This is a genomic window from Dyadobacter diqingensis (assembly GCF_024220585.1).
Classification (GTDB): domain Bacteria; phylum Bacteroidota; class Bacteroidia; order Cytophagales; family Spirosomataceae; genus Dyadobacter; species Dyadobacter diqingensis.
The window spans coordinates 980413-1038083 of record NZ_JAMXKF010000001.1; the positions used below are offsets into that span (position 1 = coordinate 980413).

Sequence of the window (57671 nt, forward strand, 5' to 3'; positions counted from 1 at the left end):
AAAGATCAGTCCGGACATTGAATACAATTACGCCTATTACCCGGTTGTCTTTCCGTCTGAACAGGTACTGAGAAACGTACAGCAGGCGTTAGCGGCAGAAGATATAATACCTCGAAGATACTTTTATCCATCGCTCAACACACTGGCATTTATGCCGAAGATCATACCGTGCCCGGTCTCGGAGGATATGTCCGAAAGAGTGCTAAGTTTGCCGCTTTATGTCGGCCTGCCTCTTCCGGACGTAGAGCGAATCAGTAAAATCATCAACGGTCATTTATCACCATAGTCTCATGGCTATTCTTTATCTGCTTTCATTTTTCTTGTTTTTATATGGTGTTGGTTATACTTCCAAAAAAATAGTACAACCTTCACTGACCGAATGGCTCATCACATCATTTATACTTTTTGTTGGAAGCATAATCCCGACCGGGTTTGTGCTTTCAGCATTAGATCTTACCGCCAGCACGCCTGCCTGGATTTTAGGTAATTTTATTACGCTCGCTTTACATTTTACGATTTGGACAAGGCTCTTGCCAAAACAGACAGGATTTTCTGTTCGTGCCGTTATTGGCAACCGGATAAATACTTTTAAACTGTGGACGAGGGAATTATCTCCCTATCTTAAACTTATTTTCCTGGCGATGTTTGGCACATTGGCCATCATCGGTATTACCAACCTGATATTGGTCCTGTTTACCGTTCCTAATGAATGGGATAGTATGACCGGCCACCTGAACCGTGCGGTCCGGTATATACAGCGCGGTACCATGGAACACTTTGGCGGTACCAACTGGAACATGGATACCTATCCGAAAAGTGTTACGACGATCCAGATCTATTCTTACCTGATTACGGGAAAAGTTGAAAATGCCTTCAAGCTGATTCACCACCTATCCTATTGGATGACACTTGTTGCCGTCTTTGGAATTGCTCAGCGTATCGGCAGAAACCTGTCAGCCAGCTTTTTCTGTGCTTTGGCCTACGGCATGTTCCTCGACTTCCTGATGCAGGCTGTCACGACTGAAACGGATATCGTATTAACTGCTTACCTGAGCTGCCTGTTATATTTCCTGTTCACTTTTTACAACAGCCGCGATAACCGGTATCTGTATCTTGCAGGGATGACATTCGGCATTGTGTTTGGTCATAAAATCACGTTTGCACTTTTGCTGCCATCCGTTTTTGTGATCATGGTCTATGCAGTTTTTATATCCCCAAACTTCAAGGCTTTTTTCGACCGCTTTTTCAGACTGGCTATCGCGATATTTCTGGCCGTGCTTATTTACACATTGCCTACGGGTTATATCAGGAACATTCAGGTTTTCGGGCACCCTATCGGACCGCCTACTGCATTGAAACACCAGTCGATTGAACGATTTGGTACACCGGCCAATTTGTTAAAACAGGGCACCAGAAATGTGCTTCGTTATGGTTATGATTTTTTCAATCTGGATGGTATCCGTAATGCGCAATGGGGATATGACCTGAATACGCAGATCCGTAAACCGATCGTCGTGCTTGAAGACAAACTGCACATGCGCCTGGATGAAGAAACCGTTTATGCGATTGTCCCCTTCACGTTCCAGCGCCGGTTTGACTTTTATAATGCCAATCCGTATTGGGGTGTTTTTGGCTTTGCGTTGATAATCCCTCTGATATTTCTGGTTTTCATCAGAGTATTCTGGTCGAGAGTACACTGGTTCCTGGCTCTGGCTTTTATATTTAACTTCATTACCGTGTCATTTTCGGCAGTATATGATCCTTTCAAAGGCCGGTATTTTATTGAATCGGGTTTGTTCGGCGTACTATTCCTGCTGCTGCTGTTTTCAAATCATCGCTTGTCGATTATTAAACCAAGAAGAAAAGTCTGGAAAGGTTATGTACTGATGATCGTGTTACTGGGCTGTACATCGGCTTTGATGTCAGTATTTTTAAACATTCGTTGTCTTCCCTTTGGTGTTTACGGCCATGAATCCGCATTAAAAATGGAACGTATTGCATTCCAGACTTTTGCGAGACCGGACGTAACAAAAGCCTACGAACGTTATGATTCCCTTGTACCGAAGGACGCAACCGTAGCCCTGGCCACGATCAATGATGATTTTGAATATCCATTATACGGAGCCAAACTGACAAGAAAGTTAATCTCGATCAATCCGTTTGAGAAAGGTTTACAGCCTATTCCGAAAGACGCCGATTATCTGTTCTATGCCAGAAGCGTGATCAATGATACGACCAAAATCAAGGCCTTGCCAACGGATCTCAGACTTGGCAGCGATACTACCATGAAACATCTGATTGTTAAGGGTGAGGACTATTACCTCAGAAAGCTGAAATAGTTCTCAACCGGTTAACAGCTTAAAAAATTCATCACACTAAATAATCTTCCATGACCATTGCCATTATGCAACCTTATATATTCCCGTACATCGGGTATTTTCAGCTGATAAATGCTGTCGATAAGTTTGTAATATATGATGATGTCAATTTTATCAACAAAGGCTGGATCAACAGAAACCAGATACTTGTCTCGGGCAAGGGGCACCTGTTTACAATTCCGCTGAAAGATGCAAGCCAGAATAAACTGATTCTGGAAGTCGAATTGGCACTTAACGATCCCTGGAAAAAGAAGTTTCTGAAAACCATCCAGCAATCGTATCAGAAAGCACCTAATTATCAAAAGGTTTTTCTTCTCATCGAAGAAATTGTAAATTTCGAATCAGAAACCATTGCTGAACTGACACTATATGCCTTACAAAAAGTATGTGCATATATGCATATTAAAACTGAGATCGTCCCCTCGTCCGGTATTTATAACAATACTGATTTAAAGGGACAGGACAGGATTTTGGATATTTGTAAGCAGGAAAATGCCTCCCACTACATCAATCCGATTGGTGGTATGGAATTATACGAAAAAAATAAATTTGAAAAGGAGCATATCAGACTGGATTTTATCAAAAGTACAGCCAGCCCCTATCTTCAATTTAAAAATGCTTTCGTACCTTGGCTATCAATTATTGACATACTTATGTTTAACGATGATGAAAACATCGCTAAACTTCTTAAAGAATTCGAACTTATATAGAGAATGGCAAAGGTTATTATTTTTGGAGTTTTGGATACGGCAGAACTGGCCCATTACTATCTGGAAAATGATTCTGAACATGAAGTAGTTGCTTTCTCGGTAAACCGGGAATATATCACGGAAGAATCATTCAGAGGTTTGCCTCTGGTGGCTTTCGAAGATGTTGAAAATATATTCTCCCCTGCTGAATATTCATTTTTCGCGCCTATGACAGGACGTAATATGAACAGAAACCGTGAAGCTATCTACAATCAGGTTAAAGCAAAGGGATATCAGTTCATTTCATACATCAGCTCTCACGCAACCATTCTCGACAGAAAAGTTATCGGAGATAACTGTTTTATCCTGGAAGACAACACCATACAACCTTTTACAACCGTTGGAAACAATGTGGTGATGTGGAGCGGAAATCATATCGGGCACCACGGGCAAATAAAAGATCACGTATTTTTTACGTCGCACGTTGTCATGTCCGGCCATTGCGTTATTGAATCCTACTCATTTTTTGGCGTCAACAGCACCATCCGCGATTATATGACGATTGCCCAGGGAACATTGGTTGGAATGGCCTCCGCCATAACCAAGGACACCGAAGAATGGGGAATTTATATAGGGAATCCTGCTAAAAAGGTACCTGGAAAGAAAAGTTTCGAAGCTTATTAAGGAACCCTCTATTATGATTTTGAGATCTGAAATCTGAGATTCAACTTACTTACCGAATGACCCAGCAGAAAATATTATTTATAAGCCACGACGCCAACCGGGCAGGAAGTCAACTACTTTTGCTTCAGCTGCTTCGTTTGCTTAAAGAAAGAGGAGTTCCGATGCACCTGTTGCTCTGCAATGGCGGCGAATTGGAAGAGGAGTTTGCTGAGGTAGTGACGATTACGAAGTTATACAATACAGAAAACAGTGTTTCCAATCCTTTTTCCGGCAGATTTTTACAAAAAATCCGACTTTATAAACTCTACGAAAAACAAAACGCAGAGCGTGAAAACGACCGGATTATTGCGGAGTTAAAAAGCCAGAACATTGGACTGGTATTTGTAAATTCAATCGCCAACGCCGAGGTTTACTCTGATTTCCTTAAATTTTTGCACCATTTACCCGTAGTCCTGTTCGTACATGAACTGGGCATGGCGGTGAAATTATATACTTATGAGGATCACTTGTCATTTTTGTTAAAAAAGACAAGCCACCTGATTGCCGTTTCAAACGCTGTCGCCAATCATTATGTACGGGATTACAATTTCCCCGCCGATCAGGTAAGCACATTTACGCTTATTGATCACGACCATATTGATGAAAAACTAAAAAATGCACAGCCCGAGCTTTTAGAAAAAACACATGCAATACCCAGGGACGCTGTTGTAATTGGTGGATGCGGAAATGCTGAATGGCGCAAAGGAAACGATATATTCAACTGGATAGCCAGAAGAGTTATTCAAAAAACCGCACCGCTGGACGTTTATTTTGTCTGGGTTGGGGCTGGTCCGCAGCATGAGATTTACGAGCTGATTAAAAGCGATATCCACCTGATGGGTCTGGAAGACCGTATCATTCTGATACCTCCCACCCCACAGGCACTCGACTATATCAGCCGTTTTGATGTTTTGCTTTTGAGTTCACGAGAGGATCCTTATCCGCTGGTGGTACTGGAAGCTGCTTTAAACGAAATTCCTGTCGTATGTTTCGACGGGGCTGGCGGCGCACCCGAGCTGATCGAGTCTGACGCAGGTTTTGTGGTTCCTTACATGGATATTTCAGCAGCCTCAGAAGCGCTCATTAAACTGATCCTGGATCCTGTTTTGCGGGAAACCATGGGAGCAAAAGGTCGTACAAAAGTTTTGGAACGTCACAATACTGTGAAGAGTGTGGCAAAAATTGAAGCGATCATTCAAAAGTATCTACCTTTGCAGGTTTCCGAAAAACACGATCAATGACCATTGCCTATACAATCTGTTCAATTAACTATTTAGCCCAGGCCCGCACACTTGGAGATTCGTTAGCCGTTACAAACCCGGATATCTTGTTTGTAATCGGATTGGTGGACAATCAGGAGGGCGTGAATTTCGAAGAATCCTATGCGCCTAAATATCCGATGATCGAAATAGATAAAATCGGTATTGAGGGTCTGGATGAAATGGCAAACCGGTACAATATCACCGAACTTAATACCGCGGTAAAGCCATTTTATTTCACTTATTTTTTCAAGAATTATCCCGAGGCCAAAAACGTCATCTATTTTGACCCCGATATCATCATATACCAGCCTTTGACGGGTTTACTGGCTTCATTGGTAAAACATGAAGCCGTTTTAACACCGCATATCAATACTCCGATCGAGGACAGGCTTACGCCCAATGAACTGCACCATTTAAATACGGGTATTTGCAACCTTGGTTTCGTGGCATTCAGAAGAAGTGTCGCCAATACCGAGTTTATCAAATGGTGGGAAGAAAAACTTCGTTACGAGTGTCTGATCGATCTGTGCAACGGATTGTTTGTGGATCAGAACTGGATGAATTTCCTCCCGGTTTTTGTTCCAAACACGCATATCGAGCGGAACCCGGGGTATAACGCGGCCTACTGGAATTTACATGAACGTGTTTTCTCAAAAAAAGGAGACGAATTTTATGTAAACGGTGACCAGCCACTTATCTTTTTCCATTACAGCGGATATGATCCGGAGAAGCCGGACGTGTTATCCAAGTACCAGGACCGCTTCAAGTTATCGGAGCGCACGGATGCTATTCCGCTTTTTGACATTTACAGAAACAGCCTTATCAGCAATGGAAATGCCTATTATCGGAAGTTCCCTTGCTCTTATATCAAACCGACTCAGGTCAAGCGTTACCTCCGGGTGCGTAAATACCTGAACCGGCCAATTAAATACTTAATCGATCAGATTGATACCATGTAATGAAAGAACTCGTATCTGTACTGATTCCCATATTAAATGCGGAGTTAACGCTCCATGAAGAAAAAGTTTTACATCATAGCCTGAAGGCGCTGGCCAGATATCCTGTCATTTTGTTCACCTATGAAGGAGCCGATTTATCTGCCATCAAAACAGACCATGAGCGTGTTGAAGTTTTAACGTTTAAATCAAAATATTTTCAGTCCCGGGAGGCCTTGTCAAATCTCTTTCTGATGGAAGATTTTTACACCCGTTTTACCTGGAGTGATTTTGTACTGATTCATGAATTGAACAGCTGGATTGTTAAAGATGAGATTCATTACTGGTGCAAACAAGGTTATGACTACCTGCATGCCAACCCGGTTTTAGACAAATCTGTTTTTAAAAGTGACAGCATCAATGACTTTTCCCGGATTTTAGGTCTGAATGAAAAAGAGAAAATATCGCTCGGACAAAGTTTTGAAAATAACGGGCTGAAACTGTGTAATATTCAGCGGATGATCAAGGCATTGTCTTCCAGAAAAAAGGAGGCGCATTATTATCGTCAGCTGGAAAATCTGCCAAATAAAGATTCAGTGTTCTGGGAGATTGAGGCTAACCGTTTCTGGCCGAGTTTACGAAAACCGACTCCGATTGTTCAAAGTCGTTTTTCACAAAATATTACACATGCACATCCCGGCTATGCGGATAACCGTGATGCATGGCCAACCGGATTGTCCGGCATTGACCTGGATAGTACAGATAAGCTTCCGTACTATAAGTAAGAAAGAGATCAATAAAGAATGAACATATTTTTTACCGTTTGCAACAGATCAGAATTATCCAACGCGCTGGCTTTGGGTGCTTCCGTTTTGCGCCTGCATCCTGAGAGCATTTTTTATCTTGGCTGGGCCGACACCGTACCGCTCCCCAATGTCCAGGATGGAATAAAATTATTGTCAATCGAAAAAATTGATATTCCCGAGTGGGGAGAAATGTGCGCGCATTATTACGATTTCGAAATTGTTTTCGCTGCGCGTCCATGGTTTGCAAAAGGAATACTAAGAAAACATAAAGATTGCAGCCGTTTGATTTTTCTTTCTCCAACCACTGTGCTATTCAGTTCGGTGTTTGAAGCAGGGACTCAGGAAGCTGACCTTTTATTGACACCACATATTACAAAACCGCATGCTCCATCCAGCAATCTGGACGACAAACGCATTTTGAATATCGGTATGTTTCATTCGGGAAGCTGGATGTTAAAACCTGGTGAGGCTACGGCTCATTTGTTGGATTGGTGGGCGCATCGCACCATCGACCGGGCTAAATTTGATCTTTGCAACGGTATGTGCCTCGATCAGCTTTGGCTTAATTACGCTCCTGTCTGGGTTAAAAATACGGTTCAGCTCAGGCATTCAGGATGGCATTACGGCTTGCACAGTATTTTGAATAAAACATTGACAGAAGAAAACGGAAGTTATTTCGTCGACAACGAAAAGCTGATTTCCATAGATTATGCCGGTCTGAATACCTTTCATCCGGTCTGGTCTGATCATGTCAAACTTGTCAACCAAAGTCCGGTTTTCAAAAAATTGCTGACGCAATACGAAACAACGGTAAAAAAATACGAAAAAGTTAACCTGAACAAGCAGCCGGGTTATGGCAAAACGTCGAAGATCAGCGGCGACAGGTTACTGAGAAGAAAAATCGCCGGTAAGCTGGAAAATATTACAAAATTCATTGACCAGTTTTAAGGTTAATACAAAGGAATAAAAACAAGTATGAAACCTCTTCAGGAAAGTACAACCGAACTTCGTGATTTTATATCGAAACTGACGGTAAATAATTCGGCGAATGATGAAAGCAAGCGTTTTCCAAAGCTTACCATCATTACGCCCTCGTATAACCAGGCGGACTTTCTGGAACGCACCATTTTAAGCGTTTTGAACCAGAATTATCCCAATCTTGAATACATCATCATTGATGGCGGTTCTACGGACAGAAGCGTGGAGGTTATTAAAAAATACGAAAAATACCTGACTTACTGGGTTTCCGAGAAAGACCGCGGACAGGTACATGCCATCAATAAAGCGCTTGAAAGAGCAACAGGCGAATGGATCAGTTTCCAGAATTCTGATGATGTATATTTTCCGGGCACATTTCAGCGTTTTGGTAAAGCGGCTTTGCAGCAACCGGCGGATATTCTGTATGGCGATCTGTTTATGATCTCAACGGATGACGAAGTGACCGAAATATTAAAAACGACGTCATACAGTCTCACCTGTCAGATTCTGGAAGGTATGCAGATCCATAACCAGTCGTTGTTTTTCAAAAGGGCATTGGTTGAAAAGTATGGCAAGTTTGATGAATCGTATCGTTTTGCATTTGATTACGAATTTATCACACGATATACCCTGCACGACACCACCAAAATCCGCAAGATTGACGGACTCGGCGGGGCACTCAGAGTACACGCAGATGCGAAGTCGTCAACGATTGCTTCGGTCGGTTCTGAGGAACATTTGAGGATACAAAAATTGTACAATTCTGCGATAACCTTCCCAGCTCTGAACAAAATACGGTATCTTTGGTGCAGGATCCGAAAAGTGTCCTATTTTTTGTTTCGATTTGATTTCAAATACATACGTTTCAGATTATCAAGATGAATTTGAATCTAGCAAGTTTAATCAAGAACTTTAATTTCCTGAGGTATTCTGTGGGCATCGCCATGATGTTCAACGGATTTCCTTTGATATTCTTTTTTCGGGACACACTTGGAATCGGGCCTGCGAGCAGCACATTTACCGCTATCTTTTTCCTTTTGGCGCTGGTATTGATGGTGCCAAGTAATCTGTTTCTGAGATTTTATAAGCCTAATCCAATTCTCTTTAATCTGGGCGTAGGGTTTCTGGCGATCTCCATGTATTACTTTTTCTTTTTCAATCCCATTGGAAAAGGGGTTACCGATATAGGTAATTACGTATTTATTTTCGCGTTTTTAATTCTCTTGCTCAGCGTCCCCAGCGATGTTGCCGACACCTTGGTACCGGTTTTATTTCTGTTTTCGCTGTTTTCCAATATTACGCTGGTTTACTCACTGATCACGGATCCAAGCTGGACCGTTGGGATGCGTGCCGCCGTAAGTTTTTCCAATGAAGGCGCACAAGCGGGTGGAAATCCGCACATTACAGCCCGAAACGGGGTTATTTGTTTACTTACAGCATTAGTGCTTATTCCACGGTATAAGAGTATTTTAGGCCGGTTATTTTTATACTTCTCAGTTCTTTTCAGCCTGGGTGTTATCGTGATTTCCCTGGCCAAATCCAGTTATCTTGGTGTTGGGATGATGGTGGGATTGTATGTATTTTACAATTTCAAGCTCACCAGAATGTTTACCGCTGTCGGGAATTTTTTCACTTTCAAAAACATCATGATTACCGTGCTTGTCCTGATCGGTATTAATTATTTCCTGAGCCAGTACAGCAACGTATATTACAGTCTTGTCAATTACTGGAGTGTATTTGAAGACCGGATCATGGACGTAATTTTCACCTCTTTTGGGGTTAAACTTACCGAAACAGCCGATATCGACGCCTCGGCTATGGGACGTGTCAGCGGCTTTTCTGATTTCCTGGACACCTTTTATTCATGGGACGTATTCCTGGGAAGAGGATATAAAAGTGGTTTCCTTGATATACCGGTGCTGGAAGCATGGGTTAACCATGGCGTTATTGGCTTCCTGTTTTTTAACGGCTTTAATTTCTTCCTTTTCATTTATGCTGTTCAGGAGATCAAAAGAAACACAAGCCCTTTGTCGACATTCCTTGCGTATTTCTTTATTTCGCTGATCGTTTTGTTAATATCAGGCGGACGGCCTTACGATATCGCATACTGGTTCCCGTATGCCGTTATGATCCGTTTCCTGGGCATTAAATATTTTGACAAATTCGCTGCGAAAAAAGCCAGCACACAGCTCGTGACCGCTACCTCCTAGGCATTAAACAAACACTATGAAAAGTAACCTCAATCCTTCTTTCATTGAGGTTAACAACACTTGCACATGAGACAAAGAGTAGAACAATTGGATGGATTAAGGGGGATTTTTTCCATTCTTGTTGTTGCCCATCACCATAACGCATTCCGGGATTCCATTTTTTACAACAACTTTTTCGTAATCAATTCCAGTCTTTTTGTGGATTTTTTCTTTGTGCTCAGCGGTTTTGTTATCGCGATGAACTACATGGATAAATTGCGCAGCAAAGAAGATTTCGGCACTTTTATCAAGAAAAGGTTTATCCGTTTATACCCGTTGCTTTTTTTTACCGAGGTAATATTTATCATCGCCAACCTGATTGGAGACCATAGTTCATTAAAAAATGTATCGGACATGGACTTGTCATATTACCTTCAGGCCGGTTTGGATACGCTCACATTTATGGGCTCAACACCCATCCTCGGCGACTGGATGGGAATAAACTATCCGGCGTGGTCAATTTCTTCCGAAATGATTTCCTACGTCGTTTTTGGAATCGTTCTGGTTTTACTCCCCGCTAATAAGTACTGGGCATTTTTGCTGATTACTATTGCCAGTGCCGGGTTTATTGTCTTCAAAGGCGAATACATGCTCGTTTATGACTATGGATTCATTCGAGGTCTGTTATGCTTCTGCATGGGAATATTCACTTTTGCGATCCTTCGTGACAGAAGTTTCAAACTGACATTATTTGAAATCCCCTATCTGATCGTGCTCGTTGGCGCGATGTACGCGACACATCATTATGAATGGAATCTGATCAGACTTATTTTCCCTGTGTTATTCGCCATCGGGATCATCATTTTTGCATCCTCAACGGGAATCGTTACAAAATTACTTTCCAGCAAGCCATTCCAATACCTGGGGCGCATCTCCTACTCGATCTATCTTAACCACGCGATCGTGCTGATATTTGTGAATATCTGCCTTTTCCGTGTTCTTAAATGGCAGCCAACCGAAAGCAGAATCGCGTTGTCGCTGATTATATCCATTTCACTGACTGTTTTTTATTCCCATTTCACATACGAATTCATAGAAAAACGTTTCGGGAAGTTTCTGAAAAACAAACTGGGTTAGTAATAACGCGCACGATTTTTGTTTCTAAAATCATACGCAGATTGTAAACCAATCCGTCTGCGGATTGGTTATTAAAATGTACTAATCCATTAGAACAGATGTCAGCATTTTCGGAATTAATCAATAGCAATAAACCCGTTCTGGTCGACTTTTCAGCAGAATGGTGTGGTCCCTGTAAAATGATGAAACCTATCCTGGAAGAATTGAAAGCCGGTTTGGGTGACAAAGCCACGATTATTAAAGTGGATGTCGATAAAAATCCTTCCGCGGCCAAAGCCTACAAAATTCAGGGAGTTCCCACTTTAATTGTCTTCAAACATGGTAAGGTCATGTGGAGACAATCAGGCGTAGTGCAGGCAAACCAGCTGCAAAACGTGATCAGCAAATACTTATAGACCCAATCAACCCTATTTTAATGTACAACAGAAGAAACGTCGAGCTAATCAGTAATATCGATTTCACAAACCAATATCTACCCCGCGACAGTTTTGAACAGGTTGAGTTCTCCAACTGTACTTTTTCAGATCTCTCAGGGAGCGACTTCACCGACTGTTCTTTTGTTGGATGTAATTTGAGCAATGCGGTCATAACCAACTGCAAATTGTTTGACGTTGAATTTGTTGACTGCAAACTAATCGGCGTAAATTTTTCGGATACCAAAGACTTCGGATTTTCTGTTCGTTTTGAAAAGTGCCTGCTGGATTACACCAATTTTGACAATAAGAAGCTGAATAAAAGCGCTTTCATTCATTGCAAGATCAACGGTGCAGATTTCACCCAGGCCGATTTATCCAAGTCGAAATTCACACACTGTGATTTGATGGGCGCCGTATTTTCTTACAGCAACCTCAGCGGTGTAGACTTTACAACCAGTGAAAATTTTACGATTGACCCAGCGATTAACAATGTCAAAAAAGCTAAATTCTTATCTTCTGATTTAGCCGGCCTTTTGACTAAATTTGACATTATCATTAAATGATAGTGCAAAAAAACAATTCCTAAACCAAGACTTAAAAATTCTCTTAATCAATGTCCTACCAGATATTCGCCGACACGGTCTATACCGGCCATTCGGTTTTAAAAAACCAGCTCATTACGATTGAAAATGGCAAAATATCGGCCATTAAACCTTCTGAAAAAATTCAGGGAATCAAACACGTCCAAAACATTTGCGCAGGGTTAATCGATGTGCACATCAACGGCGGCGAACGTTTTCATTTTACCGACAAAGCGGATGAAGAAACCATCGACGACATTTACCAGGCCAGTTTACTGGAAGGTACTGCTTATGTTTTTCCTACACTGATCACTTCGTCGCTGGAAAATATTTTAAAAGGTATTGAAGCCACCAGAAATTATATATCCAAAAACCCAGGTTCAGGCGTGTTGGGCATGCACCTGGAAGGGCCTTTTCTCAATCCCATAAAACGGGGAGCGCACCTGGCTGAGTATGTTAGAAAACCCTCCGATACGGAACTGGAAGCCATCATCAGTCACGGCAAAGATGTGATCAAAATGATCACCATTGCTCCTGAAATGTTTACTCCTGAGCAGATAGATATGCTTTTAGACTCGGGTATCGTCGTTTCGGCCGGGCATTCCAATGCTACCTATGAAGAAGCGAGCCAGGCATTTGGGCAGGGTATAAAACTTGTTACACACCTTTACAATGCCATGTCAGCATTTGCGCACCGGCAGCCTGGCCTTGTTGGCGCCACATTTGATACCGACACGGTTTATGCGCCAATCATTGTAGACGGCGTGCATTGCGACTACGCAGCGGCCCGGATTGCCTACAAAGCGAAAAAGGAAAAGTTATTCCTGATTTCTGATGCCTTGTTCGTTGGCGAAAAAGTTACTGAGTTTCAATGGGGCGAGTTTAATGCTTTTCTTCGGGACGGTCAATATAACAATTCCGAAGGAAATCTGGCCGGTGCAACCATTTCCCTGGCCGATGCAGTGAGAAATACTGTACAGCAACTGGATATTTCATTGCAGGAAGCGATTGAAATGGCAACCATCCGTCCAGCAAAAGCAGTAGGTATGGCGGATCAGATTGGCAGTATTGCCGTAGGTTATCCGGCTGTTTTCACCGTTTTTGACGATGATCTTAGAAAATTTGAGGTTTTGAAATAATATTTTAACCGTCGCGAACGATATCATTAGGCTAAGTACGCGACGGTTAAATTTATACGATCAGCAATCCGCCGCTCTTTAAATCCTCCCAGACTTTGGACTTTGTAAAAATTTCAAAGTCGCCCAGGCCCTGTGACTCATAGTCGTTTCGCAGATGCTCCAATGAATAAGGCTCATGTTTTCCGATCAGCAAATCCGGCATCCGGGTTTCAAGCCACTCGCCTACTGCCGGTGAAGTTTCCAAAGCCCATTCCTGTTTTTTGTTATAAAAAACGAGTTCCGCTATTTCAACAACTTTTTTACCCTGCTTTTCTTCAAAAACAGAAAGTGTCGGTAAACTTCCCATCCAGATCACCATGGCATTGGTACGCGGTATGGCGTCTGGAAAATGGCTGATACTTTTCTCGATATACCTTGGCGGAATAGATGTAGGCGGGACCTTAAAATCAAACCATTTTGACAACGGAAAATCAAAACAAACGCCATGCATATAATTGAACAACGATTTTCTTAAACCTTCCGAAAACAGGTCGTGATTGGCTCCAAGCGGATCTTTATGTTCAAGATCATTGTTAGCAAACCCTCCCAGATCAGGCCCGATACGCATCACATCGAACGCTTCGGGATGCAAGCCCACGGGGCTGTGTGCCGTCATTGCAAAACGATGCCAGAAGCCAGACTGGACAATCCCCTGCTGAAACAACTGACGAACCATTTCAAGGGCATCCATCGTTTCCTGTGCCGTCTGCGTAGGAAATCCGTACATCAGATAAGCATGCACCATAATTCCGGCCTGCGTGAATGCATCAGCCACGCGTGCTACCTGTGCTACGGTTACCCCTTTTTTCATCCGTTCCAGTAACCGGTCGGATGCGACTTCCAGCCCGCCGGATATGGCAATACAGCCCGAAGCTTTAAGCAACAGGCAAAGATCGTGGGTAAAGTTTTTTTCAAAACGGATATTCGTCCACCATACAACGGTTAACTTACGGCGGATTATTTCCAGTGCCAGATCTCTCAACAGAGCCGGCGGCGCAGCCTCATCTACAAAATGGAACCCGTTTTGCTGGGTTTGTTCTATGATTTCTTCGATACGGTCGCACAGCAGCGCAGCCGTCATGGGTTCATAACGCCTGATGTAATCCAGCGAAATGTCACAGAAGGAACATTTCCCCCAATAACAACCGTGCGCAAGTGTCAGCTTATTCCATCGCCCGTCGCTCCAAAGCCTGTGCATCGGATTGACAATCTCGATTACAGAAAGATAATCATGCAACGGCAAATCGCTGTAATCAGGTGTACCGGTATCACGCTGCGGTACATCCTTTTCCTTTGCGCCGTTGTAATAAACCACTTTGCCGTCGGTACGTGCATAAACCCGCTTTAAATTCGTGATCTCACGTTCGCCATCCAGATATTCAAGCAAGGATAAAAGCGGCGCTTCACCGTCATCCAGACAAACAAAATGAATGTAATCAAAAACGCGTGGTTCTTTTAGCGAGCGTAATTCGGTATTGGCAAAACCGCCTCCCATGACCACGGTCATTTCCGGATAAAATTTCCGGACATACTGCCCGCATTTCATCCCGCCATAAAGATTCCCCGGAAAAGGAACCGTTATACACAGAATATCCGGTTTATAGGTTTGTATTTTCTCTTCAAGTATTTCAACCAACAATGTTGTCAGCAGGGTGTCCGGCATTTCAAGCGCTTCACACATTTCATCAAAATGCGTCGCGGACCGGCCTAAACGTTCGGCATAACGGCTGAATCCGAAATGCGGATCAACGGCTTCCTGAATTAAATCACCAAGGTCTTCGAGATACAACGTGGCCAAATGCCGCGCTTTGTCGTGAATCCCCATGGTACCGAATGCCCAGTCCATATCTTCCAATTGTTGGAAACGGCCGGCTTCGGGTAAATAACTCCGGTCACAAATGCTATGTGCAAGGGTCGGATTTTTGTTTTTCAGGAAACGGATCACCGGGTCTATCGTGCTGATATATTCGTCGCGCAAAGCGTAAATCCGAAAGCTGTTATCCGTTAGTTCCGCATCTGAATTATCCAGATCCTCAAACATTTTCTTCAATCCCCGGGAAGAAAAAAGTGCCAGAATTACATCAATACCCAGGTCAGCCTGATGCGATTCCCGCCCCAGCGTATTCAGGAAACCTTTCAGGTAAGCTGTCGCAGGATAAGGGGTGTTCAGTTGCGTAAAAGGCGGGGTAATAAATAAGGTTTTCTTTTTCAAAGCACTACGGATCTCGATTTTCACGACACAAAGGTACGGGAAGTTTTGAATCGATTGACGAAGAACAGCAGGAGTTCTCCTGATTGCGTTTTCAGAATTCACATTATCATAACATATCACCATAGCCCATTCCTTTCCAAAAAAGGTATTATTGCAAATTAAAATCACGTGCACCCATGCAAGTCTTTTCAGGATATAGATTGACCCGATTGCTGTTGCCGGCAATGTTGTTGCTCTTACCTTCACTCATTTTTGCTCAGGAAAATAAGTCATATCCCGCATCAAGGTTTCCCGACAGGGTCATTCTTGGCTGGAAAGGAGATCCTGCACACAGTCAGGCCGTAAACTGGCGGACTGATTCAACCGTCAAAAAAGCGGTGGCCGCTATCCACGAAGCAGATCCGTCACCCGATTTTCAGGCCAATGCAAAAATGATCAGTGCGAATAGTCAATCCATCGTTATCGATGGGAAGACGGTTCAATACCATGAAGCCAATTTTACGGATCTTAAACCGGCCACTCAATACATGTACCGGGTTGGCGACGGAACTTCGTGGAGCGAATGGTTTCATTTTACCACAGCCTCCGATAAAAGAGAACCGGTTTCGTTCCTCTATTTCGGCGATGCACAAAACGATATACGATCGCTCTGGTCGCGTGCAGTCCGTGGGGCGTATTCAACGCTTCCGAAAGCAGATTTTATGATTCACGCCGGCGATTTGATCAATAGCTCCAATGTTGATTATCAATGGGGCGAATGGTTTGAGGCCGGAGGTTGGGCTAATGGCATGGTGCCAAGCCTTCCGACACCCGGCAATCATGAATATTACAGGGATAGCGAAAAGAAACCACATGTGTCGATGCACTGGCGCCCTCAGTTTGCTCTGCCTGAAAATGGCCCGGAAGGATTAACGGAAACCGCCTATTTTATCGACTACCAGGGAATAAGGTTTATTGCCATGGACTCGCAGGCCGCGCTGCTTGACTCAGCCGTCATGGAAAAACAGGCCGCCTGGTTTGAAAAAGTAGCACAGAATCACGGCATGCGCTGGACGGTTGTCATACATCACCACCCGATTTATTCCACCAAGAATGGCCGGGATAATGAAGAATGGCGGGCACGTATGGAGCCGTTGTACAAAAAATACAGCATAGATATCGTTTTACAGGGACACGATCACACCTATGGTCGCGGGATTAACATGCCTTTGGGCGTAAGCCGCAAAAAACCGGACGGCCCCATTTATGTCGTTTCGGTAAGCGGACCCAAGATGTACGATATCGGTTTGCAAAACTGGATGGATCGCGCTTCCAACACCCAGCTTTATCAGGTGATTACCATTGACGAAACAACGCTTGGCTTTAAAGCCTACACCGTCAACGGAGATCTTTATGATGCGTTTGACCTGCAAAAAGATAAAAAAGGAGAAAACACCTTGATTGAACGCGCCAATTCTTTACAAATGCAGGAGCGTCTGGAATTGCCCGAACGTCTCCAAAAAAGCTTTAAGGCCGAAGAGTTGAAGGAATACAATCAACGGTTTCAGGAATACAAGGCCCGAAAAAATAAGAAATAGCTATTTGTAGCCGGAAAAACAAAATTCCCATTAATCCAGCGGTCACCGGGTTTACCCTGTGTTCGCTGGATTTCTTTTTATCGTTAAAAATCGTTGCTAATGCTTTCCTCCTGCGTAAAGGTGGTCATCTACACCCCGTTTTTTCAAATCTGCTACAATGTTTCCATTGTTTTGCTGCCGATGGGTAATATTCCAATTGATCAGCGCTTCATCCAGAGCTGCATTGAGCAGCACAACCGTTTTCCGACGTTTAATATCAAGACAGGTTTTCTCCATATGTTCTTCGTAAACAAGCCTGGCATCTTCGGTGTAAAAGCGAATAACTGACCCGGCCGGGATTTTCGCATTCGTTTCCACAACCCAAAAACCTTTCGGTACAGGTTCCGCGCGCGACTGCGCTTTGATTAAAGTGGCTGTCAGATTGAGCAGAAGTATGGTAAGTACCAAAGTTCTGATGCTGCAAATTCCTGATTTTTTCATGGCTATCAATGATAAAAGATTCATATATACCAATTCCCGGCAGCAGTTGATCCCAAACAATCAGCATGCGTTTTCCTTATCCTATTAGTCGTAATAACAGGAGCAAAAAGCAACAGCAAATGCGGATAAGTTGTAATTTTCTTACTAAACGTAAGAACTGGCGGAGCTAAATTAAACAGCGGCAAGAATCTTAAATAACCTTGTCAGATGTCTGTCGACAGACAGCAGTGTTTCACAGACGAAAGGTGTGTTATTGATGCACTTTGCGAAATGAAAGGAATGGCAAAAACCGGATACTTTACCAAAGAAAAAGCCGGTTCAAATTTTCATTTGAACCGGCTTAAAACTTTTCACACTTGGCCGAAACGGCCATCGTGTGACCCATAAGGTTATTCTTTCATATTGAAATAACTGAGTGTAATTCAACACAAAAAATGATATCAAAAAAATCATGAAACAACCCTGAACCAAATTACATTTCTTGATTATAGTAAATTTTATAAAATTTACGACCGTCATCTTCCACACCTCTTTCTATAAGCGATTTTTCGCCATGAATGTAAATGTCAAAATTCTTATCTAATTTTAAAACCTTTTTGAAAATTCTAGCTTGTTTTTTAACCACGTCTTGAGCAATTGCAAAATTGTCTTGCCACTCTAACTTTCTTTCTTCCTTAAATAAATTATTAAAAGTTCTAAAGGATTCAATGATGTTTTCATCCTGCAACACCTCACGCTCAAAAACTGAATTTGAAAATGTCTCGTGTTGCTTAAAGAAGCTAACCGACCTATTCAGTAAATCAATCTGATCTGCTCTACTGGCTTCATGGTCTTCGGGCAATTTTTCCGTGACAAAAGCTTTGGTAAGACTCAAAACATGGTTAGTGCTATTTACATTATCACGTTTTGGCTCGACTCCTAAAAAATCATGAGTCCAGTACTCTGTTTCAGAATTCGAATTTTCCAATAAAAAAACTGTATAACGATCATCCGTAAAAAGAATTAGACAAGCTTTTTCCGGTTTCTTACTTCCAATTCCTTGCCTAAATTTAATACCAATCTTATTGTCTTTGTCATTACCCGTAATTTCTACAAAACTCTCTTTATTCTCAAATTTGTAGATACCAATAGCTTCATGAAATGTATCTTTCAACTTAATGTCGTCAAATTTCGCTATAAACAAATCTCCATCTTTTATACCAGGATGACGCGAAGATGTAAACAAATGAGTTGCAATATTTTTTGACGAATTAATAAAGTCCGAGCCTCCATAAATATCTTTTGAAATTTTAAACAATGTATTTAAATCAATATCAATGTTATGAGAGAATTCATATGTAGAAGATGCCGAAGAAAATGATTTCAAAAGGATACGTCTTAATGTACTCTCTTGATCTTCGTCGCTAACTTCTATGACATTTTCATTAAGTTTTAAAGAATCCCTTGAAGAATTAACCTTGTGTATAATTACATCCCTAATTATAGCATTATTTATATCTACCATTATTGTTTCATTTTAAAAACATTGTATTGAACCATACTACTTACTATAAAAAGTGTCTTATACATCACAATTCCAATAAAATAAAGGACAAAAAACCTTTGAGCCGATATAATTATGAGTTTTAAACAAGTTTTAACATCGGTAACAGATATATTATCTGTTACAAAATGATATTCACTAAGTTTTATATTTCCTAAATCTTCAAATAGAGTATTTAAAGCTAATAGTAAAATCAAAAAAATACTCAAAACTATATTATAGCCTGTGACATATGAAAATTGCTTTGAATAGTTAAATGACTGTGTATCCCACAATACCTGCTTTGCATTCTCCTCCGTTACGTCTTTTAGTGCTATCTTATAATTTTTCAGATTCACTTCCTTATCGTCTTCGTCAAATTGATCAAAATTAATTTTGTAAACCTTAAGATTTTTGTCCTTCGGCACATAGAACTTGTCAAAACTAAATACCAGCGCAGTAATAAATAACCCAACAAGAATTGACAGAACTGAGGAGAAATAAGAAACAAAATCTGAACCAAACCCTTTGTCTATGCAAACAGTAATGGACACAGAAATTATTCCAACTATTACCCGCACCAAATACTTATTAAATTTAGAATCATCAACCTTACCATTGATATCTATTGATTCATAATATAATGCGTTGTATTGAAGCGTTTTAATATATTTAATCAGACTTAGTAGCATTTTTATCTGGCCTTATTTCATTTAAAATTTCATTTTCAAAAAGGCTATGAATATAGGAATTTAAAGCATCGAAATCAGGCGTATCATCAGGATTAAATTTTGTTATATAATCTTCTAAGTATATTACGGGAGTAAATGTTTTATCTCTATCAGCCCATTGGAATGTCTTCGTTTTATTAGAGCCTTCTTTCCTTGTTGTTAACTTTGAATCAAACTCTCTCAGCTCCTTTTGATTTTCCGGTTCTCCGAAAGACATTGCAGCGAAAAATGCTTTTAAGGCATCAGCAGCTGCTGCTGGTATCCAACCTTTTTTGGGGGTTGCTACAATTTTAATATCATATGATGGGGGTATGCTAGATTCCCCATCCGTTCTACTGTTAAAGTCAGGATTGATAAATGTTTCTTCAAACACGATGCTTTGTATAAGAGAATCTTTTTTAAAATCGTCTTGGAAACTTTTGGGAGCAAAAATTGATATAGGAGAATTGTAAAAATGCTTACCACTAAATATTTTCGCTACAAAGTTTCGAAATAACTGTGTTACTGATTCTTGCGAGCTATTAGAGTGTATTCCAAAAAATCCTTCATTATGATCTAAAGGACAATATAAAAATATGTAATAGTACAAGTAGACTATCTTATTTGTTCCCAATTCATTTTCGTCTTCTTCATTTTGAGTATCACCCAATATTCTATATCTACCGTACGGCCCACCATTTATGACACCAGAAATTATGAATTTTGAAATATCCGCAATAGGTTTTTTCTTGATATAGAGATTTTTCTTCTTGGCGACCTTGATTATTGTCTTGAGCTTTTCATCTCTAGCGTGCTCCCCTGTCAATGAATCCTCAAAATACTTGAATAATCTAGTGAATAGCGTATTATCGGATTGTGTTGGTCGACCACCTAGTTCTTCAATCACAAAGTCCTTAAATGTTGCAGTTTGTTCCTTTTTATGTTTTAAAGTAAATCTAAAAAACTCGATTTTGGGATTTATTGCCATAATAACACATTTTAGATAGAGAGATTATTATATAAACTAGGGTTCAATCAATTGAATTGACGGACATTAAAAACTTATCTACTTAATATTACGAGTCACAAAAACATCCTCTGAGAGACTTCTATTACTCGACTAGGCGCTGAGGCTAAAAATTTAAGACTTCACTTTTAGAAATCTGCCGGATTTTCTAGACGACTGATGGTCTGTTGAAAAGATGTCCATCATTTCAACTTCGGGTAAATTGATTCGTTACAAAAAATAAAAGTTACTATTATTCTAAGCCACAGCAGTCTAAAACTACATCTATAAAAACCCAGATAAGAATCATCAAATATTCCCCGTTACTTCTCTAATAAATCGCGTCTACTGCCGACAAAGTTGGGCTCAAACAAAAACCAGCTAATCATTTTTGAACTGATCAAATTTACTTTTCGCTTTTCTTGATCTTCTCATACTTCGCTTTCGACAGTTTATCTTGCATTTTTAGCAGTTGCCTTTGAAGACGGATTAGTTCTTCAGTCATGTCCTTTTCAGAGTTCCGGTGTTCTGGAAAACCCTATGCACTCCACAAGTTTTTGACTTGACCCGACAGGTTCTGGATGTGATCTCCGACTGATCCGTAATATGGCAAAAATCCAATATTTTACCAAAGAAAAAGCCGGTTCAAATTTTCATTTGAACCGGCTTAAAACTTTTCACACTTGGCCGAAACGGCCATCGTGTGACCCATAGGGGAATCGAACCCCTGTTTCAACCGTGAAAGGGTCGTGTCCTAACCGCTAGACGAATGGGCCGACTGGTCTCCTACTTCGTGTGCGATTTCAGCACTTTCTTTCTTTTTTCCGACTCCGTTTCCGTNGGGGAATCGAACCCCTGTTTCAACCGTGAAAGGGTCGTGTCCTAACCGCTAGACGAATGGGCCGACTGGTCTCCTACTTCGTGTGCGATTTCAGCACTTTCTTTCTTTTTTCCGACTCCGTTTCCGTTATCGTGGTGCAAATATGCACGGTTGATTTTTCAATTCCAAATGTCAGATGAAAATATTTTTAAAATATTTTTTACCAATCTCATTATCAGTAATTTAATTTTAAAACTTTTTTTTTAATTATTTCAGACTACCATTAAATTGCCATTACTTTTTAAATTTGGGAAAGGCATACCTCTAAATTCATTCACCCTGTTATGATCAGATATATTTGTGGTCTTCTACTCTCTTTTGTGTTCCTGAATGCAAATGCACAAAACAAAACACCCGATGATTTTCTGGGGTATCCTTTAGGCAGCAAATTTTCTTTCCACCACCGGATTCTGGATTATTATAAAACCATTGCCACCCAAAATCCAGATCGGGTGAAACTGATACAATATGGAAGTACCTATGAAGGCAGGCCTTTGATGGTTGCTATTGTCGCTTCTCCGGAAAATCTAGCCAACCTCGATAACATCCGGAATAGTCACCTGAAAAATATAAAACTGCTGCCCGGAAATACGAATACCAAAACGCCGGCTATTGCCTGGCTTGGTTATAATATTCACGGCAACGAGGCTGTTTCATCCGAGACGGCCATGAAAGTGCTTTATGAACTGCTCAATAAAAATAATACATCCACACAGGAAGCCTTGAAAAACACAATTGTCATTCTCGACCCATGCAGTAACCCTGATGGCCGAGAACGTTACGTTTCTTGGTATAACCGCGTACAGAATGCTGAGCCGGACATCACGCCCTTTGCTTTGGAACACGACGAACCATGGCCCGGCGGTCGGTTTAACCATTATCTTTTCGATCTGAACCGCGACTGGGCATGGCAAACGCAGAAGGAAACGCAGGAACGGGTAGCTTTCTACAACCAATGGATGCCGCATTTACACGCAGATTTTCACGAAATGGGCGCTGCCCGGAGTTATTATTTCCCACCGGCGGCTAAGCCTTATCATCAGGATATCACAAAATGGCAGCGGGAATTCAATGAGTTGCTGGGTGCCAACTGCCGCAAATATTTTGACCAGCGAAACTGGACCTATTTTTCGAAAAAGGATTATGACCTGTTTTATCCAAGTTACGGCGATACCTGGCCGACTTACAATGGAGCCATCGGTATCACGTATGAGCAGGGCGGTGGCGCACGAGGCGGATTGGCGTTATCCCGCCCCGACCAAAATGATACGCTGACGCTAAAAAGCAGAATTGAGCATCATTATGTCACCAGCATCGCTACACTTGAAACCATCTCTTCTCAAAAAGAAAAAATCGTAAGTGAGTTCATCAGCTTTTATGACAATGCCATCCAAAAACCTATCGGCGCTTATAAAACCTACCTGGTCAAGTCGCAGGGGAATGAGGAGCGAATCCGGTCATTTGCAGAATGGCTTTCCAAACAGGGATTTGAATATGGTATCGCGGGTAAAAATTTATCACTTAAAGGTACTGAACTGACAAGCCTTTCCGAACAAAACGTTAAAGCAGATAACAATGATCTTTTAATCAGTGCTTTTCAGCCCAAATCCAATCTGCTCAAAATCCTGTTTGAATCGCAGCCTGCTTTGGAAGATTCGATCACATATGACATCACAAGCTGGGGGCTTTCGTACCTCTATGGTTTACAATCGTATGGACTAAAAGAAAAGCTGGCCCCGGCGGCCTACCAATCGGAAAAGATTGAAAACAACATTCCCGCGACAAAACCTTACGCCTACCTCGCACACTGGAAAAGTGTCAATGACGCCGTTTTCCTTTCCGAGCTGTTAAAAAGAAAAATCCTTGTCCGGACATCGAACGTCCCTTTTGAAACCAATAAAACATCTTTTGAAGCAGGCACGCTGATCATTGCCAAAAAAGGTAATGGCGGTTCAAATTTTGACAGCCTTGTAACCTCACTGGCCACCAAATATCACGTTAAACTGATTCCGACCAGCACGGGCTCGGTATCCTCCGGGGTCGATTTTGGTTCGGATCAGGTTGTATCTTTGAAATCTCCGAAAATTGTTACCTTATATGGCGAAGGTATCTCAACAACTTCGCTGGGTGCGGTCTGGCATTATTTTGAGCAACAGATTAAATATCCTTTAACGCTGGTTGCCACCTCAAAAATTGCGCAGCTTCCTTTGGATGAAGTGGATGTTCTCATTTTACCCGACGGAAATTATTCAGCCATCCTGAATGACAAAATGCTGAACGCTTTGCAGGAATGGATCAAGAAAGGCGGCAAACTGATTGCGATGGAAGACGCAAACGAAGCATTTTTGAACAAACCTGGTTTTGATATCTCCAAAAAGAATTCAGCATCCAAAAAGACTTCGGATCCGTTCAAAAAATTCGGGGATAAGGAAAGGGAAGAAAGCAGCTATTCTTCGCCAGGCAGCATGTACCAGGTATCACTGGATGCTACACATCCGCTCGCTTTCGGGTGCAGCAAGGAATATTTCAGCATTGTCAGAAATGCCTATAACATTGACTACCTGACAGAGGGATGGAACGTAGGATACCTGTCCGAAACCGGATACAAGGCCGGATTTGTGGGCAACAAGGCTACTGAAAAGCTGAAAAACACATTAATTATGGGTGTCCAGGAAATGGGTCAGGGACAAATCGTATACCTGATGGATGACCCGCTTTTCCGGGGAATGCTTTATAATGGTAAAATACTTTTCAGTAACGCTGTGTTTCGCTAAATTTTAAAGGAAATATCTGACGGCCAGTTCATAACCCTTTAACCCCAGTCCGCAGATCATGCCTTTGCAACGGTTGGTCAGAAAACTATGGTGACGGAAAGATTCTCGCGCATGGATGTTGGAGATATGCACTTCCACGGCCGGCGTCGTCACGGCCGATAATGCATCAGCCAGCGCAATCGAAGTATGTGAATACCCTCCCGCATTGACGATAATGCCGTCAAAAGTAAAACCCACTTCGTGGATTTTATCAATTAAGTCACCTTCGTGGTTGGATTGATAATAATGTAATTGTGTGTTGGGAAAGTCTGCTTTCAAAGTTTTGAAATAGTCTTCAAACGTTTGACTGCCATAAACGGTTGGCTCGCGCGTGCCTAAAAGATTAAGATTAGGACCATTGAGAATTAATATTTTTTTCATACACCAGGATCGGGCCTTACATTTACAGGATAAAACAATTTGTGAATTAACATTCACCCATCAGGAATTCACCAGTCTGACTATGTGGCAAAGCTACATCAAACATTTTAAAAATTATCTCCGTCTGGAAAGGTCATTTTCCGACAATTCTGTCCAGGCTTATGTACGGGACACGGAAAAACTTGCTGAATATCTCGAATTAGCGGCAATAAATCTCTCTCCGGTCGACATAAAAGAAGAACATTTACTCGCATTTTTAAAATACCTGTCCGATCTGGGCTTGTCTGCTCACACCCAGGCAAGGATGCTTTCCGGCATTAAGGCGTTTTACAAATACCTCTTGCTTGAAAACGAAATTACCGAGGATCCCACTGAATTGATTGAAGCCCCACGCTTGCCACGCAAACTTCCTGATGTACTATCGTATGAGGAAATTGAGCAAATGCTTCAATCCATCGACCATTCCACGCCTGAAGGCACCCGCAACAGAGCGATCCTTGAAGTTTTGTACAGCTCCGGGCTTCGGGTTTCAGAGCTGATCGGCTTGCAGCTGACATTCTGTTATTTTGACATCGGATTTATCCGCATTCTGGGAAAAGGTGATAAAGTGCGGCTGGTACCCATTGGTAAAGAGGCGATTAAGTATACACAGCTTTATCTTGACCATGTGCGAAGCGAAATTGAGGTCAAAAAAGACAGCGAAGATATTGTGTTTTTAAACCGTCGCGGCGGACAGCTTTCGCGGGTTATGGTATTCCTGATCATCAAAGATATTGCAGAGAAAGCAGGGATTTCCAAGAATGTGAGTCCACACACATTCCGGCATTCCTTTGCCACACACCTCATTGAAGGCGGCGCAAGTTTACGCGCCGTTCAGGAAATGCTCGGGCACGAATCCATTACCACGACTGAAATTTATACACACCTGGACCGTGATTATTTAAGACAAATAATCACTGAATTTCATCCCAGATCTTAAATCCTACTGTCTTATTTGACTTCGTTCAGCAAGGAATCAAGCCCCAGTGTATCAGCTTTGGGCAAATCTCCCGGCAAAACGCGGTCAAGCTGCTTTGGTTTGTTCCACGGCGCTGTTGTCCTGCTCGCCATGTCGTAGGATATGTAGACAAAAAGCGAGACGAAAAGTATAAATACGATTATAAATATCCGGCGGTTCCGGTTTGGCTTTTCCATTACTACTAAGACTCCCTGAGTTCTCTCGGGGAGATATATAAAACAAATTTTCCGGTTTTGGCCGAGATTTCAGCCCAGTCCAGATTTTCAAATTCAATGATCACGAGGCTGCATTTCGACATAGAATCGAGATCCTTGCCCGAAAGGTATTCAGCAAAATATGTAATGTCCGGATTGTGTCCAAACAAAGCAACCACCTGGCTTTCGCTCGGTATCGCATTCACCACGCTCAGATAACCACGCGGGCCTCCATCGTATAAAAAGTCTTCCAAAACAATTGACCCAGCAGGAAACTGCAGCTGATCAGCCATAATCACGGCCGTCTGGTGAGCACGTGCAGCGGCGCTGGAAACGAAACGGTCAGGATTTACCTGCTTGCTCACAAGCCATCGCCCCATCGCAGAAGCATCGGTTCTCCCTTTTCCAAGCAGTTCCCGTTCAAAATCCCGAACCATTAATTTCTGGTCTTCGGCTGCGGCATGGCGCACAAGTATCAAAGTTTTTTTCATTACTGTATTTTATACAAAAATAAAGAATCCGATAGAGCTTCTCTGAGGACGTGCGGTAAATAAATAGAAAAAAAAATTGACATAGAAATTTTACCACTCATTTCGCTAAAATTACCTTCGGACATTATTTCATACACGATCTGGCATAATAAATAGTTAATTTTGTTAATACCATATCTGTGAATTTTAAACTCATTGTTATATATCCGTATGTTACAGTTCCTTAAGTATGTCTTCGCAACGCTGGTCGGCATTTTTATTTTCATTTTTCTATCTCTCGTTATCCTCGCGGGTATCGGATCGGCGTTTTCGTATGACGAAAAGGTAGTCGTTGAAGACAAATCAATCCTGAAACTGGACCTGAACAAGCCGATCCAGGAAGTTGGTGTCGAAAACCCCCTGTCAGATCTGGGTGGTCCTTTTGCCGGAAATGAAAATGTGACGGGATTGAAGGATATCATCGAAGCGTTGAAAAGCGCTCAGAATGACAGTAAAATAAAAGGAATCTACCTAAAAACAGAAGGCCCGCAAGCAGGCTGGGCAACACTGGAAGAAATCAGAAACCAGCTTTTGGAATTCAAAAAGTCAAAGAAATTTGTCGTTACCTATGGCGAGTCTTATTCTGAAAAAGGATATTACCTGGCCTCTGTGGCTGATAAAATTTACCTGAATCCAGCCGGTGGTATCGAGTGGAACGGGATGTCGGCCGAATACAGCTTTTTCAAAGGGACATTTGATAAACTTGAAATAAAACCGGAAGTTTTCCGCGTTGGTGAGTTCAAAAGTGCGATCGAAATGTTCTCCCGCCAGGATATGAGCGAAGCAAGCAAAAAACAATCGTCGGAACTGATCGGGGCGATTTATGGCAACTTCCTGACCAACATTTCCACTTCCCGCAAAATCCCGGTTGACGTTTTGAAGCGTTTCGCCGATTCACTAACCATTGATAATCCACAGGCAGCACTTTCCAACAAACTCGTGACGAACCTTGGTTACTGGGACGAATTTGAGGGAAGCATCAAAAAAGACCTGAGCATCGAGGAAGATAATAACATTGCTTACGTTGGTGTCGACAAATATCTAAAATCGGATGTAACGCCGGAAGAGGGTGATTTCAATAACCGCATTGGCATATTGGTTGCCGAAGGAGAAATTAATTCCGGTGAAGGAAGTGACGAATCGATCGGCTCAGACGACTTTGTAAAAGAACTTAAAAAAGTACGTGACAATGACAAAATCAAGGCCATTGTTATCCGTATCAATTCTCCGGGCGGAAGCGCGCTGGCATCTGACGTGATGTGGCGTGAAATTCAGCTGACGGCAAAGAAAAAACCGGTTATCGCTTCCATGTCTGACGTAGCCGCATCGGGAGGTTATTATATGGCGATGGGTTGCGATACGATCGTGGCCCAGCCGAATACCATTACGGGCTCTATCGGCATTTTCGGGCTTATTTTTAACGTAAAAGATTTCATGAACAATAAGTTGGGCGTGACATTTGATGCCGTAAAAACCAGCCCGCACGCCGACTGGCCAACAACGACACGGGACATGACCGATTTCGAAAAATCCATGATCCAGAAAAGTGTTAATGAAGGCTATGAGTCTTTCACAAAAAAAGCAGCGGCCGGCCGGAAAATGCCTGTTGAAAAATTGAAAAGCCTTGCCCAGGGACGTGTATGGTCGGGGGTTGAAGCCAAGGCCAATGGCCTGGTCGATGTGCTGGGAGGTGTTGACGATGCGATTAAAATTGCCGCAAAAGCCGCCAAGCTAAAAGAAGGTGATTACCGAGTTCGTTATTACCCTGAAAAGAAACGTCCGATTGAGGATTTAATAGAAAAATTTGTCGGCGGATCAGAAGAAAAGGCGATGGACAAAAACCTTGGCGAACTTTCTTCTTATGTTAAAATGTACAAAAAACTCATGAACATGGGCGGCATGCAAACCAGAATGCCTTTTGAGTTGGTGATCCGATAGTCATATATAATGGTTCAACAAAAATCCCTGATCGGCAGCCGGTCAGGGATTTTTGTTGAGCCATTATTTCAATCCGATATCGCTTAAACCGCCTTACCGGTTTCTTCATCAATTTCCTTCCTGATCACCAGAACAGCCTGCGCATTCGGAGCGATCGCGATACCGTCCAGTTTGGCATATACCTTTGTAAATTCCGCACCAAAATAGAGGATGATGGAGGAATAATATACCCAGGTAAGCAGGATAACAATGGAGGCAGAAGTGCCATAGGTAGCCCCAAGATCGGCTTTCCCGATATAAAAACTGATCACAAACTTGCCTATCAGAAAAAGTGTCGCAGTAAATCCTGCTCCTACCAGACATTCCTTCCAACGCAAATAACCATCGGGCAGAACTTTGAAAATAACAGTGAAAAGTGCCGTAATGATAGCCAACACGATCGCCAGGTTGACGATGTAAAAAAGGATCACAGAAGCTTCGGAAAAATATTTCGCCAGCTGCGAACTAAGCACATCCACCATGGCATTCACCCCCAGCGAAACCAGGAGCAGAAACCCGAGTGTAAGAATGATCGAAAATGAAAGCATTCTGTTTTTCAGGTATTGCAGCCAGCCTTTCTTCGGTTTGGCCTTGATCGACCATATGTAATTGATCGAATCCTGAATCTCCGCAAAAACCCCGGTAGCTCCCAACAGCAAGGTTCCAAGCCCTATCGCCGCAGCAACACCCGATTTATTGGAAACCTGCGCATTTTTCAGGATTTCCTGCAATTGGGCGGCAGCGTTATCCCCTACCAATCCGCGGATCTGGTCAAACAATTGTCCCTGAATGGCATCCCGCCCAAAAAACAAACTGCATACCGAAATGATCACAAGCAACATCGGCGCCAGCGAAAACACAGTGTAATACGACAGCGCCGCGCTGAGCTTAAGGCCGTTGTCATTCATAAATTCGGTAAAACTTTCGGTTAATAGTTTGAAGATGAATTTGATTTGTTTCATAGGAGGCTCCGGTTGGATGATCATATTTGCGTGTGGTTTGGGAGCAAATATAATCATGCCAGGGAGAAGTCGATATCAATATTCTGGGTTATCACCGATGTATAACTCCTAAACTTTTCTTCAGGCCGATTTTGATAAGTGTAAATAACTTATCGTCCGTTTGAATGATATTGCGCCCCCAGCTTCCTGGAATTATAAAATTGATATCTGCATAAATACTTAAATCTCCCGTTTTCAAAGTTGAGGCCCCAGCGCCCGGCAACAATAGAAATCTTGCTCCGAAGTCACCAAACCAATAGGAATTTTTATCCTTATACTTTAGATATTGATCAAACTGTTTATGAAAATTAGTTACGTTGTCAATCAAACTAAACCAGCTCGCGTTGGCATAGACACTCATCCGTTTTTTAATAATAACCTGCTCATAACCTCCCTTGAAATGAGCAACAAAATTGTTAACGTCCGCTCCTGGTTCTAGCAGGCTATCGGAAAGTATCTTTTTATTTAGAAGGTTCACCTCAAAATTCAGGCCTTTATGATTCAGGTAGCTATTGTTACCAAAATTACTTTTCGTTTCCCATCCAACCGAATATTTAACCTGTACCCCAAACGAGCTAATTTCAGGAATAAAAAGTGATCGTGCGTTAACAAGGTCTTTCGGAATCGTTCCTGTAAATAATCTCGATTCAAAACTTGTTCTTATCGTATCATTGCTTGTTGAATATGCTCCAATCACACTGATATTTAAATTCAGGCCCCTTGTCTCACCTACCAGCTGTGAAATGTTCGGTAATGCCCCAAACTCCATTTCGTTGTCCTTTTTATTCTTATTGAGTTCTTTGAAAGTTGCTTTCTGGAAATTATCCAGTTTGGTCGAGTTCGTCTTGTATCGCTGAGCAAGTGAAAGGTAAGTTTTTAGTATTGTCCGATACTCCTTATCACTCTTAGCGATTCCTAACTTTGTATGTACTTCTTTATCAATTGCATTCAACTGTTGTTCAACCTGATTCAGTTTTTCGTTCTGATTATTAATTGATTTAGTGCTATCAAAAGAGAAACTGCTATTGACTGTGCTCAGTGCCAATTGTAATTGTTGAGATAACGATTTCAGTTTTTCATCCCTGACTTCCCTGTCTTCGATCTGATTTTTCACTTTCGTGAGAAGATCCTGATTATCCAGGGCGATCATCTCATATTCAGTACTTATATTGGACAAGCTATCATTTATATTTCGCCTCATTTGAAGTGTATGTGTGCTATCGAACAATGTGTGCAGATTAGTAAGAATAAATCTGTTTCTCCCAAGCTTACTCCTCAAATCCGGAATTAAGGTGCTGCCTAAAATTTTCAAAGAATCGGCTACTTTGTTTGACGAGTCCAGAGTAGCAACATTTACTTTCAAGTCAGCTATCGAGGAGTTAAGCTTTGCAATCTTTTTCATAGCAAGCGCAAGCGCATTAAAACGGCTATTCAACTCTGCCTCTTCAACTTCTCTTTTAGCCTTCGCAGCTTTTTCTTCTTTTTGTTTTTCAATTTTTTTCAGCACGTCGGCATTCGCTTTTCGCTCGCGCCGCGCGGCCAAAAATAACGCACGCGCTTCCTTTAATTCTCTTTCTGCCTTGTCTAAGCTGTCCACCTTGGCATTTAATTTGCTTGTAATGTGGTTCAACTCTACATTAACTCTTGCCAGGCTATCGAGCGTCTGCCGTGGTTTATTAAAAGCTTCGCTTGAAAGTTGTAATTTTAGTTCAGACGCATTTTTGATAGCCTGTATCTGAGCAGGACGGACATTTAGCGTCTCTGGTGATGTGGCATTAATAACAGAAGTGGTCTCATTTTTATCCGTTGAGGGCTTTGCGGAATTCTGTAACACTTGCGCTAAGGCACAAGGCGTTAAGGCTACTACAAATAGTAGTGAGTATAAAAGGCGCATAAAGTTTGGGGATATGGGTGAAAAAAAATGGAAACTTCAGATAGTATTCAGCCTTATTGTACTTAAATCAACCCGTTACCAACCACAAACTGTACCAATCCTCCGGTATTTTTGCTACGGGTCTTCTCAATCATATTTTTCCGGTGTGTATTCACGGTATGAAAACTGATGAACAATTTATCCGCGATGTATTTGCTGCTACGTCCCTCCGCCATCAGCTTCGCGACTTCAAGTTCACGCTTGCTAAGTACCGTGTTTGGCTTACTGATTTTGGCGTTATCTGCGGTAAATACATATTGTTTTTTATCGGTCCCGGATTCCAGTAGCGCTATTTGAGTATTGTCCTTTTTCCAGTGTGTGATATCGGAGCAAACTCCGAGTAAGTGAGTGATCTTTCCCGATTGATCCTGTTGTAAAACCGTATTCTGCTCCAAAATCCTTCTTTCTTTCCCATCCTCGTGCTGGATACGATAATCAAAGCTGAACTTATAACCGGCTCTTTTCGGCGGAGGAGTTTCTTCCAGTGCTTTCCAGATTTGAAACAGAAGCTTCCAGATTACCTGCCTGTCATCAGGGTGTTTTATTTTTTCATGAAAGCCCATCCCCTCTTCACAGTAATTTACTGACTGATAACCAAATATGTCATTAACATTCTTACTGACAAAATCGAATTTCCTGGTTCTCAAATCCAGAATCCATGTGACGCACGGAGACTGGTTCAACACATTCAACAGAATAGGGTTAAGAAAATCCCGGTTAACCAGCCCACATGTTTCCACCTCATCGGCAGAACTTTGCCAAAGGTGCATAACTTCCATGTGTTCTTTATTGACGTAGAGTTTTCTGATTTGAGTTTCCATATCAGCTGTTTTAGAGAGGACACTATTATTAAATAGGCTTTTACATTAATTAACCAACACAGATATACGTTAGCCAAATTACTCGTATAAGTTTTAGTCTTGGATTCTTTCAGCTTATTTAAGCAACACGTTGTGACAAATCTCCCAACAATAATCGAAGCATTAAACGTGAAAAACACCCTATCTAACACCGTGTTTTACCGATAACTAAATGATAATCTTACTATTTGAGTAGAATACATATGCTTCTACCTTCGTGCATCATTAACCCTAAAACATATATATCATGAACTTCTTTTCAAGTGGTAGAAAACCTGCGGGTACAGAATTCCTAACTGAGGAAACTATCCAAGACCTAAGACACTTAGGCGGTCAACCAATAACAATTCAAGAGCTGGTCAACATGGTCAAAAAGTTTTCCGATTCGAATCTTAACGACCAGATCAAGCAAATTGACTCAACATTTGTCGGGGCGTTTGATATCGACAAATCAAGTTTATTCAGAATTCTCTCGCAAGATACTTGTGAAGGCATTAGAATTTATTTCTCAATTGTAAATGATCAGTTGACGTTAGCCTTTATTGGATTATCAGGCAATGGAAATGATCTTTTGCGTGTCGATAGTGACAACAAACTTGTACTCCCGCTAAGAGATGCAGAAGAAGAAGTAGGGAAGCCAGGAGGCAAAACACTTCTTCAGAAAGCAATTGAAGAAATGACAAAGTAACATAAATAGATGGAGTTGATTGTTAACATATACTATGTAACTGTGCTGTTGGCAGCTATTGTTGGCTTCTCCACCAGAACCATCCATTCGTCCTCAGTTCAGTTACAAAGTATACTTTTAGTCATAATCTTATTGGTCGAATTACCTGTAAAAATATTCAATCTGCGCGGTCCTTATCAGGATTTGATTTACATGATCTACGGCCCAATAGAATATGGGTTCATGTGTTATTTGTACGCCAGTCATTTTAAGAGTGCCAAAGTAATAAAACTGGTAAAATGGTCTGCTCTACTTTACACCTTGTTAAGCGTAGTCAGTGGCCTATACTATTTTGAGTATTATCATTTAAGTTATAATTTTCTGGTAAGGAGCATCTTAATAATTTGCCTGCTTATCAACTACGTTTATGAACTTTGCCTTGATGACAAGATTATAATTATTAGCAAGGAACCTCTGTTTTGGATTAGTATAGGTAATTTTTTCTTTTTTGCAGGAACATTCTTTGTTATGGGGCTTGTTGCTCAATTGGAGGATCTTGATCCTAAATTGTCAGAGCAAGTATTTATTTTAAACCCCATTTTGAATATTTTTTTATATTTGACCTTCATCATAGGATTTTTATGCAAAATTCCGATGCGTCGGCTCAAATAGTCTCATTGATAGTCTTAGGTACTATCCTTTTTCTTTTTTTAGGAAGTTTTATTTTCGTCTTCGTTTTTATATTTAAACAGAAACAAAGAAGTAACATTCAAGAAAAAGCAACCCTCCAAGCCCAATTCTCACAGGAAATTCTAAAATCCCAAATAGAAGTTCAAAACTCGACCCTTCAGCAGATTAGCCAGGAGCTACATGACAATATCGGACAGCTGTTATCCGTCGCCAAGATTAACCTGAATATTCTGGAAGACACCGACCAGCAAGAAGATAATAGAGAGTACATTAAGCAGACAAATGAAATCATTGGGCAGTCTATTCAGGATTTACGTTCGCTGACCAAGAGTCTGGATGGTGATTTTGTGCAGCAATTTGGATTGCAGGAGAGCATAACCCACGAACTGCAACGGATCAGAAAAACCAGAAAGTTTGAAACGGAAGTTATTCAGCAGGGTGAGGCTTATGCACTGGGATTTGAAAAGGAAATCATTTTGTTCCGGATTTTCCAGGAATTTCTTAACAACTCGCTCAAACATTCGGAAGCGAAGAATATCAAGGTCAAATTCACCTACGCGCCTGAGCATTTTAAACTGTGCATCGCGGACGATGGTAAAGGGTTTGATTATGAAAAGGTAATTACCAATAAAATGTTCGATTCGGGCGCTGGTCTGCGAAATATCAGCCGGCGTTGCGAGCTGATCGGAGGCAATTGCAAACTGGAATCTGTTCCGGAAAAAGGTACCCAACTGGATATACAATTACCTACGATCATCGATACAGCTATCTGAAAAGGATAATACATTCATTCAAAAGGCGAAATTCATCAGCGTTTAAAAATGACAACAACCATTGCAATTGTAGACGACCATGAACTGATGGCGAAGGCACTGTCGGGACTGGTACAAAAATATGAGGGGTATGAGGTACTTTATGAAGTATCCAATGGTAAAGAACTGATTCACCGGATCAAATTAAAAATGATACCGGATATCGTGTTGCTGGATATCAATATGCCCGAAATGGACGGTTACGAAACATCCCTGTGGCTGAAAAACAACTATCCCGAAATCAAGATTCTTGCCTTGTCTATGAACGACAAGGAGGAATCGATTGTAAAAATGCTCCGGAATGGCGCTGGCGGTTATTTGCTGAAAGGCTGTAAACCGCACGAATTAAAACAAGCACTTGATTCAATTGTTCAGAAGGGCTTTTACTACACCGAATACGTCACCAGCCAGCTTATCAAAAGCCTTAACCCTGATTCATTTCAGAATCCGGTTGATCAACTTGGCCTGAATGAAAGAGAAGCCAATTTTATAAAACTGTCATGCAGCGACCTTACTTATGTCGAAATTGCTGATAAAATGTGTGTCAGCCCACGCACTGTGGACGGATACCGGGAATCGGTTTTTCAGAAGATGAATGTAAAAAGCCGGGTTGGGATGGTTTTGGAAGCGATTCGGTTGAAGTTGGTGGAGATTTAAGGAGTGACCATCCAAAAAGCTTAGTCTGTAAACGAAGAAGTCAACTTTCAAAAAGTTGACTTCTTTATTATCTTACAGCAACAACCCCGCCAACGTCGCAGACATATACGAAGCCAGCGTGCCACAAATCAGTGCCTTAAATCCAAGTCGTGCCAGATCCGCGCGGCGGGAAGGTGCAAGTTCACCGATCCCTCCTACCTGAATGGCAATGGAACTGAAATTCGCAAAACCGCAAAGGGCAAAACTTGTGATCACGATGGTTTTATGATCCAGCGTGTCTTTCATTTTTACCATATCCAGATAAGCGACAAACTCGTTGATCACCATTTTGGTACCCATCAATGATCCCGCTGCCTGAATATCTTTGGACGGAACGCCCATTGCCCAGGCAAAAACTGAAAATACTTTCCCCAACACAAAATTGAAGCTCAACTCAGGGAATGAGAATACACCTCCTATCAATCCAAGCAAATAGTCAAGCAATGCAACAAGGGCAATGAATCCGATCAGCATCGCAATTACGTTGAAACCCACCTTCAAGCCTTCTCCGGCTCCGGCCGCAATAGCATCCAATAAGTTGGCATGGGACTTTTGAATTTCAAGCTTTACAGCACCTTTTGTATTGGATTGCTCGGTTTCTGGAAATACAATTTTAGAAATCACCAAAGCGCCCGGTGCTGCCATCAAACTGGCCGCAATCAGGTAAGGAGCAGGCACACCCAGTGAAATGTAAACGGCCATCACACCGCCGGCGATACAGGCAAAACTGCCCGTCATAGAAGCCATCAGCTCCGAATTGGTCATATTTTTCAGATATGGCTTGATCATGATCTGAGCCTCAACCTGTCCTACAAACGTACTCGCTACGTTAGACACTGCCTCCGCACCACTTACACCCATCAGCCAGTATACGCCTTTCGCCATGGTTGATACCACACGTTGCATGATACCCAGGTGATAGAGCATATTAACCAATACAGCCACAAAAATGATTGTAGGGATTACCTTAAAAAAGAAGACGAAATCATTTCCCGGACCAAAAGCTTTAGCCATCAATTCCGGCCGCACAAGCGTACCAAAAACGAAATCCGCGCCTTTATCAGAAAATGAAAGTAATTTTTGAACCTTGGCACCCAGCCATTGAAAGATAGCCTGACCTATGTCTGTACGGAGAATAAATAATGCAAGTCCAAACTGAATTCCCAGACCAACGCCAACCGTACGATAATTAATTGCTTTACGATTGTTTGACATGGCGTAGGCAATACCCAAAATCAATACAATACCAAACAGACCAGTAAATCTTTCCATGAAAATAATTTGTTACCATCAAACCAAGGTGCAAAATAACAAACAAATCTATTGGAAGTTACAGGTATCACGAAATAAGATACTGATAACACTCAGATCATTATTAAATAATAATTTTTTCGCCTAATATCTAATAGTTATTAAACGGTTACCGATCAGGTTTAAGTTTTGAAAAGAATATGAAACCGTTATTTACCGGCAAGCAGATTATTGGCCTGACGTGCAGTCAGTTTCCAGGTTTCGCCATCTTTCATCCAGACATCCGTATAACGTCCGCTCAGGTTTGGGCCCGATTTACCGATACCATCCTGCGTTTCGTGCCCCATTACAACGGCAACATTTTCAGAAATAGCAATTTTTTCAATAACACGGCTGAACGAAGTCTGATTTGCAGTGCCTTTTCTGAAAGTATCTTTTAAGTCAGAGATGGTCCTGACTTTACTGTCAGCTGTGTTGATTACCAGATCCTCCGACCACAACTGAAACAATGCCGCAGTATCTGATTTCAGGATTGCATCCCTTTCCAGGTTTTCGAGATTTCTGATCTCATCCTCGAAATTTCTTTTCAGAACCTTAGTTTCAGTTTGCGGGTCAGTTACCTGTTCGATAAAAACTCTTGAATCCGGATTTAAAATCCGTGCATGCGTTTTTGACCTTAATTTGAATGACGTCGCAATTAAGATTAAAAAAATGAATATGATGATGTTCCTTTTCATGGTTGTGTGTTGGTAAAGTTGCTGGTTATGTCCTTTTAAACCCAAATTTTATGCCAGTCTCCTGACACCTTAATCCGGTTACAAATATTTCACCAAATTTTGTTAGAAAATAGCGTATAAATACCTGATTTTTAATGTACGTAGAAGTACTCTGGAAGTAACGGTCTTACCCAATAAAAAAGGAGAGCCGGTTTCCCAACTCTCCTCAGTCAATCTGAACCTTGTGTACTAATATCCCAAAACCGGCGCAAGCCATTTTTCGATTTCTTCAAGCGGCATATTCTTTCTTTTTGCATAATCCACAACCTGATCCTTGAAGATTTTACCAACCGGGAAATACCGGCTGTCAGGATGAGAGAAATACCAGCCGCTGACGCTGCTTGCCGGATACATCGCATAACTTTCGGTCAGTGTAATACCCAGCTGCTCCGCCTGTAACAAATCAAAAAGCATACGTTTTTCGGTATGATCCGGACAGGCAGGATAACCCGGTGCCGGACGAATGCCGCTATATGCCTCTTTGATCAGTTCTTCATTCGTAAAGTTTTCGTCAGGTGTTTGTCCCCAGATTTCCTTACGCACTCTTTCATGCATCAATTCCGTCAAGGCTTCCACCAAACGATCGCCCAAAGCTTTGATCATGATGCTGTTGTAGTCGTCATGGTCGGCCTCATATTTTTCAATAAGCGCCTCAATACCGATACCCGCCGTTACAGCAAAACCACCAATGTAGTCCAGATGACCGCTTTCCAACGGCGCCACAAAGTCTGAAAGACAATAATTTGGCAAATTTTTAGCCTTCTCACTCTGCTGACGCAGGTGATGAAGCACCGTCATCGTATCAGCAACAAGCTCACCGCCATTCAATTGTTCGGCAGTAACCTGACTGATCTTGTACTCAATATGCTGATGTGAGCCATGGCGTTCATTACCTTCTGCCGTTTCTTCGAAATGATGTAAAATGATATCATCTTCAATAGAATTTGCCGGCCAGAACCCAAGCACGGCTTTGGCTTTAAGGCTCTTATCGCGAATAATTTCGCCAAGAAGTACCGCCGCATCTTCATACAAACGCATTGCTTCCTGTCCTACAACCTTATCGTCAAATATCTTCGGATATTTCCCGTGCAGCTGCCAGGTCTGGAAAAATGGCGTCCAGTCGATGTATTTTGCAATATCAGCTAAATCGTAATCATCATATACCTTCGTTCCCAGAAACTGAGGTTTTTTTGCTTTGAAATTTGTCCAGTCAATTTTCGCCTTGTTTTCACGGGCCTTATCGATCGGAACGTGTGCTTTATCACCGCTTCTTTTCGCATGATCTTCACGCAATTTCGCATATTCACCCTTGATGTCCGACAGAACCTGCGCCTGACTCACGTCGCTCTGGATTAACTTTCCGGCAACAGGAACCGATCGGGATGCATCCAAAACGTGGATAACCGCGCCCGAGTAGTTAGGATCAATTTTAACCGCCGTGTGAATACGCGACGTTGTAGCCCCTCCAATTAAAAGAGGCATCTTAAATTGTCTGCGCTCCATTTCTTTGGCTACCCCAACCATTTCATCCAGTGACGGTGTAATCAGCCCCGACAACCCGATAATATCTACATTATGTTCAATCGCCGCAGCCAGGATTTTGTCAGTTGGCACCATCACCCCAAGATCGATGATCTCGTAATTGTTACAACCTAAAACAACGCCAACAATATTTTTACCAATATCATGAACATCCCCTTTTACTGTTGCAAGCAAAATTTTACCTGCAAACGACGAACCTTCCTGCTTCTCAGCCTCAATATAAGGTTGTAAAAATGCTACTGCTTTTTTCATCACCCGGGCAGATTTCACAACCTGTGGAAGGAACATTTTCCCCTCTCCGAATAAATCTCCCACGATGCTCATCCCATCCATCAACGGGCCTTCAATAATTTCCAGAGGTCTGGCAAACATCGGAAGACATTCTTCAACATCTTCTTCGATATAATCAGCGTTACCCTTCACCAACGCGTGGCTGATTCTTTCCCTTACCGGCAATGTACGCCAGGTTAGGTCCGGGCCGGTTGCAACTTTTCCTTTGTCTTTAACCGTTTCGGCAAACGTTACAAGTTTTTCAGTAGCTTCTGCATTTCTGTTCAAAAGCACATCCTCAACCAGTATCAGCGTTTCCTTTGGAATTTCGTCATAAATACCGATCTGACCCGCGTTAACGATACCCATATCCATACCAGCCTTGATCGCATGGTATAAAAAGGCCGTGTGGATTGCTTCACGTACGGGCTCGTTTCCACGGAAACTAAACGACACGTTTGACACCCCGCCAGATACTTTCGCATACGGCAGATTTTCCTTAATCCATTTTATCGACTCAATAAAATCGACAGCATAGTTATTATGTTCCTCCATCCCCGTCGCCACAGTCAGGATATTTGGATCAAAAATGATGTCCTGTGGCGGGAACCCCACTTCATCAACAAGAATCCTGTAAGCCCGCCCGCAGATTTCCTTTCTTCTTTCAAGGTTATCCGCCTGCCCTGTTTCATCAAAAGCCATGACAACTGCCGCAGCTCCATAACGCAACACAGCTCTTGCCGATTCTTTAAATTTCTCTTCACCCTCTTTCAGAGAAATAGAATTCACAATGGCTTTACCCTGCACACATTTCAAACCTGCCTCGATCACCTCCCATTTAGAGGAGTCGATCATCAGCGGCACACGGGAAATATCCGGTTCAGCGGCGATCAGATTGACGAAAGTCGTCATCGCCTCTACCCCGTCAATCATCCCTTCATCCATGTTGATATCAATTACCTGCGCACCATTTTCAACCTGGTCGCGGGCAATAGACAACGCTTCGTCATACTTTCCGGTGCGGATCAATCGCGCAAACATCTTGGAACCGGATACGTTACAACGCTCACCAATATTTACAAAGTTGGTCAGTTTGGTAATATCCATCGGTTCAAGACCCGATAACTTCAATATTTTTTCATATTCCGGTACAACACGTGGTTTGTATCTTCCGGCAAGGTCCGCGATCACACGAATGTGACCCGGCGTAGTTCCGCAGCAGCCTCCGATAATATTGATCAGGTTGTCCCTCAAAAACCCGTCAATAACTTCACCCATCTGTTCCGGAGATTCGTCGTATTCTCCCATTTCATTCGGCAAACCCGCATTCGGGTGGGCAGAAGTGTAAAACGGAGAATTATTGGCAAGAATCTGTACATAGGGGCGCATCAGATCTGCTCCCAAAGCGCAGTTCAAACCTACCGATAGCAACGGCAAATGTGATATCGAAGTCAAAAATGCCTCCGTGGTCTGGCCGGAAAGCGTTCTACCCGAAGCATCCGTGATGGTTCCCGAAACCATGATCGGCAGGAATCCGTCGGCACCAGTTTTCCAGCTTGGCAGTTTTTCCACCAATCCGTTATTAGCATCCGTAAAAAACTTATCAATAGCGAAAAGCGCTGCCTTCGCATTCAATGTATCAAAAACGGTTTCAACCAAAAGAAGATCACATCCTCCGTCGGTCAAACCTTTTATCTGCTCGTAGTAGGCTTCAACCAGCTGGTCGAAAGTAATCGCACGATAACCCGGATTGTTTACATCCGGAGATAAAGAAGCCGTACGGTTTGTTGGCCCGATTGAACCTGCAACAAAACGTGGTTTATCCGGCTCGCGCTCGGTAAATTCATCGGCCACTTCACGGGCAAGTCTGGCGGACTCGAAATTCAGTTCATAAACCAGTTCCTCCATACCATAATCTGCCATCGCTATGGTTGTCCCGGAGAACGTGTTGGTTTCGGCAATATCAGCACCAGCCTCAAAATAGGCCGCGTGAATTTCCTTGATCACATCCGGTCGCGTCAGCGAAAGCAAATCGTTATTACCCTTCACATCATGCGCCCAGTCTTTAAACCGTTCGCCGCTGTAATCGTAATCTTCTAATTTATAGCGTTGTATCATCGTACCCATTGCACCATCAAGCACAAGGATCCGTTCTTTTAATATTTCCCGAATGTCAAACTTTTGCGTTGTTATCATTATGTGTTTATCGTATTACGAAAAATAATCCCGCCATATTTATGTTCAATACCAATTTTGCCAATCGTGTCGTGAGACTTATTGACAATACAAATTTACATTACCAGATGTTTTATTCAATAATTTGAAAAAAAATAGACGCTTAGTCTATTTTTTGATCATCGAGTAAATTATTTATCTATATTCGAACATTATAATGGAATTGTAAAGATAATCTATCTATGTATAATCTGGATGAGACAGATTGCAAAATACTGCACTACCTGCAACAGGATGCTACGCTAAAAACACGGGAATTGTCCGAAAAATTAAATCTGTCGTACACACCTGTCTATGAACGGATCAGAAGACTTGAAAAGGAAGGAATCATCAAAAAATATGTCGCGCTGGTCGACAGAGAGAAAGTTGGCAAGAAGCTGATGGTGTTTTGTAATATCGCCCTTAAAGAACATTCACTGACAATGGGAGAAAAGTTTGTGAAGGCAGTTCTGGCTATGCCCGAAGTAATGGAATGTTTTAATATCTCGGGCGACTACGACTTTCTACTCAAAATAGTCGTAAATGATATGTCTCAGTATCAGCACTTTTTAATGCAAAAGCTTGGCTCTCTTGAAAATATCGGCAGCTCGCATAGCTTGTTTGTGATGGGAGAAATAAAAAATACCTCAGAGATAGAAATGCTTGATTCGAAGACAAAATGAGTCGGCGGTCGGCAGTCAGCAGTCAGCAGTCGGCTTTCGGCAGTCGGCAGTCGGCTGGGTGGCTCGGCGGACAGACTAATCCAAGAAATAATATTTTTAAATATCGGCGGAGCCACTTGGGTGGTTCCCCCCGATAGATGATAGCTGATCGCCGACAGCCAATCTAATGACTTGGAAAAAATAAATACGGAGCCGGAAAATCCAGCCCCGTATTCCAACTCACCCCTAACAAAATTTTTCAATGTCTTTTCGGGCCTTTTCCTTTCAATGGTTTTTCCAGTTCTTTATTAAAACTGCCATCGGCATTGAATAAGAGTACTTTGATCTTGCTGTCAAGTACTATCCCCACGAAGTATTGTCCATCTGCATTTTTGCCCGCTTTTTTAACTTCGGCTCCTGCATAATTGGTTGTAATATATGTCGTTATCGCTGCCGGCAAGTCTGCAACGGCCACTTCTGTCAGTTTTGCTTTTTGTGCATGACGTTTAAGTTCCTCTTTAAAAGTCCCGTCTGCGTTAAATATCAGCCCCTTCGGTGTTCCATCCGCCAGCAGTATTGAAACCACAATTTTACCACTTTCATCTTTGGCTGCAAACTTTATTTCCGACGACGGGTAAGTTGTTGATATATACGATGTAATGGATGCTGCCAGATCAGCAACCGCCACTTCTGTTAATTTTCCTTTACAATTACGTGTAGTAACCGAATCAGATTCTACCGAAAAACGCGCTGCCGTTGTTGCCACGGTTTCCAAACTCACATCATCTGTATCAGTCGTAGGACTCATATCAGAGCTATCCTTTTGACAGGAAGCAAACCACAAACCCATCGAAGCGATGAGCATTACAACCATCTTTTTCATAATCCGATTCGTTTTCAGTGTGAAATAGCGAAAGCTTTGTTGCTTTAACGGTCATTACGCCTCACAAAGGATCGTTGTTGCAAAGTGATTAACTTTATTTAAAACTTTTTTCCAGTCTGGAATTCCGATAAAACTCATCCCGGCAAAACGAAACTATTTCACACTGAATATCAATTACATAATACTAAAATACACGTTCCGGGGAATTGATTTAAATATCAAAAAGATTAACTTAGCAAAAGATTTTTGTGGACCCGAAATTCTTTTGCAACAAATTATCAGACTTAGGCGTATCGCTTAGTACAGATTCATATCCTAACAATTTGACACCCTAACTTTGCTATTTGGTAAGAAATCTTCCTTTAATGAAAACGATTTCGGAACGGTCGTTTCTGCATGCATAGCTGGTAATAACCAGGCTCAAAGGTATCTGTATAAGCAGTTTTTCGGATACTCAAAAAGCATATGCCTGCGCTATACCTCAACGACAGAAGAGGCAGAGGAAGTATTGAATGAAGGTTTCCTCAAAGTGTTTAACAACATGGATAGGTACGACCTGGCACATCCGTTTAAAGCCTGGCTTCGTACGATCATGGTGAATACGGCAATCAGTTATTACCGTAAACACAAAAAACACCACGAGGATATGATATCGCTTGAAGATGCACCATGTCCGCGTTTTGATGAAGATGTAGTGAGCCAGATAACAGCGGAAGAAATTTTACAGCTAGTCCAGGGGATTAAGCCCATCTACAAAAACGTGTTCCTTTTATACGTTGTGGATGGATACAACCACCGTGAAATAGCCGATCTATTGCAAATAAATGAGGCAACGGTACGCTCGCATTACGTGCGGGCCAGAGCCAGGTTGCAGCATTTAATAAAACAGCATTACCCCCATCTTTTTCCAAGTGATTGGGGAATAAAGTCATTCAAGAGCAATGAAAACTGATAAATTTGAAAAAACTATACGCCGGAAGCTAGAAAGCATTACGCCCGATTTTCATGAAGATGACTGGACGAAAATGCAGAACTACATGAATGCCCATACGCCTCCAACGTTTTGGCAGCAGTATAGTTCGTGGCTGGGTTATGCGGCGGCCGCCACGGTGACCACCGTCATGGCGTTTATGTATGTGAACCAGCTTTCGCAGAACAATCACCTGCTAAGTGATGTGAAGCAGCTGCAAAACCAGATCGAGGTTATAAAAAACAGCCCTGCGGTTGTGCAGAAAACGGATACGGTATACATCGTTCAGCAGCAAGCTGCTGAGCATCAATCAAATGAGTACACCCAGAAAAATCAAAGAGAAGAAAGATTTGCACCACAGCAGGATAACAGCAATACTCAGGAATCCATCGCGCAAACAGCGGTTAGGGAGACAGGCGTAGAATCAAATTCCTCAAACAATCTGGTTAAACCGGAATCATCCGCAAACGGATTAAAACCGGAACTAAATCAAAATCGCAAACTGCTCTCGGGTACTGAAAAAACGGATCATCGGAATAACGTAAAAGAAGAAGTTACGGCAAGTCCTGAAAATATTGCTCAAAACAAAACAGGTAATGAAATTGCGGCTACAAATGAAACTGAGATCAATACCGGTAACAATTCAGGCGTTTCAAACAAAACCGGTGGTCGCGGTTCTAATGGAAACACAGGAAGAGGTAGTATTTATGGAGGGATCAATAATGTTCCGGCTAACAACCCGGCCCATAACAGTGTAGTTTTCACAAAAACACTGGATGAAAAATTTGATCAGATTGCCACACAGACGCCGGTTCAGCAGAACAATTACCAGACGGTTTCCCGCAGGATGCAGTATGCGCTCGCACACCGTATTGCGCCAAAACAGGTAAAAAATGTGTTGCTGGCAGCCAATCCGCCGACTGTTAAACAGCCTGAATCTCAAAAGAACGTCACTTCAACCAAAAAAGCAGAAACAACAATACCGAAACTGAATCTGAAAGTTCCTTACCGTTTTGGTTTTGCCCAGCAGTGGGAAGGAAAAAATCAGGTACGGACTGTCGTTGCCGAGGTGGTTGTATCCAAGCATTTCTCTTTTTCAACGGGTTTAAGCTGGTTAAAAATAAAGGCGAAAGACTTTTATTCGGAAAAAAATTACCGGGAAAAAACACAGAAGAATTTCCGGGAAGATTTTAAACCCAAAGCAATGCCTTTCGAAGGAATTGAAAATATCAATATCAAACCTTCGGTCGTACAAATTCCGCTAACGGTTGCTTACAGAAACGAACTTAAAAACAACTTCACCTTTTTTGTAGGCGCCGGAACAAACTTTACTGTCAAACAAGAGCAGGATGTAGCATTCGACTGTTACAGAGATATTTATATTCAGACAAGCCCAAAACCATATATTTTACGGAACATCCGTCGTGAGCAGACAACAGAAAAAATGAATTTAAATCTGGTCAATTCATTGAATTTCTCAGCAGGAATAGAAAAAAGCTGGCATCCGGTGGTCTTACAGGCCGAAGGTTATCTTTACACTTATTTTTCACCGCTTTCTCCGCAAACATCACGCAGCGGCCCAGGCTTTAAAATTAAGCTTTTGTACCAGATCGGGAAGAAAATGTAAAAACCTGTCACAACGAATATGAACAGATTAATGAAAAGATGTTCATGAAAAGACCTATTTTTGGTTTTTATTAACCTTATGACAGTTCGCTTTTGAAATTTGCTGCAATAGATATTGGATCCAATGGTGCCCGTATGCAAATATCTTCGGTTTTGCATGACGAAGGAATCACACGGCTTAAAAAAGTTGAGTACGTACGTTTCCCGCTCCGACTCGGACATGATGTTTTTACAGAGGGAAGAATTTCTCCGCTGAGTGAAGACCGTATGATCAAACTGATGCTTTCGTATCAGCTGCTTATGGAGCTTCACGAGGTTGAAGACTACATGGCCTGCGCCACTTCCGCCATGCGGGAAGCCGAAAACGGCTACGACGTACGAGCGAATATCGAACAAAGAACAGGCATACATATCCAGATTATAGACGGTCAGCGCGAGGCCGAACTTGTAAATAACGTCGTTGTCAAATCGCTGAGCGAGGGACAATATCTGCACATTGATGTAGGTGGCGGCAGCACGGAGCTGAACCTTTATCAGGACCGTAAAAAAATAATCGCCAAATCATTCAAACTGGGATCGGTTCGTCTGCTCGAAGGAAAAGAGTCCAAAACGGCCTTTCAGAAAATGCAGGAATGGATCACGAAAAATGTTGATCATTCACAGCCGATTGAAGCCGTTGGAACCGGAGGAAATATCAACAAACTCTTTGATCTTTCGTCCAAGTTATCGGAAAGCTCAACAAGCCTTGACGAAATTCTGCGTATGCGAAATTATATCGCGCAGTTTACCCTGGCCGAAAGAATCAATAAATTACAATTGAACCCCGACCGTGCCGATGTTATCGTGCCAGCAGGCGATATTTATACTTCTGCCATGAAATGGGCAGGAGCGGAAGTTATTCACGTACCTGACGTAGGATTGAAAGACGGAATGCTTCAATTACTTTACGACAGAGCATGCAGAAAAAAGAGGGCCTGGTGAATAAGCCCTCTTTTCAAGAAAAAGTATATGGTATTATTACCAGACCTGTTCAAGATCCTTAGAAGTGTATTTATGATTTCGATCAATAAATACACTTTTTTTGCTTTCACGTTTAAGTGATAGCGGATTCTTCTTTCCAATTTTTGACATAATCGCAACAGGTACCAGAACGATAAAGAATACAACCGACAATAAAATCCGTCCATTGATCGCACCCAGTATCTCTGCGATTTTATACCATCCTTTTACGATAAGGTCTCCGGCAACCGGAATAGCGATGCTGATCACACCAACTGCCGCAGCTCCGATCAGGAAATAGGGATAACGCGATTTGAAAATAAAATATAATACGACCAGACCGGTTACGATAACCAGCTGCGCTTTGGTTTTTTCTGACTCACTCATTTGTTTAGATATAGGATATGAAAAACCCGGACCAACATATGAGAAGACATATGCAGTCCTGTTAGCAATTGATAAAAACCGTCAGCAGATGAACTGCTGACGGTTTTTGAGTTTTAGAATAAGGTATAGATAAACGGTGCAACTGCTGAACCACCGCCGATTACGATCAATACACCAATTAATAGCAATACGATAATGACAGGAGCAAGCCACCATTTCTTGCGTTCCTTCATAAATGCAAATAAGTCTGTTAAAAAATCCATCTCTTATGTATGTTTTAATATAAAATTATCACTTTTTTTTCATACTATCAAAAAGCCTGTCAGCAATCAATCCATTGAGAATTGCGCTTCCGTGGCCATCATTTTTACCTACAACACGGTCTTTTTCAGGTATTTTAGCAATACCATCATTTAAAGTAACCACAGTAACGCCATGCGCACGAAGGTAATCTTCAACCGGCTTCGTGTAAGCTGCACTTTTATCCAACTGGAACAAGAACGGAATAAAAACAGCATACATTTTAGCACCGGTACTGTCTTTATACGCCACCATTTTAGATAAGTCACGCAGGTGAGCATTTAACACGGTGGTATCCGTGTAAGCAGTCTGCACAAATTTTTCAAACGTGCTGAACGCCGTATGCGGAAGCTGCCAGTAAATAAAGTTTGGCAAATAAAATCTTTTCACCAAAGTAGCCATCGGGCCTTTCAGGTCGCCATAAGGTGCGGCACCCGATAGTGAGAGTCCTTTTTCCCTGCCTACTTTTTCAATGTCATTTGGGAAATACTGAAGAACAATAACATCCGGTTTCACTGGAAATTCTTCAAGACGCTTGGCTTCATCACGCGTATCTGCGCCTGAAACACCAAGATTATAAACAGTATATTCCGATTTACCCAGTTTCTCTTCAAGCTTGTCAGAGAAACGTTCAGAAACATTTTCGAGACCATGCCCGGCTGCGAAAGAATCTCCTACAACAAGTACCTGCTTTTTACCGGATTGCCCGGTTACTTCCTTGTCATGATAACCCAGCTTATTGACCGGATTCCAATATTTTTCCCACCAGATCTGCGAAGCCTTTGAAAGTACGCCTTCATGGCTTTGCGGAACATACATGAAAATAATTTCAAGGAAAATCAGCGTGATAATCAACGGTATGCTGATGGTTACAATATTTGCAACAAGGCCTTTTGCTTTGGTTTTGACAATACCGTAATAAAATATTCTCAGGATTTCAATAACAATCAAAAGCCAGAAAAACGTCTTTGTCAGACGGATATACCAGTTATCACTTTGCGGAGCACCAGGAAAATCAAAGGTGACGTGAAAACGATCCGGATAAAAAAGAAAAACAAACAATACGCCCAGAAAAAGTATCCGGATGAGACTGGTAACAATTTTAGATGCCATAAAATAAACAGTGCGCGTTAAATAAATCGGGTTAAATGTATCGGATCTAATCTAAAACGAATTCTTCCTGCCAGTTATCTTTCTCCATCCATTCCGGCTGCTTTTTCTTGTCAAAAATGTGATTTCCGACAACCAGATAATCCATCTCAGTTCTCATGAAACAGCGGTATGCGTCATTTGGCGTACATACGATAGGTTCGCCACGTACGTTGAAACTCGTGTTTACTACCACGGCATAACCAGTCAGTTTTTTGAAAGAATTGATCAGTTCATAATAACGCGGATTGGTATCCTGATGAACTGTCTGAATCCTTGCCGAATAGTCAATATGGGTAATAGAAGGTAAATCCGAACGCTCGAAATACAATTTCTCACGCAAATCCATCGCATTGTAGTTCGCCGGAACAGGCTTCCTTCTGCTTTCTGCTACCGGATGCACCAGCAACATATAGGGAGAAGTACCATCATAATCAAAATAATCCGCACAATCCTCGGCAAGAACCGAAGGCGCAAAAGGACGGAATGATTCGCGGTACTTGATTTTCAAATTCAATTTCTTCTGCATTTCAGCATTTCTAGGATCTCCCAGAATACTTCTTCCGCCTAATGCACGAGGCCCGAATTCCATTCGTCCCTGAACCCAGCCCACAACATTACCCTCAGAAAGTAATTTTGCAGCATCATCGGCCAGTTCTTTGAAGTTCTCGTAATGGGTAGAAACTGCCTTGTATTTTTTGGCAGCCAGTTCCACTTCCAGGTCCGAGAAAGTTGGACCCAGGTAAGACCCGCGCATTGCATCAGCCTTCCAGGTCACCTTGCGTTCCCGTCCGAAGAAAATATGGTATGCCGCCTGCGCCGCACCCAAGGCCCCGCCTGCGTCACCCGCAGCCGGCTGAATAAATATTTCCTTGAAGATATTTGCCTTTTGAAGTTTACCGTTCGAAACGCAATTTAAAGCCACACCACCTGCCATACATAAGTAATCGGCGCCGGTCAAACGTTTGGCTTCTTTTGCCATACGGATTACGGCTTCCTCGGTAATGTTCTGAATTGCAAGCCCTAAATTACAATGAACGGCTTCCAGGGCGTCTTCCGGTTTTCTGGTCTTAAAGCCGAAAAGAGCTTCCCATTTATGCTCGTTGACCATCTTCAGGCCGGTAGCATAGTCAAAATATTCCTGATCAAGCCAGACTGAACCATCTTCTTTTAGTTCAATTAATTCTTCAAGAATGATTTTCTCATATTTCGCAATATCCGGTGATGTTGGGTCACCATAGGGCGCCAATCCCATCAGTTTATATTCACCCGAATTAACCCGGAAACCGAGGAAATAAGTAAATGCAGAATACAGCAATCCAAGCGAATGGGGGAATCGTAATTCTTTAAGATTGGTGATATCTTTTCCTTCGCCCAGACAAATCGACGCAGTTGCCCATTCGCCGACTCCATCAATCGTTAAAATCGCTGATTTTTCAAATGGAGAAGGATAATAAGCACTTGCCGCGTGCGACAAATGATGCTCCGGAAAGAGCATTTTCACCGGTTTCTTTTTATCGTAACCAAGCTTAACAAGCTCTTCATTGATCAGGCGTTTCAGGAACATTTTCTCCTTAATCCACACTGGCATAGCCGTTAAGAAAGACCTTATTCCTTTCGGAGCAAAGGCGTAATAAGTTTCCAGTAACCTTTCGAATTTTAAAAGAGGCTTGTCATAAAAGACAATGGCGTCCAGTTCATTTAATGAAATACCTCCGTATTCCATACAAAAACTTACCGCATTGGAAGGGAAACCCGGATCGTGCTTTTTTCTTGTAAAACGTTCTTCCTGAGCTGCTGCTATTATTTCACCATTTTCGATAAGCGCGGCCGCTGAGTCATGGTAAAAAGCCGAAATCCCTAAAATTTTCATTGAGTATTGATTAATGAATTAAATTCCTAGTGTGAATGTGACTGACAATTGAGCGTCAAATATAGGTAAATCTGACTAACCCACATAAAAAATGTAGCTACCGGTTCAAGCAACTATTTAACGGTCACACTAGTTCTACAATATATTTTAAATCCTATTTTCACATACCATAGAAGTAACCTTTTGTTAACAGCACAAGCATAACAGTAGAAAAAACATATGTATATGTTTGATTGAAAGTAAATTGAAGCAAGTCGAAATTAGTTACTCTCCTTGCTTAAAACTTTCGTCGGTTTGTTATGTTCATCCAAAGCAACGAAAGTAAACCGGCCTGACACCGCTTTTTCCCTTCCCTGCTCATACATTTGTTCTACAAAAATATCCACCTGTACTTTCATACTTGTGTTCCCAACTTCTACAACTGTTCCCACAAGTTCAATAATCGTACCAGCCGGAATGGGGTGTGTAAAATCAATGCGGTCTGAGGAAACCGTCACGCAGCGCAGCCGTGTAAAACGCGTAGCTGCGATAAATGCAACTTCGTCCATCATCGATAAAGCCGTCCCACCGAAAAGCGTGTCGTAATGATTGGTGTTATTTGGAAAAACTGTTTTAAAAACACGAGTTTCCGATAGTTTAATTCTGTCCTGTAAATCCATGATCTGTTCAAAAAGAAATCTCCCGGCATCTGTGATAACCGGGAGATTCTATATAATCTTAATATAGTTTTATTACTGTGCTATTGTTACCGATTCGCGGAGCAAGTTAGCCGCAGTTATCATATTTCGCAAGGCAGCTTCCGTTTCCGGCCACTTTCTGGTCTTCAAACCACAGTCCGGATTCACCCATAGATTACGCGCAGGAATAACATTTAACGCCTTTTCCAGCAAGACCGTTATTTCCTCAACGGTGGGTACCCGCGGAGAGTGGATATCATACACACCAGGCCCGATTTCGTTTGGATAATTGAAGTCGGCAAACGCGTCCAGCAGTTCCATTTGTGAGCGTGAAGTTTCAATCGTAATCACATCGGCGTCCATTGCCGCAATCGAATCGATGATATCATTAAACTCCGAATAACACATATGTGTATGGATCTGCGTCTGATCCGCCACGCCCGCTGCACTAAGACGGAATGCATCAACAGCCCATTTGAGATACGTTTTCCAATCTGATTTACGTAATGGCAAGCCTTCGCGGATCGCTGGTTCATCAATCTGGATTACCTTTATTCCCGCTTTTTCAAGATCAATTACCTCATCGCGAATCGCCAGACCAATCTGGAAGGTCGTGTCTTTTCTTGGCTGATCATCCCGTACAAATGACCATTGCAAAATCGTAACCGGACCGGTTAACATCCCTTTTACCAGTTTTTCAGAATTCGCCTGTGCAAAAGCAGACCAACGGATCGTCATTGGTTCGGGACGCTCCACATCACCGAAAATAATCGGTGGTTTCACACAACGGCTGCCATAACTCTGCACCCAGCCGTTTTCAGTGAACACAAATCCGGAAAGTCGTTCCCCAAAATATTCCACCATGTCGTTCCTTTCAAATTCACCGTGCACAAGAACGTCAATCCCCAACTCCTCCTGCCAGCGGATCGAGCTGATTACTTCTTCTTCAATTCTGCTTTCATACTCCTCGAAGGATAAAGTTCCTTTTTTCAGCCGTGCGCGCAGCTGACGCACGTCGTCTGTCTGCGGGAAAGATCCGATTGTGGTTGAAGGGAAAAGCGGCAATTTAAGTTTTTCCAACTGGATCGTCTGACGCGAAGCAAACGGACTCACCCGTTCAAAATCATTCTCCTTAACCGCAGCGACCCGTTCTTTCACTTCATTTTTGTGAATTAGTGTAGAAGTCCGGCGGCTTTCGATCGCTTTTTGATTGGTAATAAATGCATCGGCGGACTGATAATCCGTTCCTGCAAGTTTTGCCAGCGTGGAAACTTCGTCCAGTTTCTGTTTGGCAAAAGCCATCCAGTTTTTGATTTCCAGTGTCAGAACCGCTTCATTATGTTCAAGATCCAGGTCATGCGGACTGTGTAACAACGAAGATGAAGGTGCCACCAAAACACGCTCCATTCCCAGAACGGCCGTTGCTTTCTGAATAAAATCAAGTGATTTCCGGTAGTCGTTTTTCCAGATGTTTCTTCCGTCAACGACACCTACTGAAAGCAATTTGGAAGAGTTAACAAATTCCTGGTTTTCCAGAATTTCCGGCAGACTTACCGCGCCGCGTGTTACATCGATATGCAGAGCAGCGACCGGAAGAATGGCAGCCAATGGAAGATTTGCATCAAGAGCGCCAAAATAAGTTGTCAGCAGAATTTTCAAATTCGGAACTGCCTGCTGAATTTTCTGATAGGCAAATCTTAACGCGTCCTGTTCTTCCTGCCCCAGGTCCAAAACCAGACAAGGTTCATCAAGCTGCACCCATTCGGCACCGCGGGTCGACAGCTCCTGCAAAATTTCAATATATACGGGAAGCAGTTTTTCCAGCAAGCTGATCCGCTTAAAACCTTCCTCCTTTTCTTTTCCTAAAACCAAAAACGTAACCGGCCCTACCAGAACAGGTTTGGTGAAAATTCCTTTTTGTTTTGCATCTTCAAATTCAAGAATTACTTTGTCCGAATAACGGTTAAATTCCTGTTTTTTAACAAATTCTGGTACGATGTAATGATAATTGGTGTCAAACCACTTGGTCATTTCCATCGCCTTTATATCCAGTCCGTCGCGCTGAACACCACGTGCCATAGCGAAATACAGATCCAGTTCACGGTTTGATTTTCCGTCGATTAATTGCTGATACCGTTCAGGAATTGCACCGACTAAAAGCGCAGTATCCAAAACCTGATCATACAGGGAGAAGTCATTGGACGGGATCAGATCAATACCGGCATCTTTTTGCAGCTGCCAGTTGCGGTGACGGATTTCCCGCCCCACTTTCTGCAATTCATCTTTAGTGATTTTCCCAGCCCAGAATTGTTCGCTGGCTTTTTTCAGTTCTCTTTGGCTTCCTACACGAGGATAACCCAAATTGTGTGACAACATAATAAATGTGTTAAAGAGTTAATAAAAACTCTTTGGAATGCCCTACCCGTCCTTTTTAGTTGAAAGTTGAGAGTGAAGAGTTGAAAGTGGTTGGCCTCCGAGGATGCTGTTTGCTTTCATAATTTCCGATCATTTATAAACCTCTTGATCGAAAACCATTAACTATCAACTTGCCGCTGTGGCGGCCGCTAAATAAGTACGTTTTGGTATCAGGTTCATCAAAATGTTATGTACAAAATTGATTGAACATATCTTCGAAAAATGAATTTTGAAGATAATAACCTGACAGCAATACAATTGTAAAATCAATGCGTGACAAGACCCCATTCGTGAGGGAATGGCCATTGAGGGTAAAGGCAAGTCTCCTGGCTTGTACCATTTTTACCGCCCTTCTCATCATAAACTATGACAATGGGTCGCTAGGGTAAAAACTTTCCTGATCGGTTCAGGACGGCACTTACAGTAGCACGACTGCCCGTGAATTCCACACGGTTCCTTTTTAATTTCTGCTTGTATGGCTGAGGGCACCAAAAGCGAAAACCATTACCCCGATTGACGGGCGTTCACAAAGAACAGGGCAAAGTTATCGAAAATCAAGGCCGGAAAAATGGGTGTATTATAATTAAGTAAAGGAGTTACATATTCAAAATCGTGGTAGATAAATTATCTTTTCAGTACCGCGAAACGGAGCCAAGAAAGTTATTTTTTGAAACAGACCACGAAGTAAATCGGGATTTATTGAACCGTTTTTCGGCTAGCAGGTCAATTGGGTTGGATAGAAAAAGCGTAAAGGTAAATCCGGATTTACATCTTGCAGGCAGGGAAATAGGAATTGAGAAATCACCAGGCGTTCCGATGGAACGCTCCACGCCCGATACCATCACCATTTCTACCAACGAAATCTGCCGAAGGCAGATAAAAAGGCCGCTACTTGTACCATAGGTACATCTCGTCGGTAGAAAAACGAAATGATTAACCATCCAAGCGTTCCATCGGAACGCTTCGTGCCGAATACCATCACCAATGCTACCAACGAGATCTGCCGAAGGCAGATAAAAAACGCTAATTGTAACATAGGTACAAATCGCCGGTAGAAAAACGTCAAGCCAGAAACCACCAGGCGTTCCGATGGAACGCTTCACGCCCGATACCATCACCAATGCTACCAACGAAATCTGCCCAGCGCAGATAAAAAAACCGCTAATTGTAACATAGGTACATTTCGTCGGTAGAAAACACCAAATGATTAACCGTCCAGGCGTTCCATCGGAACGCATCATGCCGGATACCATCACCGATGCTACCAACGAAATCTGCCCAGGGCAGATAAAAAAGCTGCCAAAAACTGGGTTCAAAAAACTGCGAATGCTTTCGAACTGCTACTTGTACCGTAGGTACATCTCGTCGGTAGAAAACACGAATGATTAACCATCCAAGCGTTCCATCGGAACGCTTCGTGCCGAATACCATCACCAATACTACCAACGAGATCTGCCCAGAGCGGATAAAAAAGCTGCCAAAAACTGGGTTCAACAAACTGCAAATGCTTTCGAAACAGCTAATTGTACCGTAGGTACATCTCGTCGGTAGAAAACACGAATGATTAACCATCCAAGCGTTCCATCGGAACGCTTCGTGCTAAATACCGTCTACAAACCAGATACACCGAAGGCATAAACATTTACACGATTTCTTCGCAACTCACGACAATCTCCAATAATTCATAAACATTTATCCATCAAAAAATACTAAAAAATCGGCATCCAACCCTAACTTTACCGTTCAAATCTGATTCATTCATTTTACATTATTATTACGTCATAAAATGGAATACCGCATAGAAAAAGATACCATGGGCGAAGTACAGGTGCCTGCTCATGTATATTGGGGCGCTCAAACGCAACGCTCTATCCAGAATTTCCCGATTGCACAGGATATCAACAAAATGCCGAAGGAAATTATCAGAGCTTTTGCTTACCTGAAAAAAGCAGCGGCGATAACAAATGCTGAGGCTGGTATTCTTCCACAGGAAAAAAGTGATCTGATCGGACAGGTTTGTGATGAAATATTGATTGGCGGGCTGGAAGACCAATTCCCTTTGGTGGTTTGGCAGACAGGTTCGGGTACACAATCCAACATGAACTGTAACGAAGTTATTGCCTACCGCGGACACGTTTTACAGGGTGGTGACCTGGCGGATAAGACGAAATTCTTGCATCCGAACGACGATGTAAATAAGTCACAATCGTCCAACGACACGTACCCGACTGCCATGCACATTGCCGCGTACAAGATTTTGGTTGATGTAACAATCCCCGGTATTACGAAACTGCGTGATACTTTGAGAGCAAAAGCAGAGGCTTTCAAACATGTTGTTAAAATAGGCCGTACCCACTTTATGGATGCGACGCCTTTAACACTTGGACAGGAGTTTTCCGGGTATGCTTCACAGCTGGACCACGGCTTACGCGCGATCTTCAATACGCTTTCTCACCTTTCAGAGCTTGCTTTGGGTGGAACTGCGGTTGGGACAGGGATCAATACCCCGGCTGGTTATTCAGAAAATGTTGCAAAACACATCGCTTTATTAACGGGATTACCATTCATTACCGCTGAAAATAAATTTGAGGCATTGGCTGCTCATGATGCGATCGTGGAAGCGCACGGTGCGTTGAAAACCGTAGCCGTTAGTCTGATGAAAATCGGAAATGATATCCGTATGCTGTCATCCGGCCCACGTTCTGGTATTGGAGAAATTCACATTCCTGACAACGAGCCGGGCAGCTCTATCATGCCTGGAAAAGTAAATCCGACACAGTGCGAAGCAATGACCATGGTGGCGGCACAGGTTATGGGAAATGACGTGGCGATCAGCATCGGCGGTTCAAACGGACATTTTGAACTGAACGTTTTCAAACCTTTGATGGCTTACAATTTCCTTCATTCTGCCCGTTTGATCGGTGATGTTTGTGTTTCCTTTAATGACAATTGTGCGGTTGGTATCGAACCGTTGCACGAAAACATTAAGAAACACGTGAATAATTCACTGATGCTTGTAACCGCTTTGAACACTAAAATCGGATATTACAAAGCAGCAGAAATCGCACAGACTGCCCACAAAAATGGTTCGACTTTGAAAGAGACGGCCGTTGCTCTGGGTTATCTGACACCGGAAGAATTCGACGCCTGGGTTAAACCTGAGGAAATGGTAGGTGAGATCAAATAATTCCCTGCGACTCCGATAGAATTTGGAATAATATCATGGCCCTGCGCTTTTGCGTAGGGCTTTTTATTTACTTTGTACTACAAATTCCTAAAATACTTCTTTATGTTATTTAATTTTTCCAGGCTCTTTTTGATTGCCATTCTGTTTTTTCAAACTTCAATAATTGCTCGTTCGCAGGATACAAATAATCAAAATGGTTTAAAACTGTGGTATGACCAGCCAGCAACCGACTGGATGACACAGGCTTTGCCCATTGGCAATGGTTATCTGGGCATCATGTTTTTCGGAGATCCCAACGAGGAACGTCTTCAATTTTCAGAAGGAAGTTTGTGGGCAGGCGGGAAAGGAGCTAACGAAGAATATAATTTCGGACTTCGTAAAGATGCTTACAAAACACTGCCTAAAGTCCGCGAACTGCTCGCACAAGGAAAATTAAAAGAGGCTGATAAACTTGCCAGCGCGGAAATGACCGGCATTATTCATGAGAAAAAAGGTAATACGCCTTCCAGCGATTTTGGTGCGCAGCAAACCATGGGTGATCTCTATGTTAGTGTTTCGCACAAGGGAGAAATTAAAAATTACCGCCGCGAACTGGATATTTCCACCGCAACCGGAAAAGTGAGCTATGAAGCCGGTACGGAAAAATACGAGCGGACCTATTTCGGAAATTATCCTTCAAGGGTGATGGTTTACACCTTCAAGTCAACCTCGCCCGAAACTTATTCCGTTCGCTTTAAGACACCACATCATAAGGAATATGAAAAATTCGAAAATAATCACTACGTTTTCGGTGGTAGTTTGAAAGACAACAAACAGGAATTTGAAACGACTTACCGGATCGACACCGATGGGAAAGTAACTTATGAAAACGGGATTGTTGTGGTAAAAAATGCAAAGAAAATTTCCCTGATCCACACGGCGTCTACCGATTACACGTATCAGTTCCCGACTTATAAGGGGAATTTATACAAAAAAATAAATCAGCAGGTGATGACTGCTATTACCGGCAAAAATGATGTGGCATTGCAAATTGAGCAGCAAAAGGACTATAAAAATCTCTTTGACCGGGTTTCGCTAAATCTTGGAACCAATGCTAAAAGTTCAATCCCGACCGACAAAAGACAAATCGACTACTTCAAGGGAAATGCCGACCCGGGTTTTGAAGTGCTGTATTTTCAGTACGGACGGTATCTGATGATCTCATCCACCCGCCCGGGAACCATGCCGATGAGCTTGCAGGGAAAATGGAATGATAGCAC

Annotated in this window: 49 protein-coding genes, 1 tRNA gene and 1 riboswitch (2 of these 51 only partly in view); of the genes, 27 read left to right on the plus strand and 23 right to left on the minus strand. The window is 42.3% G+C overall.

Going from position 1 to position 57671, the window contains the following annotated elements; genetic code table 11:
- The 14 genes from M1L62_RS03940 to nagA all read left to right on the plus strand — a co-directional run.
- Nucleotides 1-286: the final stretch of a DegT/DnrJ/EryC1/StrS family aminotransferase gene (locus M1L62_RS03940; RefSeq protein WP_254411703.1), read on the plus strand. 797 nt of this gene lie to the left of the window's left edge; only the last 286 of its 1083 coding nucleotides appear in the window; the start codon falls outside the window, past its left edge; its stop codon occupies nucleotides 284-286.
- Between the two features lie 4 nt (nucleotides 287-290).
- Nucleotides 291-2339: an ArnT family glycosyltransferase gene (locus M1L62_RS03945; RefSeq protein ID WP_254411704.1), complete on the plus strand. Its 2049-nt coding sequence runs from the start codon at nucleotides 291-293 to the stop codon at nucleotides 2337-2339.
- Nucleotides 2340-2389: 50 nt separating this feature from the next.
- Complete coding sequence (locus M1L62_RS03950; protein WP_254411705.1) at nucleotides 2390-3088, plus strand: WbqC family protein; 699 nt, start codon at nucleotides 2390-2392, stop codon at nucleotides 3086-3088.
- 3 nt (nucleotides 3089-3091) lie between these two features.
- Nucleotides 3092-3751, plus strand: coding sequence for an acetyltransferase (locus tag M1L62_RS03955; RefSeq protein ID WP_254411706.1), 660 nt, complete (start codon nucleotides 3092-3094; stop codon nucleotides 3749-3751).
- A 56-nt stretch (nucleotides 3752-3807) separates the two neighbouring features.
- Nucleotides 3808-5031, plus strand: a complete 1224-nt coding sequence (locus M1L62_RS03960; RefSeq protein WP_254411707.1) for a glycosyltransferase family 4 protein — start codon at nucleotides 3808-3810, stop codon at nucleotides 5029-5031.
- Nucleotides 5028-6011, plus strand: a complete 984-nt coding sequence (locus M1L62_RS03965; protein ID WP_254411708.1) for a glycosyl transferase — start codon at nucleotides 5028-5030, stop codon at nucleotides 6009-6011. The genes M1L62_RS03960 and M1L62_RS03965 overlap by 4 nt, the downstream gene beginning before the upstream one ends.
- Nucleotides 6011-6772 carry a DUF5672 family protein gene (locus M1L62_RS03970; protein ID WP_254411709.1) on the plus strand — a complete coding sequence of 254 codons (762 nt, stop codon included), beginning with the start codon at nucleotides 6011-6013 and terminating at the stop codon, nucleotides 6770-6772. Before M1L62_RS03965 ends, M1L62_RS03970 begins: the two co-directional genes overlap by 1 nt.
- An 18-nt stretch (nucleotides 6773-6790) precedes the next feature.
- Entirely contained in the window at nucleotides 6791-7741 is a 951-nt protein-coding gene (locus M1L62_RS03975) for a hypothetical protein (RefSeq protein WP_254411710.1), read from the plus strand.
- A 27-nt stretch (nucleotides 7742-7768) separates the two neighbouring features.
- A complete protein-coding gene (locus tag M1L62_RS03980; RefSeq protein ID WP_254411711.1) occupies nucleotides 7769-8653 on the plus strand; it encodes a glycosyltransferase family 2 protein in 885 nt (294 codons plus the stop codon).
- Complete coding sequence (locus tag M1L62_RS03985) at nucleotides 8650-9981, plus strand: hypothetical protein (protein ID WP_254411712.1); 1332 nt, start codon at nucleotides 8650-8652, stop codon at nucleotides 9979-9981. Before M1L62_RS03980 ends, M1L62_RS03985 begins: the two co-directional genes overlap by 4 nt.
- A 66-nt stretch (nucleotides 9982-10047) precedes the next feature.
- Nucleotides 10048-11097, plus strand: coding sequence for an acyltransferase family protein (locus M1L62_RS03990; protein ID WP_254411713.1), 1050 nt, complete (start codon nucleotides 10048-10050; stop codon nucleotides 11095-11097).
- A 98-nt stretch (nucleotides 11098-11195) separates the two neighbouring features.
- Complete coding sequence (trxA, locus tag M1L62_RS03995; RefSeq protein ID WP_254411714.1) at nucleotides 11196-11492, plus strand: thioredoxin; 297 nt, start codon at nucleotides 11196-11198, stop codon at nucleotides 11490-11492.
- 20 nt (nucleotides 11493-11512) lie between these two features.
- The gene (locus M1L62_RS04000) at nucleotides 11513-12076 is read left to right on the plus strand and encodes a pentapeptide repeat-containing protein (RefSeq protein ID WP_254411715.1); all 564 of its coding nucleotides are present in this window, start codon (nucleotides 11513-11515) and stop codon (nucleotides 12074-12076) included.
- A 50-nt stretch (nucleotides 12077-12126) separates the two neighbouring features.
- Nucleotides 12127-13233 carry an N-acetylglucosamine-6-phosphate deacetylase gene (nagA, locus tag M1L62_RS04005; RefSeq protein WP_254411716.1) on the plus strand — a complete coding sequence of 369 codons (1107 nt, stop codon included), beginning with the start codon at nucleotides 12127-12129 and terminating at the stop codon, nucleotides 13231-13233.
- Nucleotides 13234-13285: 52 nt separating this feature from the next.
- Here the strand turns inward: nagA and M1L62_RS04010 are convergent, their stop codons facing one another.
- The gene (locus M1L62_RS04010; RefSeq protein ID WP_254412063.1) at nucleotides 13286-15484 is read right to left on the minus strand and encodes a B12-binding domain-containing radical SAM protein; all 2199 of its coding nucleotides are present in this window, start codon (nucleotides 15482-15484) and stop codon (nucleotides 13286-13288) included.
- A gap of 224 nt (nucleotides 15485-15708) precedes the next feature.
- Here M1L62_RS04010 and M1L62_RS04015 point away from each other — a divergent pair, with 224 nt between their 5' ends.
- Nucleotides 15709-17061, plus strand: coding sequence for a purple acid phosphatase family protein (locus M1L62_RS04015; RefSeq protein ID WP_254411717.1), 1353 nt, complete (start codon nucleotides 15709-15711; stop codon nucleotides 17059-17061).
- 96 nt (nucleotides 17062-17157) lie between these two features.
- On the opposite strand, the gene M1L62_RS04020 is transcribed toward M1L62_RS04015, so the two are convergent.
- From M1L62_RS04020 to M1L62_RS04040, 5 genes are all read right to left on the minus strand, one after another.
- Nucleotides 17158-17541, minus strand: a complete 384-nt coding sequence (locus tag M1L62_RS04020; RefSeq protein ID WP_254411718.1) for a hypothetical protein — start codon at nucleotides 17539-17541, stop codon at nucleotides 17158-17160.
- Nucleotides 17542-18013: 472 nt separating this feature from the next.
- Nucleotides 18014-19045, minus strand: coding sequence for a nucleoid-associated protein (locus tag M1L62_RS04025; protein ID WP_254411719.1), 1032 nt, complete (start codon nucleotides 19043-19045; stop codon nucleotides 18014-18016).
- A complete protein-coding gene (locus M1L62_RS04030; protein ID WP_254411720.1) occupies nucleotides 19045-19755 on the minus strand; it encodes a hypothetical protein in 711 nt (236 codons plus the stop codon). The genes M1L62_RS04025 and M1L62_RS04030 overlap by 1 nt, the downstream gene beginning before the upstream one ends.
- Nucleotides 19736-20761 carry a hypothetical protein gene (locus tag M1L62_RS04035; protein WP_254411721.1) on the minus strand — a complete coding sequence of 342 codons (1026 nt, stop codon included), beginning with the start codon at nucleotides 20759-20761 and terminating at the stop codon, nucleotides 19736-19738. The genes M1L62_RS04030 and M1L62_RS04035 overlap by 20 nt, the downstream gene beginning before the upstream one ends.
- Before the next feature lie 722 nt (nucleotides 20762-21483).
- Nucleotides 21484-21555 (minus strand) — tRNA-Glu (locus tag M1L62_RS04040).
- Between the two features lie 388 nt (nucleotides 21556-21943).
- Between M1L62_RS04040 and M1L62_RS04045 the strand changes: the two genes are divergently transcribed.
- A complete protein-coding gene (locus tag M1L62_RS04045; protein WP_254411722.1) occupies nucleotides 21944-24433 on the plus strand; it encodes a M14 family metallopeptidase in 2490 nt (829 codons plus the stop codon).
- A 3-nt stretch (nucleotides 24434-24436) separates the two neighbouring features.
- On the opposite strand, the gene aroQ is transcribed toward M1L62_RS04045, so the two are convergent.
- Nucleotides 24437-24853 carry a type II 3-dehydroquinate dehydratase gene (gene aroQ, locus M1L62_RS04050; RefSeq protein WP_254411723.1) on the minus strand — a complete coding sequence of 139 codons (417 nt, stop codon included), beginning with the start codon at nucleotides 24851-24853 and terminating at the stop codon, nucleotides 24437-24439.
- Between the two features lie 82 nt (nucleotides 24854-24935).
- Between aroQ and xerD the strand changes: the two genes are divergently transcribed.
- Nucleotides 24936-25832 carry a site-specific tyrosine recombinase XerD gene (xerD, locus tag M1L62_RS04055; RefSeq protein ID WP_254411724.1) on the plus strand — a complete coding sequence of 299 codons (897 nt, stop codon included), beginning with the start codon at nucleotides 24936-24938 and terminating at the stop codon, nucleotides 25830-25832.
- Between the two features lie 11 nt (nucleotides 25833-25843).
- Here the strand turns inward: xerD and M1L62_RS04060 are convergent, their stop codons facing one another.
- A complete protein-coding gene (locus M1L62_RS04060) occupies nucleotides 25844-26047 on the minus strand; it encodes a hypothetical protein (protein ID WP_254411725.1) in 204 nt (67 codons plus the stop codon).
- Between the two features lie 5 nt (nucleotides 26048-26052).
- The gene (locus M1L62_RS04065) at nucleotides 26053-26556 is read right to left on the minus strand and encodes a SixA phosphatase family protein (protein WP_254411726.1); all 504 of its coding nucleotides are present in this window, start codon (nucleotides 26554-26556) and stop codon (nucleotides 26053-26055) included.
- Nucleotides 26557-26766: 210 nt separating this feature from the next.
- Between M1L62_RS04065 and sppA the strand changes: the two genes are divergently transcribed.
- Complete coding sequence (sppA, locus tag M1L62_RS04070) at nucleotides 26767-28533, plus strand: signal peptide peptidase SppA (RefSeq protein ID WP_254411727.1); 1767 nt, start codon at nucleotides 26767-26769, stop codon at nucleotides 28531-28533.
- An 83-nt stretch (nucleotides 28534-28616) separates the two neighbouring features.
- Here the strand turns inward: sppA and M1L62_RS04075 are convergent, their stop codons facing one another.
- The 3 genes from M1L62_RS04075 to M1L62_RS04085 form a co-directional block, all read right to left on the minus strand.
- Nucleotides 28617-29534, minus strand: coding sequence for a YihY/virulence factor BrkB family protein (locus M1L62_RS04075; protein ID WP_254411728.1), 918 nt, complete (start codon nucleotides 29532-29534; stop codon nucleotides 28617-28619).
- A 91-nt stretch (nucleotides 29535-29625) separates the two neighbouring features.
- Complete coding sequence (locus M1L62_RS04080) at nucleotides 29626-31467, minus strand: coiled-coil domain-containing protein (protein ID WP_254411729.1); 1842 nt, start codon at nucleotides 31465-31467, stop codon at nucleotides 29626-29628.
- A gap of 62 nt (nucleotides 31468-31529) precedes the next feature.
- Nucleotides 31530-32327, minus strand: coding sequence for a LuxR C-terminal-related transcriptional regulator (locus tag M1L62_RS04085; RefSeq protein WP_254411730.1), 798 nt, complete (start codon nucleotides 32325-32327; stop codon nucleotides 31530-31532).
- A 286-nt stretch (nucleotides 32328-32613) separates the two neighbouring features.
- Between M1L62_RS04085 and M1L62_RS04090 the strand changes: the two genes are divergently transcribed.
- The 3 genes from M1L62_RS04090 to M1L62_RS04100 all read left to right on the plus strand — a co-directional run bounded on the left by M1L62_RS04090 (nucleotide 32614) and on the right by M1L62_RS04100 (nucleotide 35192).
- Nucleotides 32614-33054, plus strand: a complete 441-nt coding sequence (locus tag M1L62_RS04090) for a hypothetical protein (RefSeq protein ID WP_254411731.1) — start codon at nucleotides 32614-32616, stop codon at nucleotides 33052-33054.
- Between the two features lie 620 nt (nucleotides 33055-33674).
- Nucleotides 33675-34496 (plus strand): sensor histidine kinase, encoded by an 822-nt coding sequence (locus M1L62_RS04095; protein ID WP_254411732.1) that lies wholly within the window; start codon nucleotides 33675-33677, stop codon nucleotides 34494-34496.
- Nucleotides 34497-34544: 48 nt separating this feature from the next.
- Nucleotides 34545-35192, plus strand: a complete 648-nt coding sequence (locus tag M1L62_RS04100) for a response regulator transcription factor (RefSeq protein WP_254411733.1) — start codon at nucleotides 34545-34547, stop codon at nucleotides 35190-35192.
- A gap of 72 nt (nucleotides 35193-35264) precedes the next feature.
- Here the strand turns inward: M1L62_RS04100 and M1L62_RS04105 are convergent, their stop codons facing one another.
- From M1L62_RS04105 to metH, 3 genes are all read right to left on the minus strand, one after another.
- Complete coding sequence (locus M1L62_RS04105) at nucleotides 35265-36503, minus strand: NupC/NupG family nucleoside CNT transporter (protein WP_254411734.1); 1239 nt, start codon at nucleotides 36501-36503, stop codon at nucleotides 35265-35267.
- Nucleotides 36504-36691: 188 nt separating this feature from the next.
- Complete coding sequence (locus tag M1L62_RS04110) at nucleotides 36692-37219, minus strand: nuclear transport factor 2 family protein (protein ID WP_254411735.1); 528 nt, start codon at nucleotides 37217-37219, stop codon at nucleotides 36692-36694.
- 228 nt (nucleotides 37220-37447) lie between these two features.
- Nucleotides 37448-41266 (minus strand): methionine synthase, encoded by a 3819-nt coding sequence (gene metH / locus M1L62_RS04115; RefSeq protein WP_254411736.1) that lies wholly within the window; start codon nucleotides 41264-41266, stop codon nucleotides 37448-37450.
- 221 nt (nucleotides 41267-41487) lie between these two features.
- Between metH and M1L62_RS04120 the strand changes: the two genes are divergently transcribed.
- Nucleotides 41488-41967: an Lrp/AsnC family transcriptional regulator gene (locus M1L62_RS04120; RefSeq protein WP_254411737.1), complete on the plus strand. Its 480-nt coding sequence runs from the start codon at nucleotides 41488-41490 to the stop codon at nucleotides 41965-41967.
- 238 nt (nucleotides 41968-42205) lie between these two features.
- On the opposite strand, the gene M1L62_RS04125 is transcribed toward M1L62_RS04120, so the two are convergent.
- The gene (locus M1L62_RS04125) at nucleotides 42206-42829 is read right to left on the minus strand and encodes a hypothetical protein (protein WP_254411738.1); all 624 of its coding nucleotides are present in this window, start codon (nucleotides 42827-42829) and stop codon (nucleotides 42206-42208) included.
- A 337-nt stretch (nucleotides 42830-43166) separates the two neighbouring features.
- Between M1L62_RS04125 and M1L62_RS04130 the strand changes: the two genes are divergently transcribed.
- The 3 genes from M1L62_RS04130 to M1L62_RS04140 all read left to right on the plus strand — a co-directional run bounded on the left by M1L62_RS04130 (nucleotide 43167) and on the right by M1L62_RS04140 (nucleotide 46406).
- A complete protein-coding gene (locus M1L62_RS04130; protein ID WP_254411739.1) occupies nucleotides 43167-43781 on the plus strand; it encodes an RNA polymerase sigma factor in 615 nt (204 codons plus the stop codon).
- Entirely contained in the window at nucleotides 43771-45426 is a 1656-nt protein-coding gene (locus tag M1L62_RS04135) for a hypothetical protein (protein ID WP_254411740.1), read from the plus strand. Before M1L62_RS04130 ends, M1L62_RS04135 begins: the two co-directional genes overlap by 11 nt.
- 92 nt (nucleotides 45427-45518) lie before the next feature.
- Nucleotides 45519-46406: a Ppx/GppA phosphatase family protein gene (locus tag M1L62_RS04140; protein ID WP_254411741.1), complete on the plus strand. Its 888-nt coding sequence runs from the start codon at nucleotides 45519-45521 to the stop codon at nucleotides 46404-46406.
- A 36-nt stretch (nucleotides 46407-46442) separates the two neighbouring features.
- Here the strand turns inward: M1L62_RS04140 and M1L62_RS04145 are convergent, their stop codons facing one another.
- The 7 genes from M1L62_RS04145 to M1L62_RS04175 all read right to left on the minus strand — a co-directional run bounded on the left by M1L62_RS04145 (nucleotide 46443) and on the right by M1L62_RS04175 (nucleotide 54541).
- On the minus strand, nucleotides 46443-46811 hold the full coding sequence (locus M1L62_RS04145) for a hypothetical protein (protein ID WP_254411742.1): 369 nt from the start codon (nucleotides 46809-46811) through the stop codon (nucleotides 46443-46445).
- Between the two features lie 113 nt (nucleotides 46812-46924).
- Nucleotides 46925-47074: a DUF5989 family protein gene (locus M1L62_RS04150; protein ID WP_015812275.1), complete on the minus strand. Its 150-nt coding sequence runs from the start codon at nucleotides 47072-47074 to the stop codon at nucleotides 46925-46927.
- A gap of 28 nt (nucleotides 47075-47102) precedes the next feature.
- The gene (locus tag M1L62_RS04155; RefSeq protein WP_254411743.1) at nucleotides 47103-48224 is read right to left on the minus strand and encodes an SGNH/GDSL hydrolase family protein; all 1122 of its coding nucleotides are present in this window, start codon (nucleotides 48222-48224) and stop codon (nucleotides 47103-47105) included.
- A gap of 46 nt (nucleotides 48225-48270) precedes the next feature.
- Entirely contained in the window at nucleotides 48271-50133 is a 1863-nt protein-coding gene (locus M1L62_RS04160; protein ID WP_254411744.1) for a carbamoyltransferase family protein, read from the minus strand.
- Nucleotides 50134-50393: 260 nt separating this feature from the next.
- Nucleotides 50394-50792, minus strand: a complete 399-nt coding sequence (locus M1L62_RS04165) for an acyl-CoA thioesterase (protein ID WP_254411745.1) — start codon at nucleotides 50790-50792, stop codon at nucleotides 50394-50396.
- A gap of 72 nt (nucleotides 50793-50864) precedes the next feature.
- Nucleotides 50865-53186 (minus strand): 5-methyltetrahydropteroyltriglutamate--homocysteine S-methyltransferase, encoded by a 2322-nt coding sequence (gene metE, locus M1L62_RS04170; protein WP_254411746.1) that lies wholly within the window; start codon nucleotides 53184-53186, stop codon nucleotides 50865-50867.
- A gap of 348 nt (nucleotides 53187-53534) precedes the next feature.
- A riboswitch (cobalamin riboswitch) is annotated at nucleotides 53535-53735 on the minus strand.
- Between the two features lie 122 nt (nucleotides 53736-53857).
- Entirely contained in the window at nucleotides 53858-54541 is a 684-nt protein-coding gene (locus M1L62_RS04175; RefSeq protein ID WP_254411747.1) for a hypothetical protein, read from the minus strand.
- 470 nt (nucleotides 54542-55011) lie between these two features.
- On the opposite strand from M1L62_RS04175, the gene fumC reads away from it, so the two are divergent.
- Entirely contained in the window at nucleotides 55012-56412 is a 1401-nt protein-coding gene (fumC, locus tag M1L62_RS04180; protein ID WP_254411748.1) for a class II fumarate hydratase, read from the plus strand.
- A 102-nt stretch (nucleotides 56413-56514) separates the two neighbouring features.
- A protein-coding gene (locus tag M1L62_RS04185) for a glycoside hydrolase family 95 protein (RefSeq protein WP_254411749.1) crosses the window boundary here: on the plus strand, nucleotides 56515-57671 show its start. The gene runs 1216 nt beyond the window's last position; only the first 1157 of its 2373 coding nucleotides appear in the window; it begins with the start codon at nucleotides 56515-56517; its stop codon lies beyond the right edge, outside the window.

Coding starts and splice junctions, on each gene's coding strand:
- M1L62_RS04065 (WP_254411726.1), bottom strand. CDS start 26,556: ATGAAAAAAACTTTGATACTTGTGCGCCATGCCGCAGCCGAAGACCAG.
- M1L62_RS04075 (WP_254411728.1), bottom strand. CDS start 29,534: ATGAAACAAATCAAATTCATCTTCAAACTATTAACCGAAAGTTTTACC.
- M1L62_RS04110 (WP_254411735.1), bottom strand. CDS start 37,219: ATGAAAAGGAACATCATCATATTCATTTTTTTAATCTTAATTGCGACG.
- M1L62_RS04100 (WP_254411733.1), top strand. CDS start 34,545: ATGACAACAACCATTGCAATTGTAGACGACCATGAACTGATGGCGAAG.
- M1L62_RS04145 (WP_254411742.1), bottom strand. CDS start 46,811: ATGAGTGAGTCAGAAAAAACCAAAGCGCAGCTGGTTATCGTAACCGGT.
- M1L62_RS04095 (WP_254411732.1), top strand. CDS start 33,675: ATGCAAAATTCCGATGCGTCGGCTCAAATAGTCTCATTGATAGTCTTA.
- xerD (WP_254411724.1), top strand. CDS start 24,936: ATGTGGCAAAGCTACATCAAACATTTTAAAAATTATCTCCGTCTGGAA.
- M1L62_RS03990 (WP_254411713.1), top strand. CDS start 10,048: ATGAGACAAAGAGTAGAACAATTGGATGGATTAAGGGGGATTTTTTCC.
- metE (WP_254411746.1), bottom strand. CDS start 53,186: ATGTTGTCACACAATTTGGGTTATCCTCGTGTAGGAAGCCAAAGAGAA.
- M1L62_RS03950 (WP_254411705.1), top strand. CDS start 2,390: ATGACCATTGCCATTATGCAACCTTATATATTCCCGTACATCGGGTAT.
- M1L62_RS04150 (WP_015812275.1), bottom strand. CDS start 47,074: ATGGATTTTTTAACAGACTTATTTGCATTTATGAAGGAACGCAAGAAA.
- M1L62_RS03945 (WP_254411704.1), top strand. CDS start 291: ATGGCTATTCTTTATCTGCTTTCATTTTTCTTGTTTTTATATGGTGTT.
- M1L62_RS04035 (WP_254411721.1), bottom strand. CDS start 20,761: ATGGCAATAAATCCCAAAATCGAGTTTTTTAGATTTACTTTAAAACAT.
- M1L62_RS04020 (WP_254411718.1), bottom strand. CDS start 17,541: ATGAAAAAATCAGGAATTTGCAGCATCAGAACTTTGGTACTTACCATA.
- M1L62_RS04060 (WP_254411725.1), bottom strand. CDS start 26,047: ATGGAAAAGCCAAACCGGAACCGCCGGATATTTATAATCGTATTTATA.
- M1L62_RS03975 (WP_254411710.1), top strand. CDS start 6,791: ATGAACATATTTTTTACCGTTTGCAACAGATCAGAATTATCCAACGCG.
- M1L62_RS04025 (WP_254411719.1), bottom strand. CDS start 19,045: ATGGTAGATATAAATAATGCTATAATTAGGGATGTAATTATACACAAG.
- M1L62_RS04155 (WP_254411743.1), bottom strand. CDS start 48,224: ATGGCATCTAAAATTGTTACCAGTCTCATCCGGATACTTTTTCTGGGC.
- M1L62_RS03965 (WP_254411708.1), top strand. CDS start 5,028: ATGACCATTGCCTATACAATCTGTTCAATTAACTATTTAGCCCAGGCC.
- sppA (WP_254411727.1), top strand. CDS start 26,767: ATGTTACAGTTCCTTAAGTATGTCTTCGCAACGCTGGTCGGCATTTTT.
- M1L62_RS04105 (WP_254411734.1), bottom strand. CDS start 36,503: ATGGAAAGATTTACTGGTCTGTTTGGTATTGTATTGATTTTGGGTATT.
- nagA (WP_254411716.1), top strand. CDS start 12,127: ATGTCCTACCAGATATTCGCCGACACGGTCTATACCGGCCATTCGGTT.
- M1L62_RS03985 (WP_254411712.1), top strand. CDS start 8,650: ATGAATTTGAATCTAGCAAGTTTAATCAAGAACTTTAATTTCCTGAGG.
- M1L62_RS04000 (WP_254411715.1), top strand. CDS start 11,513: ATGTACAACAGAAGAAACGTCGAGCTAATCAGTAATATCGATTTCACA.
- M1L62_RS03955 (WP_254411706.1), top strand. CDS start 3,092: ATGGCAAAGGTTATTATTTTTGGAGTTTTGGATACGGCAGAACTGGCC.
- metH (WP_254411736.1), bottom strand. CDS start 41,266: ATGATAACAACGCAAAAGTTTGACATTCGGGAAATATTAAAAGAACGG.
- M1L62_RS04090 (WP_254411731.1), top strand. CDS start 32,614: ATGAACTTCTTTTCAAGTGGTAGAAAACCTGCGGGTACAGAATTCCTA.
- M1L62_RS03970 (WP_254411709.1), top strand. CDS start 6,011: ATGAAAGAACTCGTATCTGTACTGATTCCCATATTAAATGCGGAGTTA.
- M1L62_RS04165 (WP_254411745.1), bottom strand. CDS start 50,792: ATGGATTTACAGGACAGAATTAAACTATCGGAAACTCGTGTTTTTAAA.
- M1L62_RS04080 (WP_254411729.1), bottom strand. CDS start 31,467: ATGCGCCTTTTATACTCACTACTATTTGTAGTAGCCTTAACGCCTTGT.
- aroQ (WP_254411723.1), bottom strand. CDS start 24,853: ATGAAAAAAATATTAATTCTCAATGGTCCTAATCTTAATCTTTTAGGC.
- M1L62_RS04045 (WP_254411722.1), top strand. CDS start 21,944: ATGATCAGATATATTTGTGGTCTTCTACTCTCTTTTGTGTTCCTGAAT.
- M1L62_RS04015 (WP_254411717.1), top strand. CDS start 15,709: ATGTTGTTGCTCTTACCTTCACTCATTTTTGCTCAGGAAAATAAGTCA.
- M1L62_RS04125 (WP_254411738.1), bottom strand. CDS start 42,829: ATGAAAAAGATGGTTGTAATGCTCATCGCTTCGATGGGTTTGTGGTTT.
- M1L62_RS04120 (WP_254411737.1), top strand. CDS start 41,488: ATGTATAATCTGGATGAGACAGATTGCAAAATACTGCACTACCTGCAA.
- M1L62_RS04160 (WP_254411744.1), bottom strand. CDS start 50,133: ATGAAAATTTTAGGGATTTCGGCTTTTTACCATGACTCAGCGGCCGCG.
- M1L62_RS04030 (WP_254411720.1), bottom strand. CDS start 19,755: ATGCTACTAAGTCTGATTAAATATATTAAAACGCTTCAATACAACGCA.
- trxA (WP_254411714.1), top strand. CDS start 11,196: ATGTCAGCATTTTCGGAATTAATCAATAGCAATAAACCCGTTCTGGTC.
- M1L62_RS03980 (WP_254411711.1), top strand. CDS start 7,769: ATGAAACCTCTTCAGGAAAGTACAACCGAACTTCGTGATTTTATATCG.
- M1L62_RS03960 (WP_254411707.1), top strand. CDS start 3,808: ATGACCCAGCAGAAAATATTATTTATAAGCCACGACGCCAACCGGGCA.
- M1L62_RS04085 (WP_254411730.1), bottom strand. CDS start 32,327: ATGGAAACTCAAATCAGAAAACTCTACGTCAATAAAGAACACATGGAA.
- M1L62_RS04135 (WP_254411740.1), top strand. CDS start 43,771: ATGAAAACTGATAAATTTGAAAAAACTATACGCCGGAAGCTAGAAAGC.
- fumC (WP_254411748.1), top strand. CDS start 55,012: ATGGAATACCGCATAGAAAAAGATACCATGGGCGAAGTACAGGTGCCT.